Below are 40527 nucleotides of genomic sequence, written 5' to 3'. Positions count from 1 at the left end.
AAACGGTAAGCACAAGATGGAATCTTGCGCTAGAAAACCATTCTTAAACAAGTTCAGCATTAAAAATTTACTATTCAAAATCATTCAAAATGAAACCTTCAAAAATTACCTTATTTACCTTAGCGTTGGCTGCAACTAGCCTTGTCTCTTCTTGTAAAGATGACGAAAATACGCCAGATGTTATCACAACAGAAGCAGAATTGGTCGCTCATTCTATTACGCCTTCTTTCTTGAAACTCACTTCGGAGTTTTCTTCTGTAAAAGTTTATCCTTTACTTACTTCGGAAGACAAACTAAGCGAAAGTCCAGAATTTGTATATGGCTCAATGGCTGATGGTGCTGGTCTTTTAAGAAATGCAGACGGTACTTATACGCTCATCAACAATATTGAAGCAGATTATTCTATCGCCAGAATTACTTTTGACAAAACCTTCAAACCTGTAAAGGGCGAGTATATCCTCAACGCACAAGCTACAGCTGCTACGGCACAGTGTTCGGGTACGCTTATCACGCCTGAAGAACACGGTTTTGGTCCTTTGTACCTTTCTGGTGGAGAATGGGGTGGAGCTTCAAAAGGTGTTTTTGCTACTGACCCTTTCAAAAGTGCTACATCGGCTTCTTCGGCTCGTATGCTTACTGCAATGGGACAATGGTCGACAGAAAATGCTGTTCCGATAGGAAAAGAGGCTTATCCTAACCAAACCGTTGTTTTTATCGGAGACGACCATTCAGACAACGCCATTCCTTCTGGGCAGCTTGGAATGTATGTAGGCAATAGGGGCGATTTAGATGGTGGAAAGTTGTACACTTTGAAAGTTACTTCTGCTGGTATCAATTACGAAATGGATATGCAAGAAGGAGTTTCTTATGATATGGAATTTGTAGAAATGAATGAAACACAAATCGATTTATTGGATGCAGAAGCAAAACAAAAAGGTGCAATGGGATTCTCAAGAGTAGAAGACATTGACTGGCGAAGAGGTTCGGCTGCCAACAACAGAGAAGTTTATTTCTGTGTTACAGGACGTAAAAAAGATGGTTTGGTAGGAAAAGGAACATTTTATGGTCGTGTTTATAAGTTAGAGATGAACCCAGAAGACCCAACCAAAGCAGGAAAAATTACGTGTGTTTTGGATGGCGACAAGCTAGATGGAAAAGCAAAAGCATTCCACAGTCCAGACAATATTTTAGTTACAGAAAACTACGCTTATATCCAAGAAGACCCTAACGGTTATCCTGACACGCCAGACAAAGACCACTTTGCACGTTTGTATCAATACGATTTGAGAACTGGAGCATTGAAAACTGTTCTTGAATGTAACCAAACCACAGCAGCAACACAAGGTTACGGAGCAACAGACGATATGTGGGAAATCACTGGAATGATTGATGTTTCTGATATTATCGGAATTGATGAAACATTCTTAGTAATTACTCAAAATCACGGATGGGTAAAAGAAGATGGAGTACCATTCACAGACCCTAATGCTGTTTCAGATTTGGGAGCAAGTACAAAAGAAGGCAGTATGTTATTTATTGTCAATGGTTTAGGAAGATAATTTTTTTTCTATGTGTAGTACATGTAAGGAAAAGGCATGCCTTTTCCTTACACTTTGTATGTATGTAAATGTTTTTATATCTCGTGGGTGATTATAACAAATAAAAATGAAACACTTTGCTCTCCTCCTTACTTTTTTGTCTATTGTTTTACTTGTAGCCTGTAATTCTTCAAATAAAGAAACCAAACAAGCTATTTCTAAAGAAATCACAACACCATTTCAAGAAATTGAAAATATTTATCTTTCCCACATAGAAAACTGTATCAACAACCTAGAGGCTAGCAAAACAGCTCTCAATCTCATTGATAAAGACACAGCGTATAACAAAATTCACATTCAGAAAAGCCAAAATCATTATAAAGAGGCGAGAAGGAGTTTTAAGAAGATAGAATCTATTTTGGCTTTCGTAGATGGGGAAAATTATAAGACCTTAAATGCTCCAAATATCTTAAAAGTAGAGGAAGAAGATGCAACCAATATAAAAATCATTGAACCTTTTGGATTTCAAGTCTTGGAAGAACTTTTGTTTTTAGAAGAGATAGAACAAGAAACTATAAAGGACATTCAAAAAACGGCAGACAAAACGCTTCAACGCTTACGACTTATTTCTAACAACACTGACCTTTCTGTCTATAAAAACTATCATTTTTTATGGCTTTTCAGAGATGCCATTTTTAGAGTAGCTTTGACAGGAATTACAGGCTTCGATTCTCCTTCTGGTCTTTCATTGGAGGATAATAAAATTGTCTATCAAGAATTAGAAAACTATTTAACGCTCTTTGAAAAGGAATTTAAAAACCAACAGCTTTATCAAGATTGGAAAAATGCGCTACAAAAAAGCAGTCAGTTCCTTACAGAAAATGAAACCACCAATTTTGAATATTTTGATAGATATTCATTCATTAAAAATCATACAGAAAAACAAATTCAACTTTGGAACAAAACAGTAAAAGACTGGAATGTAGATTTTCCACTAGAGCTTGCCATTCAAAATGATGCGACTTCACTTTTTTCTGATTCTACTTTTAACCTCAACTTCTTTTCTGACCAAAAATTAGGACAGATTTCGAAAGACAAAGTCGTTTTGGGAAAACAGCTTTTTAATGATACAAACCTTTCTAGAAACAAAAAAATGAGCTGTGCCACTTGCCATAGCCAAGATTTAGCTTTTACAGATGGAAAGAAAATTTCAGAAGGACAAAAAAGAAACAGTCCAACCCTAACGTATGCAGCACTTCAAAAAGGATTTTTTCACGACAACCGAGCAGGCAGCTTAGAAGGACAAATTGTATCAGTTATCAATAATGAAACAGAATTTCATACCAATGCTGAGATTATGCTTTCTGCTGTCAGAGAAAACTCGGAATACGTCAAAACCTTTGCAGAACTTTATCCAGATAGCCTAACAGAGCAAAATATCCGTACAGCAATGGCAGATTATATCCGAAGTTTGTCGCCATTTTCTTCCAAGTTAGACAAAAATATGAGGGGAATAGAAAATACATTTACCCAAAATGAAATCAATGGCTTCAATCTTTTTATGGGAAAGGCAGCCTGTGCGACGTGTCATTTTGCACCGCTTTTCAACGGAACTGTTCCAACTTCTTTCAAAGAATCTGAAATAGAACTGCTTGGTGTTCCTACTCAAAACGATACTATAAATGCTAAAATAGATACAGATTTGGGTAGATACAATGTTTTTCAAACAGAAGAAAAAAAGCACTTTTTCAAAACTCCAACACTTCGAAATATCTCCAAAACTGCTCCTTATATGCACAATGGCGTATATCAGACACTAGAAGAAGTGATGGACTTTTATAACCGTGGTGGTGGAGCAGGCATCGGAATTGATTTAAAATATCAGACTCTACCAGTCAAGCCTTTGAATCTTTCAGAACAGGAAATTAAAGATGTTATAAGTTTTTTGAAGACTTTGGAGGATGAGTAAAACAAAATAAGAAATATTTCATATTTTACGTTAAATAAGATTACGTAATTCTTAATTTTCTACAATGGCAGACCACGAAGATAAAGCTAAAAAAAGACAACAACTAAGAGATAAAAATGTCGATTTGAGTATAATAGGAAATGGTTTCGTGAGGTTGTATCACAAAGAAAGCGTATTAGATTATGATATTAAGTTACTGGAAGACAAAAGTTATGAGATAATAGAATTTGAAGGAAACTTTCTATCAAACAAGACAGAACTACATTATGACCTACAACAGAAGCTAAACTTTCCAGATTATTATGGTAAAAATTTCGATGCTCTCAACGATTGCTTATACGATTATGAAGTCCATCAAAATGGTACAGTAATAGTTTTTAGGCACTTAAATTATTTAGATGAGTGGAGTATAACAATGCTTTTGGATATCTTCGCCTTTCAAGGTAGGCGAAAGTTTGCTCACGGAAAAAAACTATTAGTTTTAGTACAAATAGATGACAGGAATTTCAAAATTACAGAACCCATAGGAGCGATAAACCTCTATCTTTTAAATGACAAGGAACGATAAGCATGTTGTTTCACTTGTTCAATAGCCTTTCAAAGGACTATCATAATAATGAATCAGTAATATATGTTTTCCTTCTATATCATAAACAGAATATATTTTGTCTTTGTAATGGAAAATAAAGGTTTGATTTTTTGGTAGTAGTTTTACTTTGTAGAAAACTGCTCCATATTGTAACGTAGAATCATTTATTCGCTTTAAATAAGGTTTTTCTGTGAGGTCAGATTTTTTGATACTTTTCTTTGTAAATCCCTTAGGGTAATCAATATTTATTCCCTTTGGGCTACTATGAAAATCCTCTACAAAATCGTATTGAGCATAATTAGTAGATACACTTTCACTAACTGAAATAGAATCTTTTAGATTGAGATTGCTATCAAATCTATACAAATTTTTATGTGTTTGCCTAAAAACTTCTCCTCTGATAGCTTCAAAACTCTGAAAGTTAAAATCAATGTCGTGATACACAACAGTGTCTATTTGACCAGTATTGACATTCAGTAATTTCATATTGAAATAGTAATCATCATAAGCAAATATGATAGAATCATTGATTACATTGGCATATCCCCAACCGTTGTCTCCCATTTGACTTCTACCTAAATAAGAAGAATCTGTATTGTTGATTTCAAAAAATACTGTATCAACTTTTGTGAAATTTTCTAAAGGTTCGTTTATGATTTTTGTCTTATTATTGGTTTCAACAGGAGTTTCTTTAGCAATATCTTTCTTAGTTATGGTTGGAGTTTCCACAATCAAATTTTGTTTCTCTTGTTGCTCATTAGATTTCTTTTCAGATTTTGCATTGCACGAAAAAACTATAAATAACAATAGTAAAAAGGCATATTTAATTTTCATTTATGAGTATAAAGTTGTATAGATGATAATGAGCTATTGAGATACTACAAAAGTAAAAAAGTCTTTTTGAATGCTATATTATTGACATTTTCGTAATTTGCAGCAAAAATAAATCAAGCACACAAAATACAGATTTTATATGCAAAAAATTGCCCTTATCAGAGAAGGCAAAACGCCACCCGACCGTCGTGTCGCTCTTACTCCTACACAATGCCAAGAAGTTTTAGATAAATACAGACAAACAGATAAAGATTTTGAAATTTTAGTGCAGCCGAGTCCAATTCGTTGTTTTTCAGAAGAAGAATACAAGGAAGCAGGGTGTAGAATTACAGAAGATATAAGCGAAGCAAATATTTTATTAGGTGTAAAAGAAGTTCCAAAGCCACAACTTATCTCTGATAAAACCTATTTATTTTTCTCTCATACCATCAAAAAGCAACCGTATAATAGAGATTTATTAGAAAAAATCATTGAAAAAAATATTCGTCTAATAGACTACGAAGTCTTGACCAATGCAGCAGGGCAGCGAGTGATTGCCTTTGGACGTTATGCAGGAATTGTAGGAGCATATAATGGTATTTTGACGTATGGAAAGCGTTTTGGCTTGTTTGATTTGAAGCCAGCCAACGAATGTTTTGATATGGAAGAAATGTGGAGCGAGTTTGAAAAAGTCAAATTGCCAGCTATCAAAATTGCCGTTACGGGAGGGGGAAGAGTAGCCAAAGGTTCGGTAGAAGTTTTGGAAGGAATGAAAATAAAAGAAGTCAGTCCAGAAGAGTATTTGAACAAAACATTTGATGAAGCTGTCTTTACTCGCCTTCGCTCAAAAGATTATCATTTTAAGAAAGGCAAAACAAAAGAAAACAAAGAGTTTGATTTAAAGGATTTTTATAATAATGCAGCAAATTATGAAAGTCATTTTTCAGATTTCACAAAAGAAACTGATTTGCTTATTGCTGCTGCCTACTGGAATCCGAAATCGCCTGTTTTGTTTACCAAAGACGAAATGAAACAAGATGATTTCAAAGTAAAAGTTATTGCAGATATTACTTGCGATATTGAAGGCTCTATTCCTTCTACAAAACGTCCTTCAACGATAGCAGAGCCATTTTATGATTACAATACCAAAACAGAAAGCGAGGAAAAACCTTTTTCTGACGAAGCAAATGTAACCGTTATGGCAGTGGATAATTTACCTTGTGAGCTTCCTAGAGATGCTTCCAGAGATTTTGGTAGAGAACTTATAGACCAAGTTTTGCCTTATCTACTTTTTGAAGACAATCCTCATTATCTAAAAGAACATAACTTTACGGATGGATATAGAATAAAAAGAGCAACTGTTGCCAAAAATAAAGACCTCGGAGAAGATTTTGAATATTTGAGAGATTATTTGGAAGGGAGATAATTCAGTTTCTTCTTTTTTTCGGTCTGCTCTGACGAGACTGACCTATCTTTAATAAAGGTCAGCCCGATAGGGCAGTACCGAAAATTTAATATAAATGAGAAAATATACATTACTTCTACTACTATTTTGTTTTGCCCTTTTTGGGTGTTCATCAAGCAATTCAAATGAAAAAACTGCTGTAAAAAGTATCTATAAAAATTATATCAATCACAGTTATTTAGAATGCTTGAAAATGACTTACCTTGTGAATGTTACACAAAAATTACCTCTATAAATATAGACAGTAATTATGTTAATATTTTCGGAGGTGGTATAGAGCCAATGAATTTTCCTTACGAAATAAGAAATGATACTCTATTTCCAGCAACGGATGATGAAGACAAAAATAGTATGTTAGAATTCATAAAAAATGAATTTACTAATTATATCGTTTTAAAAAAAGATACTTTAAAGGTTCATAATAAAAACAAAGAAATCATACTGAAAGCCCTAAATAAAGTGCAATACGATTCTTTAGATGTTTATGACTTTCAACACAAATTAAATATTGATTTTTTAGTTAAGAGAATTGATGATAAAGACTTTATAAGCAATTTAGAAATTGACCAAAACACCTCATTAAGTTGTCATCCTTCTATGGGAGTAAACTTTATATGGAATAACCCTCCTCAAAAACATTGGATAATAGAAAAAGACCAAGATAGTTTAGCTGTTTATCAAGATTTAACAAGTGAAAAACTATTACCTCATATGGAAGTAAAAAAGAAATTTTACAAAAAATACAAGATGAAATAAATTATTCATTTGACACCTAAAAAAACCGTACTCTTTTCAGAATACGGTTTTGTCTTTTTAATAAGAATAGAGTTTTACTAATCTCTCAAAATAGTCAGCCAGTTTTTATACGTTTTGTTTCTGTATTTGATAAGGAAATAATATTGTCCTGAAATGGCATTACCTCCATCCCACTCAAAATTACGGTCGGTGCTTTCAAAGAGAAGCTGTCCCCAACGGTTATAAATCTCAACGCCTTGAAACTGGTCGTTACAATCATCCTGTGGAAGATTTGGAATGTAGAAAGTATCATTTTTTCCATCTCCGTTTGGTGTAAAGACATTAGCTGGTGTAAAATCAAGATTGACAGTTTCATCTTCTACAATAATAGTAAGTATTTTTGGAGTAGAAGCACGCAAACCACAACGAGTAGTATCAGAAGCAGTAAAGATGACTTTAAATTCTTTACTAAACTCACCTTCTAAAATATCACATTCTGGAGTCCAAGAAAAATCGCTTTCAAGAACTGGGAAACCCTGTTTATTTTCATATTGCATCCCCAAGTCTGATAAATTAAATCCTACACCACGAGCAGATAAGGCTAATTTGTCGCCATCTACATCATTGGCAAGCGTAGGAATAATAACTTCTTGTCCTACACCTATACGAACAACATATTCATCTGGATTTGTTATAGAGATAGAATCAGTATTTTGAAGCTCTAAGCTAGGAGGTGTATTCTGTGAGTCGACAGTAAGGTCAAAACGAACTCTTATAGTATCTGTATAAATAATATCACAGTTGGCAATGTCAGTTACTATAAATTCAGCAATATACGACGTATCAGCATTCTGAAAACCAAGATCTGAACACAAAGGCTGCCATGTAAACTCACTTGTTAGAGTTGGTGTACCAAAAACATCTTCAAAGTTCATATTCAAATCAGTAAAATTGAAATCTACGCCCCTTCCTTCTAAAGAAAGAACACTGTTATCTGCATCTTCTCCTGTTACATTGAAACGAACAAACTCATCTACACGCACTGGACGGATATACAAATCTTGTGCAGCATCAAAGGTTAGATTAGCCGATATTTCTGGCGCACGGTTCGGATTTCGCTCATATAATAAAACCAATTTTACTCTAGTTGTGTCTTCTAAAGATTCTTGACACTCATTAAAATCTCTGATAATAAAGTCTATCAAAAACTCTCTTTGTGGATTAGCTACTGGTTCTTCACCCAAATATTCACACAAGGTTTGCCAATCAAACGTACTTTCTACTGGAGCAAAGTCATTCACTTGTGGGAAAGTCATGTTAAAATCTGAAAGGTCAAAACCAACACCTTCTGCATACAAAAGTACACTATCTCGCTGTGCATCTAGCCCTAAAACATCAAAAGAAATAGCATCACCAACAAAAACAGTATCTACAAAAACCTGTTCAAGGTCGTTGAAAGTAGTAATTTCTGGTTTAGCTTCTGGAGCTGTGTTGTTTGGGTCTGGAGGAAGTACAATCAGTTGTACATCAATCTCTTCATCCAATGAACTTTCACACTCATTAAAATCTGTTACTTGAAATTTCAAATTTATTGGTTCTCCAATAGGAATGTTAGTTTGCTCACAGCTAGTATTCCAAACAAAATCTGTTGTTTGAACAGGTCGTCCACTTACTTCAGTAAACTGCATTTGAAATTCAGCAAAATTAAATCCTACTCCATTTCCTGTAATCAAGATACTATCTCCGTTAGCATCGTCTCCTGTAAGCGTAAAACGATAAGGTTCTCCCAAAGTAAGCGTATCATAATATGTCATACGAGCCGAATCGTACACTAAAGAAGCACGAATAGTAGGACGAATATTTGGACGTGGTAAAAGCACTACACGCACTTGTATTTGGTCTGTCAGACTAGCATCTCCACACGCATCATAGTCAGTTACATTAAAATTCATTACAAAAGTCTGTGCGCTACGTGGGTCATTCAAATCTTCACAACTTGTCTGCCAAGAAAAATTAGAATTTATACTTCCAATTCCCTGCAAAGGAGAATAAGAAATATTTCTTCCACTAGCATTAAAATTTTGAGGAACAAATTCTACGCTCAAACTATCGCCATCTGGGTCAGTAGCAAGTGTATTAAAATCAATAACCTCACCTACAAAAACACTATCATAAACATATTGATTTGTAGTTGGGTCAAAGGTTAGGTTAGTAGTTATATCTGGCGCACGATTTTGTGTAGTATCTTTCAAAACTTTGATTTTCAAACAAGTTTCTACTTGAGAAGGATTATCACAATTTCGTTGGTCGGTTGTAGTAAAACTTACATCAAAGGTTTGCTCTGTCTGATTTGGAGCAAGTACGTTACAATCAGGTGTCCATGTTAGCTGTCCGTTCAAAACAGGTTGTCCTTGTGTTTGTCCTGTATAAGAAGCTCCTGCTGGCAAACCATTTATATTTACTTGAAGCGAATCTCCATTAGGGTCATCTGCTGTTGTATTGATAACAAGTTGATTACCTACTACTACTTCTTTGATATAACAATTTGTTGCAGCATCAAAAGTAGCATCTGTTACAAAAGTTGGAGGGTCATTTGGAGGATTTCTTATCAAAACATTAACACGAATCGTATCTAAAAGTGGCACAGCACAGCTATTATCTGCCACAATAAAATCCATAATATATGGCTCGGTTGGGTCATTAATATTTAATGGACATTTTGGAAAACAAACACCTAAAGAAAGCTCATCGCCAGCACCGCTAATATTTCCTCCATTTTCTAGTAAAATTCCACTTCCATCTGTAAAATTAATAGGTTTTACTCGTGCAGAAATAACAGTATTTGGGTCAGAATCTGTAACCAAAAGATTTCCACATCTATCTTCATTTGGGTCAAGGATAATAGTTGTTCCTTCTACATAACGGTTAGGTTCTGCATTGGCTTGAAATGCCAAATTAGGTTTTGTAGCTGTCGGACAATCAATTACTAAAAGTTGATAATCTCGTCGCACCTCTCCTATTTTGACTCCATTTCGAAACTCATCTACGGCAATAGCAAATACATAAAGACCTGTTTGGGAAGCTGTTAATGAAATAATTCCATCTTGGTCTATACTAAGAGGCACACTGCCTGGCACCATATTATTAAGTGTTATTCCAGGCACAAATTCCACAAGTGAATAAGGTCCAGGACGAGGGTCTATACGAGGGTCATCAAAAGTACTATTTCCATTGATAGGAACAGTAAGACGATAACGAAGTTCATCGCCATCTGGGTCTGCACCACTAAAGTCGAAGAAAAAAGGCTGATTGACACACACATAATCACTAAGTGGAGGAAATATTTGAGGCGCAGAGTTGATAAAAGGATTGCCATTTCTATCTACTAAAGCAGGAAATTCTAAATACATGGTTAGTCCAGCATTTTCAGGAGCTATAATATTACTGATAATATTATTTCTACAACAACGCTCCCAAACCATATAGTAGCCTTCTTGCTCATTGAAACGAGAACGGTCTAGGGTTATTTCTTGTGCATAATAAATACGACGCACAAGTAGTGTTCCGATAGCACAGTCTGGGTCTGTATAAGGAACTGGCTCATCAGAAATACGAGGAATTTCTAAGAAAAGCAACTGTCTATCATCCCGTTTAGAAAAAACACCTATTTTAGCAGTTTCTCCAATCGCCCCTGGATTTCCATTTACAGCATCAAAATATTTTACCATTCCGATACGATACCTATTTCCTTGAATGTGGGTAAATTCAAGTTCGCCTCCTACAATATGGGTTGCATAAGCAGAATAGCTAGTAGATAGGAATAAGACAGCGAAAAACAGTAGCAATATTAAAAAATGAGTGCCTTTTTTGAAGTGATGAAGGTAGGATAGAGTTGTCAAAATTTTATACAGTTATGTAATTTTCTTAAAGATAATTTTAGTGGATGAGGTATTTGTATTTTTTTTATAAAAATACAACAAAAAAACCTTATAAGACTAACTCATAAGGTTTTTAACAATTCGAAGATGTTTGGAATACTTTTTTACAAAGTTTTCATGTCCATCTAAGACTTAAAAATACTGTAAAGAAGATAAACTCCTCCAATAATTACAGCAAAGGTAAATAGTGTAGATAGTGCACCTACTAGCAATGCACCTACAATTTTGAGAGCTACAATAGCCACGACTACCAAAACAGCCACCTTAACGACTTTCATAATGTTCATAATTTCTTTGAGATTTAAGTGTGAAAAGATAAAATAAATAGTGATTAGTTTGAAGTGTAGTTTTTACTAAAACTCTAAAATACAAAACTTTAATGAGTTTTTGAAAAACAGTCTGTACGTTGTTTAATCTATTATACGGAAGAGTCTGTAAGAAGGATACTTTTGTTTTACTTGTAAGGTTAATTATTTCAACACAATGACTATTTTGTTGATTTATTTTTCAGTAAGTAGATATATTTTAAAAAAAAATTAAACAATATCTATAAAAAAACAGATATGCTACTAGATATTTTATTAAAAAGTATCATTTTTTTAAACTAATTATTTTTCTCATTCCAATTTTTTATCAATTATGCAAGCTGCACAATCTAAAAAAAATGAATATTTAGAACTTCCTTTTGAAGTAGAAGTTCTACAACAAAACGAAATTGCCAACCTTTATTGGATTCCAAAATCAAACACTATGGTCTGTGAGGCAATACACGAATATATGCCAGAAGAGGATTTTAAAATTCTTTTCAATGCTATTTCAGCTCATGTAGCCAAACATCGTCCAGAAAACTTCGTATTCGACAAAAGAGCTTTAAAAGCCTTTCATCAACCTTCTATGGAGTGGTATTTTACAGAATGGAAAACAGAAATGTCTAAAAAATATGGCTTAAAAAAACATCGTAAACTTCTTCCTGCCATCACTTGGTTTGCCCTTGCCGTAAAAGCTGGACGAGCAGAATTAGCAAGAAAATACCCAGATGGAGAGTTTCATAATCTTGATATTCAGTACAAAGACACTATTTTAGAAGCAATCAATTCTTGAGACGCAACTACCATTTAAACAAAAGTCTTATCTCTACCTAACAGAAATAAGACTTTTTAGTGTGAAAATTTAAGCATTATTTTTTCGCTTGTTTACTTCCCTCTGTGCTTTTTCTTTCTTTTTGAGTTCTCGTTTTTCCCTGCGTTTTTTGATTCTTCTGACAGCCATTTCCACTTGTTTTTCTAGGTGTAGCTTTTCTCGTCTGTTTTTCTGAATTTTTTTCTGCAAAGCTCTAAGTTGTGTTTCTGGGTTAGGATACATAATTCGCTGTACCATATCAGCCAAAACTAAAGCCTCTCTAACTTTCGTAATTACTCCTTTAAAACGGTATGCTCTCGCTACTTGGTTTACTCTTGCCAAGCCTTGAATAGCTCTAAAAGTTCTTAGGAAAGAAACCAAAGGAAGTAAAATAATAAATAAATCTATCCAATTCGCTTTACAATAGTCTAGCTTGTCTTTCGTAACAGAAAACATAAGGATAAATTCAAACGTAAAAGCCACCCAAATAAATGCCTGAACAGCTTCCAAATACAGACTAATATCTGGCACACGAGCAGCCACCTGTTCGCCTACTGTTTTATTTAAGTCTATAAATAAAATAGGAATAATAAGAAGGGCAATACCAATCATGGGCATACTAAACTTTCTTTTTAGCTCTTCTAAAAGTATATCATTACACTTACTCCACTTCCAAAACGGAATCCAAAGCCATTCACTATCTGACAAACGCCTTGCACCCATTCGCAAAGGCATTAGGGGAATAGCCACAGCACGAAAAATAAGCTGGGCATTAGAAACTTTTAATCCTTCTTTATTTTTTAAGTAGATGACATAGATTAACTCGGCTAGTGGAATAGTCATCAAAATTCCATATATGAGTGTAGATTGCCACAACACAAAAGGCGTAACCAATGCACGAGACTGTGGAGAAAAACTAAACATAATGATAAAGCCCATCAGCATCAACATCAAAATACTGAACCAAAACATTATAGGAGCAAAACGATTTTCAAATTGTTGTAACTTGCTGATAGATGGCAGTTCTTGACGCACCAAAAGAGGCTCATCCTTCTGTTTGTAGATAGACAATATTTCATCAATCATTTTGCTATACTCATCTACCCCCTCTTGTGTTTCTTCTTCATTTATTTCCTCATTATCAAAAAAAACACGTAAGCGCAACAGTTCAGACGGATTATCTATCTGATTGATTCTTTCTATAAGTTCTTCCTTAGTAGGTAGTTTATGTTCTTTGACAGAATTAGTAGCCATTTGATAAATAGTTTTTCTATGCGTTTTACTAGGTAAATATACAAAAAAGCCTTTGCATCAAAAAAATGATACAAAGGCTAATTTCATTCGTAATTTCTAATTTGGTAATTCGTAATTGAATTACGGCTTTCCACTAGCTGTTTTCTTCTCTGCAATTTGCTTTAGAAGCACTTCAACAGCTTTTTGAAGTTGCTCGTCTTCGTTATTTGCTTTTGCATTCGGAGAGTTTTCAACCAAAATATCGGGCTGTGCTCCGTTGTTTTCCATATTCATTCCAGAGCCTTTTACATACCAGCCCCTAAATGGCAGACGAACAAACGAACCATCTATCAAAGCAGCTCCTCCAGTAGAAATTACTGCGCCAAACGTAGGCTGTCCTACAAGTGTTCCTAACCCTAAGGTTTTGTAAGCGTGAGAGAAAATTTCGGCATTAGAATAACTATTGGCATTACAAAGTGTAATAGATGGTTTTGTCCAAACAGGAAAAGGCAAACGTTCGCCATACGGATAATAATTAGAAAACTCTTTTTGATTTTTCAAATCATCAGTTGCGCCACGAGGAACAGTATAGGCGTGCTGTCTTGTGGTTAGGATTGCCATCAAATAGTCGGTTGTCCAACCACCACCATTGAAGCGAACATCAATGACTAAACCTTCTTTTCCTTCTCCACTCGCTGAAAGTTCACGCTCAAAACGCTCAAAACTCTCCCAGTTCATTCCCTCAATATGAATATAGCCTAGCTTTCCATTAGAATATTTCTCTACCAGTTTACGTCTTTCCATTACCCATTCATTATAAAGTTCATCACCCAGTGAAGTAACAGGACGAATAATAACCTCTCTAGTTTCGCCTTTAGTATTTTTCACTCCCAAAACGGTACGAATATCAGATTTATCAGCAAAGAGATTATAGAAATTTTCTTCTAGTTTGACAGGCTGTCCATCAACAGAAGTAATTATATCACCTACATTAATTTTGCTAAATTCCTTATCGGCAGGGCTATTTGGAATTACACGAATTACCTTTGCACCTTCTTTTGTCATCGTGATTTCTGTTCCTAAAAGTCCTGTACGTTCACGCTGCGTTTCGGCACGGTCGCCTGCATAATATCCCATGTGGCTGGCATTGAGTTCACCAAGCATTCGGTTCATCATCTCTTGAAAATCACGTTCAGAAGAGGCTTTTTGTGTCCAATTACGGTATTTTTCACCTAATTCTCCCCAGTTTTCTCCGTGAAATTTAGGGTCATAAAAACGCTCATTTATCAAACTCCAAACTTCATTGAAAATCCCTTCTCTTTCTTGTAAATAATCAATTTCCATACGAGCAGAGAAAGGTAATCCTTCTGGCTTAGAAGTAGCAACAGGAACTTTGAAAAGTGAGCCACCACGAGCCACATAAAAAAGTTCTTTTCCATCTGCTGAAAGACTCACTCCATAAGGCGTAGTTCCTCCTTGCGTGATGGCTTTGCGCTCGTCGCCATTCCATTTGATAGAATAAAGGTCTTGGTCGTCGGTAGAAGCCGTCCAGCCACCACGATTGGTAACAAAATAAAATGTTTCTCCATCATCAGAAATAACTAAATCAGACTCATTTCCATTCATAGATGTTACTTGTACAAGGCGTTCGTGTATTCTATCAAAATCTATTTCGATAGGCTCTACTTCTTTTTTCTTATCGTCTTTTTCGTCCTTTTTGTCATCTTTCTTTTCTTCTTTTTTGTCTTCGTCATAACTTATTTTTTCCTCCCAGTCGCTTTTAGTTTTTTGCCAGTCTTTTTTATTGAGCCACACAAACCACACATCTGCATCTCCATTGTTTCTCTCTGAAATAAAACCAAGTTTACTTCCATCTTTACTCCAAAATGGCTCACTATCAATACGTGGATGATAACTAATATTTACAGGTTTTTTGCTTCCATCGGCTGCTGCAATATATACTTCTGCATTAAAATTCAAATCTTCTTGGCTATATGCAATCCATTTACTATCTGGCGACCACTGCAAACCACTTGGCAAGTTCCAACCTTCTAAAATCACTTTTTCGTTTGTGATTTGACCTGTTTTTCCATCAATATCAGCAATGATAAATTTATCAGAACGAGTAAATGAAATCTTTTTTCCATTTGGTGCAATACTTAGATTATCCTCATGTTGAGGCGTTTGGGTAAGGCGAGTAGTTTTGTATTTCAAGGTTTCGAAAAGCCCATTTTTCTTTGCATCGGCAGAAGCTACCATAAAAATATCTTTTTGTCCTTCTCTATCCGAAATAAAAATAACCGTAGAATCATTTAGAAAATCAGCTTCTTGCTCACGAAATGGACTATGAGTAAGGCGAACCGTACGCTTGTTTTCCTTGTCATTTTCCATCAAAAATAGCTCTCCACGAACACCAAAAGTTACCAATTTTCCATTTGGAGAAACTGCATATTCTTGTAGTCTATTACTGTATGTTTTTCTTTCTATTGGGTCAAAGCGATAATCGTAAGTTACGTTTACATTGAGAGAAGTAATTTTTTTAGAATCAACATCTAGCTTAAAAATGCCTGTTCCTTGCTCCAAAACAACTGTTTTTCCATCTTTGCTTACGTCAAAATGACGAACACCATCATCTTTGAAAGTAGTGAGTTGCTGTGTAGTACCATTTATTTTTCCTTCGTCTGTCAGATTTATTTTATAGAGGTTATAACTTCCATCTGCTTCACTTACAAAAAATAAATTACGACTATCCGACCAATCTGGATGCATGTCGTTCCCTGCAAAAGTCGTTAGCTGTGTATATTTTTTGGTTTTGGTATCATACAAATATAAATCACGATTTGCCGAACCACGATAATTTTTGCGCTCTGGTTTGTTGTAGCCCTGTACGTACGCCACAAAACGACCATCTGGCGACATTGAAGGCGTGTAGCCCAAAGCATCCAAATAACGCTCTGGCGTTCCTCCATTGGCAGAAACTTTATGAATTTCTTGCGCCCACTCTGCTTGAGCAAAATCACGACGAGACGTAAAAAGAAGAGAATTATCAGAAGTCCAACCTCCTAAATTATCTCCAGAAGAGCGATAAGTTAGGCGTTTTGGCATTGAACCAACTGTTTCCATTACAAAAATATCATCATTGCCATAACGGTCGCCTTGAAAGGCTATTTGTTTTCCGTCTGGACTAAAATGAGGATTAAATTCGTAGGCTTCATGAATGGTAAGGCGAGTAGCATTTCCACCATTCACAGGCACAGACCAAATATCGCCTTGAAATGAAAAGGCTACTGTTTGTCCGTCTGGACTAATAGCAGGATAACGCAAAAAGGGTTGCTCTGCTTGCTGTGCAAAAGCACTAACAAAACCAGAAGTGGCGATAGCTAAAGCTAAAGTAACTTTTTTGGTTTTATTTAAAATGTGTAAAAAAGGCATATTGAAGTTAGATTAATTTTGACGTGCATATAGGCTAGAAACCCGTATCATACGTAATTATTTACAAATTACGATACAAAAGATAAAGGCACAAATAATTACCTCAATACGTTGTTGTGTATTGAAAAAGGTTACATTTTTTAAATAAAAACTAGATTTATTGTGATTTTTTAAGGTAAAATTTAGTTCGTATAAAAATTATTTCTTTGTTTGTTTAGGTTTTAATATGTTTGTGTTTTATTTCTTTGCTATTAAAATATAAAATATGCTTTTCGAAAATTTTGACTTCAACTTATTAGATAATCCTGATTTCAAAGAAGATAGTGTTAGGGAAGTTCTTATTTTGCCTATTCTTCATGAATTAGGTTATAACCATAATAGCATTGTTAGAAGTAAAACATTGGAACATCCTTTTGTAAAAATAGGCTCAAAAAAACGAAACATACATCTCGTTCCAGACTATTTATTCAAAGTTGGAGAAAGTTATGCATGGGTGTTAGATGCCAAAGCTCCTAATGAAAGTATACACGACAGCGACCATATAGAACAAGTCTATTCCTATGCTATTCATCCCGAAGTACGTACCAAGTTCTTTGCTCTTTGTAATGGGAAGGAATTTATTTTGTTTAGAGATGATGAGAAAAAACCACTTCTATTTTTTCCTATCAGAGATATAGAACACCATTGGCAGCAGTTAGAAAGCTTGCTTTCTCCTTCAGCCTTTCAAACTGGAAAACAATATACTTACACCGACCCTAAGAGTTTTCATAAACAAACAGAATCTAATAAAAACTTCAACTACTTAGAAAAACCTTTTTTAGAGGAAATAAATGTAAAAAAGAGAGCTGCCAAACGTCATTTTGGTGTACACGGTTATTTTACTCGGCAGGCTTGGAATGTAGTGCAAGAATATATCCGTCACTTTTCGCAGAGAGACGATGTAGTATTAGACCCTTTTGGTGGCTCTGGGGTAACAGCCATAGAAGCCTTAATGATAGGTAGAAAAGCCATTCACATAGATATTAATCCAATGTCTGTATTTATGGTAGAAGCCTTGATAGCTCCTGTCAAAATAAGCGACCTCAAACTAGCATTTGAGAAAATAAAAGCTGAATACGAAAAATCAGATATAGAAAATTTCAAAAATTGGGATACCAAGAAGCAAAAAGAACAACTCAAAAAACACTCTTACCCTACTGGCTTTGCTTTGCCTAAAGGCTCTGATGTAAAAGTGATAGAAGATTTGTTTTCAGATGAACAAAAAGCCAAACTTGCATTTGTGAAACATCTTATTAAAAAATTAAAGATAAAAATATTCAAAAATCATTGCTTTTGGCTTTCTCTAGTTTAGTAAATAAAATAAATCTCACTTATCATCACTCTAAATCTGCAAGTAAAAACGCTGGAGATAGTTCTCCAATGAGGTATTATCGTTACAGAATTGCTCCAGATGAGGTAGAACTAGACTTTATACCCAACTTTGAGAAAAAAGTATCAGCTATAGTTAATGCTAAAAAAGAAATAGCATTAGAAGTAATAAAATTTCACAGTACAGTAGAGGAAATAAATAAAAACGCCCAAATAGTAAAAGGAACGGCTACGGATTTGAGTTTTATTAAGAAAGAAAGTGTAGATTATATTTATACAGACCCACCGTATGGAAAGAAGATTCCCTACTTAGATTTGAGTACGATGTGGAATGCGTGGCTAGATTTGGAAGTAACGGAAGAGGATTTTGCACTAGAAGCCATAGAAGGAGGAGAGCAAAAGAAAAGCAAAGACGAGTACAACTCTTTGATGGCAAAATCGATAGAAGAAATGTATCGTGTTTTGAAGTTTGATAGATGGATGAGTTTTGTATTTGCTCACAAAGACCCAGAGTTTTGGCATTTGATAGTCGAAACAGCAGAGCGTTGTGGTTTTGAATATGCTGGTGCTGTGGCTCAAAAAAATGGACAGACAAGTTTTAAGAAACGTCAGCATCCATTTACTGTTTTATCTGGTCAGCTTATCATTAATTTTAAGAAAGTTAGAAAGCCTAGAGCGATTATGAAAGCTGCTTTAGGAATGAATATCGCTGAAATAATTATCCAAACAACTGAAGGTGTCATTGCACAAAATAACGGAGCTACCTTAGAGCAAATCAACGACGAACTAATCATAAAAGGCTTAGAACTTGGCTTTTTAGATTTATTGAAAAAAGAATATTCTGACCTTACGCCTTTTCTCTTGGGAACTTTTGATTATGATGACAAAACAGAACTTTTTACCATTCAAAAAAATCAAAAATTCAAAACACATATTGATTTACATTTGAGAGTGCGTTATTATTTGATTTCTTATCTTCGAAGAATGGAAAGAGAAAACAAAAAGGCTCGTTTTGATGAAATTGTTTTGCATATTTTACCTCTTCTCAAAAATGGAATTACTCCAGAAGCACAAACTATTTTGAAAGTTTTGGAGGATATTGCAGAACGAGTAGGAGAAGAATCTTGGCGATTGAAAAAAGGAGGACAAGTAAAATTATTCGAATAAACTTTATTCTAAAATTACTGACAGCCTCAAAAGAGGTCTGTCAGAATTTGAATGGGTTATTTCATAGAAACAACGAGCTTTCCAAAGCCTTCTCCTTCTTTCATGGTATCAAAGGCTGAAATAATATCAGAAAAAGGTGTAACTGAACCAATAATAGGTTTTATTTTGTGTTTCTCTACGAAGTTTACCATCTCTACAAATTCCTTATCACTTCCCATCGTTGAGCCTTGAATACGGATTTGATTGAAAAACATTCTGTACAAATCAATTTTTTGAGGCAAGCCAAGCGTTGCTCCATAGAAAACTATACGTCCAGAACGTCCTAAGAGTTTGATAATTTCGGCAAAGGTTTCTCCTCCTGCACTATCGATAGCACAATCAAAACTTCCTACCATTTCTTTGAGTTGCTTATTCCAATCTTCATCTCTATAATTTACAGCACCTGCTGCCCCCATTTCTTCCAACTTCTCTAGTTTTTCATCATCTCCAGAAGTTACAAAAACCTTTGCTCCTGCTGCCACAGCAAATTGAAAGGCAAATTGAGCTACGCCACCACCAGCACCCGAAATCAAAACTTTATCTCCTTTCTTAATGCCTCCATGATAAAACGCAGAACGAAAGGCTGTAAGACCTGCAAGTGGCAAAGCAGCAGCTTCTTCTAAAGAAAGTGATTTTGGTTTTTCTACTAACCTATCTTGATTTACACAAAGAAATTCAGCAAATGTTCCATCAGTAGGCATTCCCAAAATATGATAATCAGCTGATTGGTGTCTCTCGTCGTCTCCCCAGTTGTTATTTGGATTGATAATTACCGTTTTGGATTCCCATTTTTTTGCATTTTCGCCTGTCTTTACGACAATTCCACAACCGTCTGAACCCAACGTTGCAGGGCGAATACCCGGATAAAGTCCTTCTCTTATCCATTGGTCTCTACGATTGAGAGCTGCTGTTTGCATTTGGATAAGCACTTCGTTTTCTTTTGGTTCAGGTGTTTTAACATCTTGAAGCTGAATTCTATCAGAATGAGAACTGTCTTTTTCTAGGAGGCGTAGGGCAAGCATAATTTCAATGGAAAATTAAAAATGAACAATTAAAAAATTAGCCGTTGTTGGTGTCTCCACCAACAACAAACACAACTTCTATTTTTTCGTTGCGCTCACAATATAATAAGAAAAATGATTTCTAGCCAATCCTAAAAGCATCGTCATGAGAGGAGCAAAGACATTGTTTTTTTGCTCTTGATGCAGACTAAAAATAGATTTTGATTGAATTTGTTTGAGTAAAAATTTAAGCGTAATATAAGGCACATGTGCCACCGAAGGAGCAACTCTCCAAGAAATATCTTCTACCTTAATATCTTTAAAACCGACTTTTTCCATTGCCTCTAAAAATGGTTTTATCTGCCCCATTTCTGTCAATGCCCAACATTCACAGTTTTTTTTATAGGCTTGATTTATCAAGAAAGGCAATTTTTCTCCATGTTTTAAAAAGCCATCTGCCACTACCAGTCTGCCTCCACTTTTGAGCAATCGGCTACTTTCTTTCAAAAACTCAAATTTATCTTTTCCATTGCCATAACAACTGCTCTCTATTGCATAAGCTGCATCAAAACTGTTCTTTTGAAAAAGTGTATTTTCGTAATTTGTACAAACAAATTGTATATTTTCTTTATTTTTTGATTCTTTTTCTAACAAAAATTTTCCTAACTCTATTTGCTCTTGTACAAGTGTAACGGCAGTAACTTTAGCCAAAGGATATGTTTGAGAAAAATACCTTGCACTCGTTCCCACACCACAACCCAAATCGATGGCTTTAACATCTTCACTATTTTTAGAAATTTCTAAACGAGCAAAAACTTCTTTTGTCATTTGAAGAAGCATTTTTTCCAAATCAAAAGGATTCATTCCCTTTTTGTAAAAACCAAAATGCATATGATAATTTTCACTCCAAAATTTATAATCTTCGGTCGCTTTTTGGTAGTAGTTGAGCAAACTTTGGTAGTTTGTAAGGTCTGTTTTCTCCTTTTTCTTAGAGGTATTTTTATCGGAACTAAAAGAAGTATGGGTTTGGTTTTTTTGAAAAGATAAAGAATCAGCAGCAGAGATAAGTGTATTATTCATAATTTTCATTTTAAATTGAAAATTTTGAAAGTATTAACGTAACTTTCTCCCTTTTGAGTTGCATTTTTTCATAACATTTTTTTATAAAACTGACTTTTCAACTTTAAAACACTGTAATACAACAACTTAAAAAAAACAAAATAATGACTTATATTATGGTAGATATTGAATCTGATGGTGCAATTCCATCCGATTACTCTATGATTTCACTAGGTGCAATCGTAGTAGATGAAGCCTTAGATAAAACGTTTTATGGCTGTTTGAAACCTATTTCAGAAAACTATAATCCAAAAGCATTAGCTGTTTCTGGATTTAGTAGGGAACAAACTCTTAGCTTTGAAGAACCCAAAATAGTCATGCAAGAGTTTAAAGATTGGATACATAAAGTTTGCGACAACAGACCTATATTTATTAGTGATAATAATGGCTTTGATTGGATGTTTGTCTGTTGGTATTTTCATCATTTTTTAGGAGAAAATCCATTTGGATTTAGCTCACAAAACTTAGGTAGTCTTTACAAAGGTATTGTTAAAGATACTTTCAAAAACTTTAAGCATTTGCGTCAAACTCGGCACACACACAATGCTCTTGATGATGCAAAAGGTAATGCAGAAGCATTGCTAACACTCAAAAAAGAATATGGATTGAAAATTAAGTTTTAAAAAAATCTTATTTCTCTTATTTTATTACAAGTGTCTTATTGCTATTTCATTCATATACAGGGGATTTGGCTTGAAATGTGTTAGAATTTTATAAAAATAAACTTATTTTGCTTATTATAAGTATAAATAATTAGGGAAGATTGTTATCCCCCATTATTTTGATAATTTTATAAAAAAGAATATCCTATCATTTCTAATCCATTACTATTTTGAAAAGAAATTTATTTATACTCCTGACAGGTATTGTTTTTAGTTTTTTTGGCTGTGTTGCTATTACACCTGCTGCTGTCGCTCAAACTTTAGACCCAGAAAAACCAAATATAGAACTTCTCTCTAATGAACAAATCCAAGAATGGAACGCCAAACCTATTGAAGAATGGAATAGCTTTTTTGGTTCAAAAACTGAAACTTGGAATCCATTCCAAATGAAATTTTATGAAGATGTATCTGTGAAAGCCCTTTCAGAAGAAGAAAAAGAAAAACTCATGAACTACCAAGATGCTGATTGGGAAGAGAAATTTGGAGGAACAATGGATACTTGGAAAATACATCAACTTCTTTTTTATTCAGCTATTTTAAATTTGGCTGTGAATTGATAAAATTTTCACATATTTCATAAAAAACTCATTCTTGCAATAAGAATGAGTTTTTTTTGTACTGAAAAGATTCGTATCTAACAAATTAGCTCATATCAATCTAACACTACTTTCTTACTTACTACCCTATCAGATAAAATTATTTGTACATAATACATTCCCTTTGTTAGAGTTCTCACATCAAAGAGGAATCGTTTTTTGGTAATTTGTTCCTTCTTACTTCTGATTACTTCTTGTCCTAGACTATTAAAAATTTTGATGGTTACCTCATCACTTGTTTGCAGTTCTATATATGTATTGAGATAATCTTTTGCAGGATTAGGATAAATCAATACTTGGTAATTTGTATCTGGTTCTCCTCCTGTTATAACTGGAGTGTCAACGACCACTAATCTACGACTCAAAGAATCTATACAACCTATTGAGTTTCTAGTAATTAGTGTAATTTCGTATTCTCCCTCTCGTTCAAAGACAGTTTGTGTATTCTGTGTAGTTCCTATCTGCCCATTACCAAAACTCCAATACCACCAAACAGCATCTTGGCTATTATCTGTTAAGAACAATGTATCTTGCTCAAATAGATTAAGTGTATCGGTTACACTCATTTCAAAATCAGATGAAGGGCGAGCAAAACCTATATGAACCTTCACAGCACGGCTTTCTAAGGCAGAATCTAGATTGGTAACCCAAAAGTTTTTAGGCTCTCCAACAAAGCCTACATTGTATGCTCTTCCTGTATAAATAGGCTGGTCAGTAGTGGCAGAATTATAAAAATTAAATAATGTTCCTCCTTGTGGAATAATTGTAACGGAATCATTTTTACATATAAAAATATCATTTATAATAGGCTTAGGAGAACGACTAAAGACCTGTAAATTTTTGGAGGATTGTCCTTGACAACCTTCTGTTGTTCTTACTGTAAGTGTAATGGTATAATTTCCTTGTGCATTATATGAATGTATTGGATTTCGGTTTGTTGAAGTTGTACCATCTCCAAAATCCCAAAGCCAACTCATAGCACGAGGAGTAGTATCTATAAAACTAACCGTTGTTTGCTCATCTAAATAAAGTTCTCTAGGAAAATCAAAATTAGGTGTTACTTGTATTACTTCCAAACGTGTACTCACAGGCTCACTCTCAATCAATGAATCAGCTCCTTTAATGTATAAAACTTCTGGAATTTCAGTGTTTGTGCTAAATGAAATTTCCTGTCCTTGTGCAATCGGTAGAGAATCCAACCTAGAATAAAAATTAAATAATCTTCCCCCACTCGGACGAATAGTAATATTTCCTCCTTTACAAATTTTGATAGGAGATGTAATCATTGGACGAGGTGAAGCCTTACCTACATAAAACCACTTTTCTACTACTTTCTCACACCCAAACTGATTAGTTACAGTCATTTTCACTTTATACCTTCCTTGTGCTGAATAAGTATGTCTTTTAGTTACACCAGTTTGAATAGGTGAGCCATCTCCAAAATCCCAAGTAGTATTTTCAATAAAAAAGTCTCCAGAAGACATATTTTGAAATAGTACGTTGTCATATAAAAGGGTATCATACTTAGGACTAGCAACAAAATCTGCATCTAATCTTACCCACTGAACCTTAACCAACACTTTATCGCTTTCTAAGGCAAAATCTATATTAGAAACATAAAGACTATCAAGAGACTTAGGTGGAATCACATAACTTCTTCCTGTTGATAATAATGTATGTTGAGCATTATAAAACCTAAAATTAGTGCCATTTAATGGACGTATTTCGATAGAACGATTATCACAAGACTGTTGGGAAACAGTTGCAATAACAGGCTTTGGAGATTTTCGAACTACTTGAATCGTTTTTGACTTTGTACTAGTACAGCCTGCAATATCTGTTATGGTTAGAGTAACTGTGTATATTCCTTGTTGAGCATAAGAAATAGAAGGTGGATTTTGCAAAGTAGAGGTCTGACCATTTCCAAAATCCCACGACCAAGAGAGTGCATTTTGGCTAGCATCTTGAAAAATAACACCACTTGTTTGGTCTAAATTGAGTTGAGAAGGAGCAGTAAAATCAGCTACTGCTGTGCGTGTGCTAAAATATAAAACAGTATAATCTCCTTCCAAAACAGAATCTGTATTGGTTACATAAAACTCTCTTCCCAAATCTGCTGGAGTAAGTGTAAAAGATGTTCCAGCTTGAATAGGAGTTTGAGTGTTTGCTATATCATATAATCTAAAATTTGTTCCTCCTTGTGGTGTAATAGTATAAGAAGTATTCTCACAAAGTGTATTATTTACTATTGGAGTAGGAGATATAGAAGAGGAAGGGTCAGTTGCCAACATTGCAGCATCATGAGCTTCTCTTAACGCCATTAGAGTGGGAGCAATCATAACTACAAAAGTAACTTTTCTTGTCTCATCGATAGCAAAGTTTTGTAAAACAGTCCCTACAATATGAGCTACATCTGCACCTCCTGTACTAAAGCCTGCACGCCTACGAGCAATTCCAGTAGAAATACTCTGATATTTTTCAGCAGATGTAAATCCGTCCACTACATTAATATTATTTCCTCCAACATTTTCAAAGTCTAAAGCAAAATATGTTTTATTAGAACTAATTGCTTTTATACCAGCATATCCACTTGCTCCATTGCCAAATACATAACCAAACTCACGTTCATTGTCCCATTCGGCAAAATTTCTAGTATAGTCTCCTAAGTTCCAGTCATAATACAAACCTACATTCATTGAATCCATTACAGCACCACTCACATTTGTAAACTCATATTCTAAGATAATATATTGATGATGTGGAGTATTTGTTCTTCCTTTAACTGTATGTTTTACATGTACACCCACAGGAGGACTAACTACTCCCAAAGTATCAGCAAACTCTGATGATGCCTTTGTAAAAAACGGTGTTTTTTGTACTATTCTTGGAATATCTATTAATTTGAAATCATCATCTTTATAGACATTACCAATATTTGTCAGAATATTATCTGAAACATTATTATCAGACTTTCCTACAATCAAACCTCCTTCTTGTAATGTTTGTGAACCAGACGATTTAACTCCACCTCCAAATCTATTATAAATATCGTAATATCCTACACGCCCATTTCCTGTAAGTGTAAACTGAATCGTATTGAACGGAATTTCTAAATAAGGCGCATTTACAGGAATACTAAAATATTGATAATCTGAATAATTGGTATCTGAAAATCCTAAACGAAATTTCACGTTTATATCTAGTGGAGCATTTTGGGAGACAATAAAACGAAACGGACGGCTTGAATTGTTTTTCTGCTGCATTGTTGTCATCTCTCCAATATCAAATACACTGTCTAAAAATTGGATGTGTGGAGAAGTAGTAGAGATAAGTATTCTAGCATTTTGAGTAGTAGGTTTCAAGTAGTTTATAAAATCAGCTTCTAAGGTTATTGTATCCCCAGAAAATGCAGCTTGTCCATTTCGACCAAAAAAAGAAAAATTATCCATTCGTATGGATTTTGCAGTAACTTCTTCACTCAAAGCTCTAAAGGCATTTACTCTTCCCTTTCCTAACTTCTCTAAGAATGGAGCATTAGCAGGTTGGCTATATTTATCATCTGCCGTTATTCTCACAAGCTCTCCTGCTTGGCTTGCAGACAGGTTTGGAAATGCTGAACGCACAAGTGCTGCAACACCAGCAACAAATGGGGAGGCATAAGAAGACCCCCAAGCATAACTATATGCGCCATTTACATGTGTAGTCAAAACTCTAGCTCCTGGAGCCATTACATCTACATAATTACTGTATGTAGCTCCAGAAAAACGATTATCCCCTTGATCAGAATGAGCTACTGATAATACGTGTTTGTAAGATGCTGGAAAAAAATCTAATTCTAAGTTGGTATTGCCTGCCGAAGCCACAACTAAAGCATCTTGAACCAAAGTAACATAGTCAATAACGTCTTGTTCCCACTGAAAACATAAATTTGGACGTCCAATAGAAACATTGATTACTTTACATCCATTTTCGGCTGCATATAGTATTGCATCATACATATTAACGATTGTATAACTAGGTGACAGAACATTTACAGGCAAAAAACGACAGTCAAAGCTAGTTCCTGCAATGCCTAATCCGTCGTCTGTTGTAGCAGCAGCCATACCTGTAACTCCTGTTCCATGTCCTTGATAATCACTTACATTTGGGTTCATAGAACCAAAATTGTAGCCCAAACTATCATCTACAAAACCATTATTGTCATCATCTACACCTGCTTGTCCATATTTTTCAGCGTAATTTACTTTAATTTGATTTTTCAAATCTTGATGATTTGTTTTTACTCCTGTATCTATAATTCCAATAACAGTATTACTATCTCCCTTGTGTAGTCCCCAAGCTGCATATAACTCTGCAACACCTAACTGCCACTGTGTAGGCATTGATACATCATTAGGAATATAAGGAGGAGCTAAAATATAATTTGGATAGATAGGTTCAGCATATTCAACAAAATCTTGTTTTTGATAATAATTGATGGCTTCTTCTACTGTGGTAGTAGAAGAAATTTCTATTTCATACCAGTCTTGAAGACGAACTACATTAGCTGTCGCTTTTTTTAGATGAAAGGTTGTATTGTTTATTGATGAAGGCGCAAATCGCTTTTTTATAGTCTTCGTTTTAAGTGCCTTACTTACAGATTCTAGTTTAGGTTTTGTACTAGGTTTGATTTTGACCATAAGTTTGTTATCCAATGGTCTTATATCTGAAAAATTAGTGGGTAGGTATTGTGCCTCACTTATGTTTATACATACAATACAAAGTAAGATACAACTTACCATTGATAGTATATTTTTATTCAATTTTGGTAAAACTATATTCATAATTGATCTAATCTAAAAAATACATTTCAAAGCCTATACAGACACAACAGCTAACTTATTATTAACGAATTGAATTGGTTTTAGTTACAAAAATAAAAAATACCTAAGTAGAAATAGTAATATATAACTCACTTGTAATCAAAAAGTAATATAACAAAAAAACCAACTATTTTTCAATAATTGGTTTTTTTGTTGTTTAAATCAAAACCTAAATAAAGGTTTGATTCTAAAATTATAGATAATCAATTATTATCTAACAATTTTGAATTCTACACGACGGTTGATTGCCATGTTAGCTTGGTTAGCTCTTCCGTTCACTTCATTTGGAACAGTTGGTTGTGATTCACCATATCCTTCTGACTCCAAACGCTCTGTAGGAATACCTTTTCCAACTAAGTAATCCAATGCAGATTTAGCACGGTTTTGAGACAGACGTTGGTTGTAAGAATCTCCACCACGGTAGTCAGTGTGAGCTTCAATACGGATTTTCATTTTAGGATAATCTGTCAAGAACTGATACACTTTGTCTAGTTCTGCTCTTGCTTCTGCATTCAAATCCCAACGAGCTGTTGCGAAGTTGATGTTGTCAAACTTGATTTTAGTAGCATCAAGCATATAAAGAATCTTGTTTACTTTGTCTCCAAACTGCGCTTGAGTAAGGTCTAAAGTATCTGTTTCTTCCATATAGTTTCCTGTTGCTTCAGCAGTGAGAGTATAAACTTGTCCTGGATCAAGACGAGCTTCATATTTACCAGTTCCTGTTTTTTCTACATCTCCAATGCTTGTATCATCAGCTGCTTTAACAGTAAGTTTTGCATCTACTGGCTGCTCATCAATAGCATCAAGAAGAGTAACTGTAACTTCAACACCTTTAGGTACTAGACGTACTCTCTGATAAAGGTTTGTGATTTCGTCAGCATCTGTGAAATCCCACATAAACTCATAAGGCAAATAATCTTCGTGATTAATGCTTACTTTATATTTATTTCCTTCTGTAATTACAGTAGAGAATTTACCAGTTTCTTCGTCGTTGTAACGGTCATATCCTAAAGAAGGACGAGTAAGGTTTTCAAACTTCATGATAGTATATACAGGCTCTCCTGTTACAGAATCCTCTACATTACCACGAGCTAACATTACTTTACGAGGAGCAAATCCTGGAGGTACTAATGTCCAGAAAATTTCATGAGAAGCATTCATATCTGCATCAAAATACATAACCGTATGCGCTCCGTCGTCTGGAGCAACTGTTACATAGCCTTCTGCTGAAAGGTGATTAGCAAAATCAGCAGCCATAGGCTCACCCCAAGACTCACCTTCCATTCTTGACATAAACAAATCAAAATCTTTAGCATCAGCACGGATACCTTTAGTGTTTGCTTGCATTTTAGCTCCATCTCTCATAGAAGTATAGAACATTGTTTCACCGTCAGGCATGATACGGAATGCTTTGCTACAATCTTCGTTCATAGCACCTTCTAGCTCTTCACCAGCAGACCACTTGTCGTCAGCAGAACGCTTAGAAACCATAGCTGTATAACACCATACTTTTTCTTTACCAGATTTTTTAGCATCTGTTCCTTCAGTTGAACCAGCTTCAGAAGTTTCATTCTCTGCACCTTCAGCACGTTGCATGTAGTAAAGACGATTTCCATCAGCAGAAACTGTAGGGAAACCTTGATAATCAGCAGTGTTTACATCACCTAAGTTAGTAGGCTCGCCAAACTCTCCATCTTTGCTTTCACGAGTAGAAACATACAAATCCATTCCTCCTTTAGTATCTTCCATGTTAGAAGAGAAGAAAAGGCTAAGTCCGTCGTAGCTAAGAAAAGGACCTGCAATTACAGTGCTATCTCCAGCCTTAGAATTAATTGATTCTAATGCAACTGGCTTAGTCCACTTGCCATTGTCATCACGAGTAGTCATGTAAAGACCATATCCTTTCCAAGTTTTTCCTCGGTTAGATTGGAAAATAAGAGTTTTTCCATCACGACTGATAGCAGGAGACACTTCATCAGTCATTAGTTGATTTACGGCAGGAGGTAAGCGAAAACGCTGTGGGTCACGCCATTGTTCGTAGATGCTAGTAGCACCATCTTTTGCTTTGTCGTCGCTTTCAGCTGTTGTAGAGGCATCATCTTGTGCCTTAACAAATGTCCCAGCTAAAAGAAACATGAGCAATAAGCTCAAATTACGGATTCCTTTTTTCATAATCAGGGTATTAGATTGAGATTAGCGATTAGGTTAAGTTGTTACAAAGAAAATAAATACTATAAAAGAGACCAACTTTAAGTTGAAATAATTTAGCATAAATCGAAAATAAAGTAGATTTTCCTAAGAAAAATTTTCAAAACTCTACTAAAGTTATTAAAAATACTTTAAAAAGTGAGTAGTTAGTCTGTACATCAAAAATCGCTAGAATTTGATATGTTTTATAAGACTACTCAAATTTAATCTACTATTTATTTTTACTCATAATTATTTCTATACCTTATTTTTGGTTTTTATCAAAATCTCTCTGTAAAAATATAACGCAAAAATACGTAAAAACAAATACAGAACAGACTTTTTCATCAGACAAATCATTCAAAACTAAAAGAATGACATGTCTTTATTGCATTTCATAGTATAAAAAATACTTCGCAATTTGTTTGAATTAAAATAAATTTTGGTTAGAAAGAATTTGTTAGGTATAATAACAAATTATTCTTTCCATAAAAATACAAAGATAGTTGTTTGCAAATTTAAAGCAAAAAAAGCAGAGTTAGTGCGAAATAATATGTTTTTTAGGAAAAAAATTCTCAAAAGTCAAAAAAATAAAATTGGATACTACACTAAAACGACTCATAAGTTGCTCTGACAAATCGTAAATTTTCTTGCAAATCTTTAAAAATAATACAATTTTCTAATCCAAAACTTATGAAAAGCTCTTTTGTTTCTTTTGCTAGATATTGATTGACTTCAACATATAAGAAACTATTCTTATTAACAGTAGTATTTGTGAAAAATTCAGCAATGGCTTTATAAAAAATGAGAGGATTGGTGTTTTCTACAAAAAGTGCTATATGTGGCTCATAATCAAGGACATTTGCACTCATAGTTGCCTTCTCATTTTCCTTTATATAAGGAGGATTACTGACAATATGTGTTATATTTTTTATCGCTTTACAGTTTCTTACCTCTTCTTTATCAAGAAAATTTAGTTGTAGAAATTCTATATTTTCCACATTATTTTTCTTAGCATTTTTTTTAGCTATCTCTAAAGCCTTTTCAGATATATCAATCGCAATAAAATGAAAATTAGGTAAATTTTTAGCAAGAGCAATACTGATACACCCACTTCCTGTACCAACTTCTAAAAATATTTCTTTGTTCTCTTTTCTATTCTCAAAGTCTTTTAAAATTTGATGTACCAGTTCTTCTGTTTCGGGTCGGGGTATCAAGACATTAGGGCTTACTTCTAGGTCTAAACCATAGAAATAAGCCTTTTTAGTAATATGTTGTAGAGGTTCATTATTTTTCAGGCGCTCTACACTTTGGTTTAGAAACTCAATTTCTTGTTGTGTTAAGAAACGACTAGAGAAATCAATTCTATTTATCTGTAAAGTATCTTCAATTAAAAAACGCAGTATTGTTTGTACTTCCCTTTCATCTGTCTGATTAGTAGAAAGTAAATACTGAGTATTTTTTTTTATAAATTCTGAAATGAGCATCTAAGAAATAATGAAAACTAAGAAGAAACAGTATTAATTATGAAACATCTTAATAGCTTGCTCTATATACTTGAATGTTGTCAAGATTTCTGGTTTTCCATCCACTAAAGCAACTGTATGTTCGAAGTGGGCAGCAGGTTTTCCATCTTTTGTTACAATAGACCATCCATCATCTGACTGCAAAACACTACGACTCCCCATATTTACCATTGGCTCAATAGCAATCACAAGTCCATTTCTAATTTTTTCTCCCTTACCTGCTTTTCCAAAGTTAGGTACTTCTGGAGCTTCATGCATCTTTCTTCCTACTCCATGTCCTACTAGCTCACGAACCACTGTATAATTATTTTTTTCTACATGCTTTTGAATGGCATTACTAATATCCCCTATTCTATTGCCATATTTCATGTTCTCAATACCAATATACAAGGCTTCTTTAGTAACTTTCAATAGATTCCTAATCTCTGGGGCAACATTACCAATTTCATAAGTATAGGCACTATCAGAATGAAAACCATCTAAGAAAACACCACAATCAACAGAAATAATATCGCCATTTCTTAGAGGTCTGTTATTGGGTAAGCCATGAACTACTTGATTATTTACAGAAGTAAGAATAGAACTAGGGCAATCATATAGTCCTAAAAAGCTAGGTTTTGCTCCATTATCCTTGATAAACTCATAAGCTATCTTATCAAGCTCATTGGTAGTGATTCCAGGCATAATGCGTTTGGCAATTTCAGCATGTGTGCGTCCTAAAAGGTCAGCACTCTTACGCATTTTCTCTAAATCTTGTGCTGTTTTGTATATTGGTTTTCCCATTTTTCTATTGATTTTATTATCAAAAAGTAAAATAAAGGGTTAATAATTTCATCTAAAAAAACAAAGCATCAAGTCGATTCTTGATGCTTTGTATAATGATTTTAAAATCTAAACAAGTCGTACTCGCATTATATAATACAATGAAGAAGTGATTTGTTTTGATTTATATATAGTTCATTGGTTGTGCTTGACGACCTTTTACACTTCCTGTATTCATAAGTCCATCGTATTCTTTGTTCAATAGGTAACTCTCAATCTGTTGAAGTGTATCTAATACAACACCTACCATAATGAGAAGAGATGTTCCTCCATAGAATTGAGCAAACTGAGTACCTACACCAGCTGCTGCTGCTAAAGCAGGAAGTACAGCTACAATCGCAATAAAAATTGCACCTGGAAGAGTAATTCTATCTAAAATTTTACCTAAGTAGTTTTTGGTTTCTTCCCCTGGAGTAACACCTGGTACAAACCCTCCACTATCTTTCAAATTATCTGCAATTTGTTGTACATTGATAGTCATTGCAGTATAGAAGAACGTGAATGCAATAATCAAGACAGCAAAAAGAACATTGTATTCTATTGAAGTAAAGTCTGAAAATGCTTGTGCTACATAATCTGCATTTGGCGTATCATCACCTTGAAAAGCTCCAGCTACCAAAGGAGGTAAAAACATAAGTGCTTGTGCAAAGATGATTGGCATTACACCTGCTGCATTTACTTTAAGAGGTAATGCAGAACGTTTCTTTTGAGTAAGCATTTGCTTTTGAGAACGACCTGCTACTTGCTTTACATACTGAAGTGGAACATAGCGTACAGCTTGTACAATAAGAACAACTCCCATAACTACCAAGTATAAAGCTAAAACCTCTAAAACAAAAAGAAATACTCCACTTGCTCCTTTTGAAGTTGCTTCTGAAACGATTGCCATTGGGAAACGTGAGATAATACCTATCATAATGAGAAGTGAAATACCATTTCCAATTCCTTTATCTGTGATTTTTTCTCCTAACCACATACAGAAAACTGTACCTGAAGTGAGAATAACAATAGATGATATTAAGAAGAACGTTTGATCTATAATAATTGCATCTACTGGAACAGTTCCTTTTAAGTAGGCAAAACCTTGTCCGATAGTAATAAGTATAGTAAGCGCACGAGTGATTTGAGTAAGTTTTTTACGACCCGACTCTCCTTCTTTCTGCATTTTTTGGAATGTCGGAACAGCCACAGTAAGAAGTTGAATGATAATTGATGCAGAGATATAAGGCATGATACCTAAGGCAAATATTGAGGCACGCTCAAATGCACCTCCTAAAATATTATCTATAAAGCCTAAAATACCATTTTTTCCTGTATCAAGTTTACTTGGATCAACACCAGGTAAAACAATAAAAGAACCTAAACGAAAAACCATTAGTAATCCAATAGTAAGGAAAATACGGTCTTTGAGTTCCTTTACAGAAAAGATATTTTTTATAGTTTCAAAAAACTTCTTCATAATGCTTTTTCTAGTTTACTAAATTTCATAAGCCTTTAGACTTATAATACTAGATATATAGTAATTAGTATAAATTATAATCAAGTTAAGCCGATTATGAGCTACTTTCATAGAGCATAATCGGCTTTCTTGTTGTTAGAGTGTAGTTGCTTTTCCTCCTGCTTTTTCAATGCTTTCTTTAGCAGCAGCAGAAAATTTATGTGCAGTAACCTCAATAGCTGTTGTCAGTTCTCCACGATTCAATACTTTTACCAAATCGCCTTTTCCTGCCAAACCATTTGCAGCTAATAATTCTACATCAATAACAGTAGTATTTTTCTTTGTAGCAAGTTCTTGAAGAGTATCCAAGTTAATTGGCTTATAAGCAACACGAGCTGGGTTTTTAAAACCAAACTTAGGTACACGACGTTGAAGTGGCATCTGTCCACCTTCAAAACCTAATTTTTGGCTATAACCAGAACGAGATTGCGCTCCTTTATGTCCACGTGTAGATGTACCACCACGTCCAGATCCTTGTCCACGACCTACTCTTTTGCTAGACTTTACAGCCCCTTTTGCAGGTCTTAACTGATGAAGTTTCATTTCTTAGATTAGTTTATATAATTACCCAAAACTCGCTATTTCCTAATCCATTTTATAGGCTAAACGCTTTGAGTAAAATGTAATGAGATTAAAAGACAAAATCCTTAGAAAAAACAAACAACAATAAGTCTTTGCTTAATAAGGAATTTGTTCAAGTGAGTGCAAAGGTAGAAAAAAAAATCTTTTTCTAAAGTATTCTGAAGATAAGATTTAAAGTTATCCTCAAAATATCGTGTTTATAACCTATGCTTCCTCTACTTTTACTAAATGTTCTACAGCCTTTACCATTCCAAGTATGTTAGGAGTATTTTCCTGCTCTACGGTTTGGTGCATTTTGCGAAGCCCTAGAGCTTCCAAAGTTAGGCGTTGTTTTTTTGGGCGTTTGATTGAGCTACGCACCTGAGTAATACGAATTTTCGCCATTTTACTAAATAGTTTTTGGTAATCAGATAAATTGACAATGTAAAATTGATAATTAAAAATTACTTAAACTTCAAATTAATAAGCCTCAAACTGTTATTTACAAGACAATTTATTGTAAAGACATTGAGAATGAAGTCAATAATTGAATTGATAATTATCAATTATAAATTATTCATTGTTAATTACTTTCTTACCCATTAAAAACTTTGGTAAGATTAACACCACGCTGCTCTGCTACTGCTTTTGCATCACGCATACGCAATAATGCATCAAATGTAGCACGAACTACGTTTCCTGGGTTATTTGAGCCTTGAGACTTAGCAAGTACGTTTTCGATACCGATTGCTTCCAATACGGCTCTTGCACCACCACCAGCAATAACTCCAGTACCTGGCGTTGCAGGTTTGAGCATTACTTTAGCTGCGCCAAATTTACCAATAATAGGATGTGGTATCGTATTTTTGATAATTGGTACTTTCACTAAGTTTTTCTTAGCGTCTTCTATACCTTTTTGAATAGCATCTGTTACTTCATTGGCTTTACCAAGACCGTAACCTGCTACACCGTTGCCATCGCCAACTACAACTAATGCTGCAAAGCTGAAACGACGACCACCTTTTACTACTTTTGCTACACGATTGATAGTAACTACTTTTTCTTTTAGTTCTATTTCGCTTGCTTTAACGGTATTTACGTTTGCTGCCATAATTTATGAGGTCGGTTGCAAAGTGTTTAGAATTGAAGTCCACCTTCTCGTGCGCCTTCTGCTACTGCTTTGATATTTCCGTGATATAAGAAACCATTTCTGTCAAAAACTACTTTATCGATACCTTTTTCTTTAGCACGCTCAGCAAGTTTTGAACCTACTTGCTTTGATAGTTCTTGGTTGATATGTTTCTCAGCATCAATATCTTTGAGAGAAGCACTCACAAGGGTACGCCCATTTACATCGTCGATGAGCTGGGTATAAATATATTTGTTGCTGCGAAATACAGAAAGACGTGGTCTTTCGGCTGTTCCCGCTAATTTTTTACGAATACTACGTCTAATACGAGTTCGACGCTGACTCTTGCGTGAGGTAGTTGCCATGATACTAGTTTATTATAAAATTTCTCAAAATAAGGAACACGAAGTTATCGTATTATTTTTTTTATACTAATTTTTCAATCAGTTAAAATTACTCAACGATTATTTACCTGCGCTCTTACCAGCCTTACGACGAATCTGTTCGCCCACAAAGCGTACACCTTTACCTTTGTACGGCTCAGTCTTACGAAGTGAGCGTATTTTAGCAGTAATGTGTCCGAGTAATTCTTTGTCGCTAGATTCTAAGGTAACTTTAGGGTTCTGACCTTTTAGCATCTCAGTACTTACACTAACTTCTTTAGGAATTTGCATAAAGATATTGTGTGAGTAACCCAAGTTCAGCTCAAGAATTTGTCCTTTTGCTTCTGCTTTGTATCCTACACCTACAAGCTCCAATTGAGTCTTGTAACCTTCAGATACGCCTTGAACCATATTCTGTACCAAAGCACGGTATAAACCATGCATAGCACGAGTTTGTTTTTCTTCGTTAGAACGCTCAAAAACCAACTTTCCATCTTCTTCTTTTACAGAAATTCTAGGGTCAATCGTACGAGTAAGCTCGCCTTTTGCACCTTTTACTTTGATGGTGTTGTCCGAAACGTTAATAGTTACTCCACTAGGGATAGTAACTGGGTTTTTACCAATTCGTGACATTTTCTATCAGATTTATTAGATGGTTCAATTATCAATTACGAATTTGTCAATTACGAATTAAATTACTCTAAATAGTAATAAAATTATTATGTATTTTGAAACTCATCTTATCATTGAAACAATCTAAATGAATTATACGAATTATATGAAATGAGTGCAATATTAATATACGTAACAAAGTACTTCTCCTCCTACGTTGCTACTTCTTGCCTCTTTGTCAGTCATAACACCGTGTGAAGTTGAGATTACAGCGATACCCAATCCATTGAGTACACGAGGTAATTCATCAGACTTACGGTACTGACGCAAACCTGGCTTACTTACACGCTCTAAGTGCGTGATAGCAGGAGTACGAGTAGCAGGATGATACTTTAATGCTATTTTGATAGAAGCTCCTACTGGTGCATCTACAAATTTATAGCCTTGTATATAGCCTTTATCATACAAAATTTTAGTCATTTCCTTCTTCAATTTTGAAGCTGGAACTTCTACAATTCTATGATTAGCTTTGATTGCGTTTCTGAGTCTAGTCAGATAGTCTGCAATAGGATCCGTTGTCATTCCCTCAAGGTTTATATTCAGGAAATATGAAAAAAGAACTTAATTTTTTATTCCCCAAAGATTAAAAATATTATATATAAAATTCTAAAGAATTTGGGTAAGTATAGTCCTTGTAAAAAGAATTACCAGCTTGATTTTGTTACACCTGGTATTTTTCCATCGTTAGCCATTTCTCTAAAAACAACACGACAGATACCAAAACGGCGCATGTAGCCACGAGGGCGACCCGTCAAACGGCAACGATTGTGCAAACGAACTGGAGAAGCATCCTTTGGAAGCTTATCTAAAGCGATTTGTGCTTCAATATCTCCTTCTTTTGCACGTTTTTTTAATTCTGCACGTTTTTCAGCATATTTATCTACCAACTTTTGGCGTTTACGCTCACGTGCAATCATCGATGATTTAGCCATAACTTATGATTGACTTAGATTTGGATTTGAACTTTATTAAATTTGAACTTCAATTCGGCTCAGTTCTGAATACAATATTACTTAAATATTGATTTAGATAAGTCAGATTTGTTCAAAATTGATTGAAATTAGCTGCGAAAAGGCATACCAAGTTCTTTCAAAAGAGCCAATCCTTCCTCATCAGTTTGAGCAGTAGTAACAAAAGTAATATCCATTCCTGTAATTTGCTTCACTTTATCGATCGAAATTTCAGGGAATATAATTTGTTCTTTCACGCCCAAAGTGTAGTTTCCACGACCATCAAAGCCTTTATCACTAATACCTTTGAAGTCACGTACACGAGGCATTGAAACTGTTATCAAACGGTCTAAGAATTCATACATCTGATCGCCTCTAAGTGTTACACGCACACCAATCGGCATATCTTCACGAAGTTTAAAGTTCGAGATAGCTTTCTTAGAGTATGTCGGTACAGCACGTTGTCCAGCGATAGTAGAAATTTCTTCTACGGCAGTATCGATGAGTTTCTTGTCTGAGACAGCTTTTCCAACTCCACTATTAATACAAATTTTTTGTAAACGAGCCACTCTCATGACTGATTTAAACTCAAATTTGTCTTTTAGAGCAGGAACTACTTCATTGAAGTATTTATCTTTTAAACGAGGTGTTGCCATAACTTAAATAATTTCACCACTTTTTTTAGAATAACGAACAAGTTTACCGTTCTCATCTTTCTTACGTCCGATACGTGTTGCAGTACCAGATTTAGCATCTACATGTGCTACGTTGCTGATGTGAATAGGAGCTTCCATTTCGATGATACCACCTTCTGGATTGTTTGCAGACGGCTTGATATGCTTTTTTACCATATTCAAACCTTCTACAATTACACGTTGCTCTTTAACTTTTACTTCAGTAATTGTTCCTTGTTCGCCTTTGTGGTTGCCCGCAATTACGATTACGTTGTCTCCCCTCTTTACATGAAGTTTGACAGATTTTTGAGTGTTTTTCTTTTTCATAATCCGTAAGGATTTGTACAATTAGTACATTAGTGTCTAACACTTAAATAATTTAAAGAAGACTTTTATAGAAAGTTCTATTAAAGTACTTCGGGAGCTAAAGATACAATTTTCATGAATCTTTTATCTCTTAGTTCACGTGCCACTGGGCCGAAAATACGAGTTCCACGAGGCTCGTCTTGAGCATTGAGGAGTACTGCTGCATTTTCTTCAAAGCGAATATATGAACCATCTTTACGGCGTATTTCTTTTTTCGTACGCACTACGACTGCTTTCGAAACTGCTCCTTTCTTGACATTTCCAGAAGGGATTGCAGATTTAACAGAAACGACAATTTTATCTCCTACAGAAGCATAACGTTTTTTCGTACCACCTAATACACGGATACATAAAACTTCTTTTGCTCCAGAGTTGTCAGCAACTGCCAAACGACTTTCTTGTTGAATCATCGCTCAATAATAATTAAAGAGTGAAACGATGTGCTACTAAAATTGATTATAAATGAACAACCAAAAAAAGTAACGTTATTTTTAGAATGTTCTGCTAAAAATAATTTATAGCAGAACGAGAAAGGCTTTTTATTGTAATAAAATACAATTACTTCGCACGTTCTAAGATTTCGACCAAACGCCAACGCTTACGTTTGCTGAGTGGTCTTGTTTCCATAATACGAACACGGTCTCCAATATTAGCAGTGTTGCCTTCATCGTGAGCCATAAAATTTGAAGTTTTCTTTACAAATTTTCCGTACAATGGGTGCTTTACTCTACGCTCTACCGAAACTGTAATCGTAGATGTCATTTTATTACTTTTGACAATTCCGATACGTTCTTTACGGCTTTTGCGTTCTAGTTTTGTTTCTTGTTCCATAGTAAGAATACTGTTAGCAGCAATTAAATTAATAACTACTTGGATTTAGCAATTTGTCTTGCTCTTTGTTCAGTTTTTAGACGAGCTACCATGCGTTTTGCATCTCTGATGCTTGAAGGGTTCTCAATTTGAGAAATAGCGTGGCTAAACTTCAAGCGTTGGAGTGCAGTTTGCTGTTCAGCTATTTTAGCTTTCAAGGCTGCATCATCTAGTCCTCTGATTTCTTCTCTTGTTTCTTTAAGTGTCATAACTTCGTCAAGTTAAAGGTCGGTTAAGATTAAGTTTTTTACCCTCTCAAAACGCTGATTCATTTAGCTATTAAGCATCAAAATCAATACGCTTAACAAATTTAGTTTTGATTGGTAATTTTTGAGCAGCCAGACGCAATGCTTCTTGCGCTAGTGCTTTATCAACACCTGAAACTTCAAAAAGTACTGTACCTGGTACGACAGGAGCTACCCAATATTCAGGAGCACCTTTACCCTTACCCATACGAACCTCTGCAGGCTTCTTGGTAATTGGTTTGTCAGGAAAAATGCGAATCCATACCTGACCTTGACGCTTCATTGCACGAGTAACAGCAATACGAGCTGCTTCGATCTGACGTGAAGTAATCCACGCTGGCTCCAAGGCTTTGATACCGAAATCACCAAAATCTACTGTATAACCACGTTGAGCAATACCTCTAGTACGACGTACTTCTTTATGACGTTTACGAAACTTGGTGCGCTTAGGCTGTAACATAACTCCTTTTGCGTTTAATGGTCTTTAAAAAGATAAATTTGAAAATAACCTTTTGAGAAAATCAATAACTGAATTATGAATCTGCTTAAAAAATCATTTCAAAATATCAATTATGAATTACGTTTTCTATGTTTTTCTTTAAGAAAAAAGCAATAAAAAAAGTCTTTTAAGTGAAAGTAAAGATTCTGATTAAGAACTCTAACTTCTTTAAAAAACTTAATATAATTTTATTCTACTGAAAGAAGTCTGATTAGATTACGCTTTTCAAATCCCTTGTAGATACTATGCAAAACTTTTACACAGAATGGATTCTTTCTCAAAAATGTGTAATGAGACAAATTTGACTTACTCATTACTACTTCTATAACCTTTAAAATTAAAGATATAAGGAAAGCGATTTTGAAAAAGGACTTGTACGTATAAAGCATTTTGCTCACGTATAGTATCCTTTAGGGAATGCAAAGGTACGAATAATTTGCAGTATTCCAAATAGTTAGTATAAAAATTATCAATTATTTTTCTTATTGAGGAACTTTTTT

The 40527-nt window shown here is 34.6% G+C and carries 35 protein-coding genes; 10 read left to right on the top strand and 25 right to left on the bottom strand.

Annotation, left to right across the window (positions count from 1 at the left end):
- Nucleotides 1-89 precede the first annotated feature (89 nt).
- From QZ659_RS13185 to QZ659_RS13175, 3 genes are all read left to right on the top strand, one after another.
- On the top strand, nucleotides 90-1559 hold the full coding sequence (locus QZ659_RS13185; protein WP_291726293.1) for an alkaline phosphatase PhoX: 1470 nt from the start codon (nucleotides 90-92) through the stop codon (nucleotides 1557-1559).
- Nucleotides 1560-1665: 106 nt separating this feature from the next.
- On the top strand, nucleotides 1666-3507 hold the full coding sequence (locus QZ659_RS13180) for a cytochrome-c peroxidase (protein WP_291726292.1): 1842 nt from the start codon (nucleotides 1666-1668) through the stop codon (nucleotides 3505-3507).
- 64 nt (nucleotides 3508-3571) lie between these two features.
- On the top strand, nucleotides 3572-4075 hold the full coding sequence (locus QZ659_RS13175; RefSeq protein ID WP_291726291.1) for a barstar family protein: 504 nt from the start codon (nucleotides 3572-3574) through the stop codon (nucleotides 4073-4075).
- An 18-nt stretch (nucleotides 4076-4093) separates the two neighbouring features.
- Here the strand turns inward: QZ659_RS13175 and QZ659_RS13170 are convergent, their stop codons facing one another.
- Nucleotides 4094-4930, bottom strand: coding sequence for a hypothetical protein (locus QZ659_RS13170; RefSeq protein WP_291726290.1), 837 nt, complete (start codon nucleotides 4928-4930; stop codon nucleotides 4094-4096).
- Between the two features lie 139 nt (nucleotides 4931-5069).
- On the opposite strand from QZ659_RS13170, the gene QZ659_RS13165 reads away from it, so the two are divergent.
- Together QZ659_RS13165 and QZ659_RS13160 are read left to right on the top strand one after the other, a co-directional pair.
- Nucleotides 5070-6335 (top strand): NAD(P)-dependent oxidoreductase, encoded by a 1266-nt coding sequence (locus QZ659_RS13165; protein ID WP_291726289.1) that lies wholly within the window; start codon nucleotides 5070-5072, stop codon nucleotides 6333-6335.
- Nucleotides 6336-6557: 222 nt separating this feature from the next.
- Complete coding sequence (locus tag QZ659_RS13160) at nucleotides 6558-7130, top strand: hypothetical protein (protein WP_291726288.1); 573 nt, start codon at nucleotides 6558-6560, stop codon at nucleotides 7128-7130.
- 77 nt (nucleotides 7131-7207) lie between these two features.
- Here the strand turns inward: QZ659_RS13160 and QZ659_RS13155 are convergent, their stop codons facing one another.
- Both QZ659_RS13155 and QZ659_RS13150 read right to left on the bottom strand, forming a co-directional pair.
- Nucleotides 7208-11008 carry a gliding motility-associated C-terminal domain-containing protein gene (locus QZ659_RS13155; protein WP_291726287.1) on the bottom strand — a complete coding sequence of 1267 codons (3801 nt, stop codon included), beginning with the start codon at nucleotides 11006-11008 and terminating at the stop codon, nucleotides 7208-7210.
- Nucleotides 11009-11172: 164 nt separating this feature from the next.
- The gene (locus QZ659_RS13150; RefSeq protein WP_291726286.1) at nucleotides 11173-11334 is read right to left on the bottom strand and encodes a hypothetical protein; all 162 of its coding nucleotides are present in this window, start codon (nucleotides 11332-11334) and stop codon (nucleotides 11173-11175) included.
- A 352-nt stretch (nucleotides 11335-11686) separates the two neighbouring features.
- Here QZ659_RS13150 and QZ659_RS13145 point away from each other — a divergent pair, with 352 nt between their 5' ends.
- Entirely contained in the window at nucleotides 11687-12148 is a 462-nt protein-coding gene (locus QZ659_RS13145; RefSeq protein ID WP_291726285.1) for a hypothetical protein, read from the top strand.
- 69 nt (nucleotides 12149-12217) lie between these two features.
- On the opposite strand, the gene QZ659_RS13140 is transcribed toward QZ659_RS13145, so the two are convergent.
- Both QZ659_RS13140 and QZ659_RS13135 read right to left on the bottom strand, forming a co-directional pair.
- Nucleotides 12218-13420: a hypothetical protein gene (locus tag QZ659_RS13140; protein WP_291726284.1), complete on the bottom strand. Its 1203-nt coding sequence runs from the start codon at nucleotides 13418-13420 to the stop codon at nucleotides 12218-12220.
- A gap of 120 nt (nucleotides 13421-13540) precedes the next feature.
- Nucleotides 13541-16831: a S41 family peptidase gene (locus QZ659_RS13135; RefSeq protein WP_291726283.1), complete on the bottom strand. Its 3291-nt coding sequence runs from the start codon at nucleotides 16829-16831 to the stop codon at nucleotides 13541-13543.
- 265 nt (nucleotides 16832-17096) lie between these two features.
- Between QZ659_RS13135 and QZ659_RS13130 the strand changes: the two genes are divergently transcribed.
- Together QZ659_RS13130 and QZ659_RS13125 are read left to right on the top strand one after the other, a co-directional pair.
- On the top strand, nucleotides 17097-18182 hold the full coding sequence (locus QZ659_RS13130; RefSeq protein ID WP_291726282.1) for a DNA methyltransferase: 1086 nt from the start codon (nucleotides 17097-17099) through the stop codon (nucleotides 18180-18182).
- Nucleotides 18164-19366 carry a hypothetical protein gene (locus QZ659_RS13125; protein ID WP_291726281.1) on the top strand — a complete coding sequence of 401 codons (1203 nt, stop codon included), beginning with the start codon at nucleotides 18164-18166 and terminating at the stop codon, nucleotides 19364-19366. Before QZ659_RS13130 ends, QZ659_RS13125 begins: the two co-directional genes overlap by 19 nt.
- A 56-nt stretch (nucleotides 19367-19422) precedes the next feature.
- On the opposite strand, the gene QZ659_RS13120 is transcribed toward QZ659_RS13125, so the two are convergent.
- Both QZ659_RS13120 and QZ659_RS13115 read right to left on the bottom strand, forming a co-directional pair.
- Nucleotides 19423-20427 (bottom strand): quinone oxidoreductase family protein, encoded by a 1005-nt coding sequence (locus tag QZ659_RS13120; RefSeq protein WP_291726280.1) that lies wholly within the window; start codon nucleotides 20425-20427, stop codon nucleotides 19423-19425.
- Nucleotides 20428-20505: 78 nt separating this feature from the next.
- A complete protein-coding gene (locus QZ659_RS13115; RefSeq protein ID WP_291726279.1) occupies nucleotides 20506-21486 on the bottom strand; it encodes a methyltransferase domain-containing protein in 981 nt (326 codons plus the stop codon).
- Nucleotides 21487-21629: 143 nt separating this feature from the next.
- Here QZ659_RS13115 and QZ659_RS13110 point away from each other — a divergent pair, with 143 nt between their 5' ends.
- Complete coding sequence (locus tag QZ659_RS13110) at nucleotides 21630-22148, top strand: 3'-5' exoribonuclease domain-containing protein (protein WP_291726278.1); 519 nt, start codon at nucleotides 21630-21632, stop codon at nucleotides 22146-22148.
- Nucleotides 22149-22357: 209 nt separating this feature from the next.
- Nucleotides 22358-22744, top strand: coding sequence for a hypothetical protein (locus tag QZ659_RS13105; RefSeq protein ID WP_291726277.1), 387 nt, complete (start codon nucleotides 22358-22360; stop codon nucleotides 22742-22744).
- Between the two features lie 95 nt (nucleotides 22745-22839).
- Here the strand turns inward: QZ659_RS13105 and QZ659_RS13100 are convergent, their stop codons facing one another.
- From QZ659_RS13100 to rplP, 18 genes are all read right to left on the bottom strand, one after another.
- Nucleotides 22840-27462 (bottom strand): PKD domain-containing protein, encoded by a 4623-nt coding sequence (locus QZ659_RS13100; protein ID WP_291726276.1) that lies wholly within the window; start codon nucleotides 27460-27462, stop codon nucleotides 22840-22842.
- Nucleotides 27463-27855: 393 nt separating this feature from the next.
- Nucleotides 27856-29817: an OmpA family protein gene (locus tag QZ659_RS13095; RefSeq protein WP_291726275.1), complete on the bottom strand. Its 1962-nt coding sequence runs from the start codon at nucleotides 29815-29817 to the stop codon at nucleotides 27856-27858.
- Nucleotides 29818-30440: 623 nt separating this feature from the next.
- Nucleotides 30441-31319: a peptide chain release factor N(5)-glutamine methyltransferase gene (gene prmC, locus QZ659_RS13090; RefSeq protein WP_291726274.1), complete on the bottom strand. Its 879-nt coding sequence runs from the start codon at nucleotides 31317-31319 to the stop codon at nucleotides 30441-30443.
- A gap of 33 nt (nucleotides 31320-31352) precedes the next feature.
- Nucleotides 31353-32141 carry a type I methionyl aminopeptidase gene (gene map / locus QZ659_RS13085; RefSeq protein ID WP_291726273.1) on the bottom strand — a complete coding sequence of 263 codons (789 nt, stop codon included), beginning with the start codon at nucleotides 32139-32141 and terminating at the stop codon, nucleotides 31353-31355.
- Between the two features lie 163 nt (nucleotides 32142-32304).
- Complete coding sequence (secY, locus tag QZ659_RS13080) at nucleotides 32305-33639, bottom strand: preprotein translocase subunit SecY (protein ID WP_291726272.1); 1335 nt, start codon at nucleotides 33637-33639, stop codon at nucleotides 32305-32307.
- 135 nt (nucleotides 33640-33774) lie between these two features.
- Nucleotides 33775-34221: a 50S ribosomal protein L15 gene (gene rplO, locus QZ659_RS13075; RefSeq protein ID WP_291726271.1), complete on the bottom strand. Its 447-nt coding sequence runs from the start codon at nucleotides 34219-34221 to the stop codon at nucleotides 33775-33777.
- A gap of 243 nt (nucleotides 34222-34464) precedes the next feature.
- A complete protein-coding gene (gene rpmD / locus QZ659_RS13070) occupies nucleotides 34465-34644 on the bottom strand; it encodes a 50S ribosomal protein L30 (protein ID WP_291726270.1) in 180 nt (59 codons plus the stop codon).
- A 190-nt stretch (nucleotides 34645-34834) separates the two neighbouring features.
- Entirely contained in the window at nucleotides 34835-35350 is a 516-nt protein-coding gene (gene rpsE, locus QZ659_RS13065; RefSeq protein WP_291726269.1) for a 30S ribosomal protein S5, read from the bottom strand.
- 26 nt (nucleotides 35351-35376) lie between these two features.
- Complete coding sequence (gene rplR, locus QZ659_RS13060; protein ID WP_291726268.1) at nucleotides 35377-35733, bottom strand: 50S ribosomal protein L18; 357 nt, start codon at nucleotides 35731-35733, stop codon at nucleotides 35377-35379.
- Nucleotides 35734-35832: 99 nt separating this feature from the next.
- Nucleotides 35833-36384, bottom strand: a complete 552-nt coding sequence (gene rplF, locus QZ659_RS13055) for a 50S ribosomal protein L6 (RefSeq protein ID WP_291726267.1) — start codon at nucleotides 36382-36384, stop codon at nucleotides 35833-35835.
- A 162-nt stretch (nucleotides 36385-36546) separates the two neighbouring features.
- A complete protein-coding gene (gene rpsH, locus QZ659_RS13050; RefSeq protein ID WP_291726266.1) occupies nucleotides 36547-36945 on the bottom strand; it encodes a 30S ribosomal protein S8 in 399 nt (132 codons plus the stop codon).
- 122 nt (nucleotides 36946-37067) lie between these two features.
- Nucleotides 37068-37355 (bottom strand): 30S ribosomal protein S14, encoded by a 288-nt coding sequence (rpsN, locus tag QZ659_RS13045; protein ID WP_291726265.1) that lies wholly within the window; start codon nucleotides 37353-37355, stop codon nucleotides 37068-37070.
- 128 nt (nucleotides 37356-37483) lie between these two features.
- Nucleotides 37484-38029 (bottom strand): 50S ribosomal protein L5, encoded by a 546-nt coding sequence (gene rplE, locus QZ659_RS13040; protein WP_291726264.1) that lies wholly within the window; start codon nucleotides 38027-38029, stop codon nucleotides 37484-37486.
- Between the two features lie 3 nt (nucleotides 38030-38032).
- Nucleotides 38033-38374 (bottom strand): 50S ribosomal protein L24, encoded by a 342-nt coding sequence (gene rplX, locus QZ659_RS13035; protein ID WP_291726263.1) that lies wholly within the window; start codon nucleotides 38372-38374, stop codon nucleotides 38033-38035.
- A gap of 80 nt (nucleotides 38375-38454) precedes the next feature.
- A complete protein-coding gene (gene rplN, locus QZ659_RS13030; protein WP_291726262.1) occupies nucleotides 38455-38823 on the bottom strand; it encodes a 50S ribosomal protein L14 in 369 nt (122 codons plus the stop codon).
- A gap of 148 nt (nucleotides 38824-38971) precedes the next feature.
- Nucleotides 38972-39244, bottom strand: a complete 273-nt coding sequence (rpsQ, locus tag QZ659_RS13025; RefSeq protein ID WP_291726261.1) for a 30S ribosomal protein S17 — start codon at nucleotides 39242-39244, stop codon at nucleotides 38972-38974.
- A 35-nt stretch (nucleotides 39245-39279) separates the two neighbouring features.
- Nucleotides 39280-39492, bottom strand: a complete 213-nt coding sequence (gene rpmC / locus QZ659_RS13020; protein ID WP_291726260.1) for a 50S ribosomal protein L29 — start codon at nucleotides 39490-39492, stop codon at nucleotides 39280-39282.
- A gap of 70 nt (nucleotides 39493-39562) precedes the next feature.
- A complete protein-coding gene (rplP, locus tag QZ659_RS13015) occupies nucleotides 39563-39988 on the bottom strand; it encodes a 50S ribosomal protein L16 (protein ID WP_291726259.1) in 426 nt (141 codons plus the stop codon).
- Nucleotides 39989-40527: the final 539 nt, after the last annotated feature.

The organism is Bernardetia sp. (assembly GCF_020630935.1).
In the GTDB taxonomy this organism is placed as follows: Bacteria; Bacteroidota; Bacteroidia; order Cytophagales; family Bernardetiaceae; genus Bernardetia.
The sequence above is the reverse complement of the archived record's forward strand: the minus strand, read 5'-3'. Positions and strand labels throughout refer to the sequence as shown.

Excerpts from the sequence above, each read along its gene's own strand:
- secY (WP_291726272.1), bottom strand. The coding sequence starts at position 33,639 with ATGAAGAAGTTTTTTGAAACTATAAAAAATATCTTTTCTGTAAAGGAA.
- rplX (WP_291726263.1), bottom strand. The coding sequence starts at position 38,374 with ATGAAAAAGAAAAACACTCAAAAATCTGTCAAACTTCATGTAAAGAGG.
- QZ659_RS13110 (WP_291726278.1), top strand. The coding sequence starts at position 21,630 with ATGACTTATATTATGGTAGATATTGAATCTGATGGTGCAATTCCATCC.
- QZ659_RS13180 (WP_291726292.1), top strand. The coding sequence starts at position 1,666 with ATGAAACACTTTGCTCTCCTCCTTACTTTTTTGTCTATTGTTTTACTT.
- QZ659_RS13145 (WP_291726285.1), top strand. The coding sequence starts at position 11,687 with ATGCAAGCTGCACAATCTAAAAAAAATGAATATTTAGAACTTCCTTTT.
- prmC (WP_291726274.1), bottom strand. The coding sequence starts at position 31,319 with ATGCTCATTTCAGAATTTATAAAAAAAAATACTCAGTATTTACTTTCT.
- QZ659_RS13170 (WP_291726290.1), bottom strand. The coding sequence starts at position 4,930 with ATGAAAATTAAATATGCCTTTTTACTATTGTTATTTATAGTTTTTTCG.
- QZ659_RS13095 (WP_291726275.1), bottom strand. The coding sequence starts at position 29,817 with ATGAAAAAAGGAATCCGTAATTTGAGCTTATTGCTCATGTTTCTTTTA.
- rpmC (WP_291726260.1), bottom strand. The coding sequence starts at position 39,492 with ATGACACTTAAAGAAACAAGAGAAGAAATCAGAGGACTAGATGATGCA.
- QZ659_RS13140 (WP_291726284.1), bottom strand. The coding sequence starts at position 13,420 with ATGGCTACTAATTCTGTCAAAGAACATAAACTACCTACTAAGGAAGAA.
- rplO (WP_291726271.1), bottom strand. The coding sequence starts at position 34,221 with ATGAAACTTCATCAGTTAAGACCTGCAAAAGGGGCTGTAAAGTCTAGC.
- QZ659_RS13135 (WP_291726283.1), bottom strand. The coding sequence starts at position 16,831 with ATGCCTTTTTTACACATTTTAAATAAAACCAAAAAAGTTACTTTAGCT.
- rplN (WP_291726262.1), bottom strand. The coding sequence starts at position 38,823 with ATGATTCAACAAGAAAGTCGTTTGGCAGTTGCTGACAACTCTGGAGCA.
- rplP (WP_291726259.1), bottom strand. The coding sequence starts at position 39,988 with ATGTTACAGCCTAAGCGCACCAAGTTTCGTAAACGTCATAAAGAAGTA.
- rpsQ (WP_291726261.1), bottom strand. The coding sequence starts at position 39,244 with ATGGAACAAGAAACAAAACTAGAACGCAAAAGCCGTAAAGAACGTATC.
- rplE (WP_291726264.1), bottom strand. The coding sequence starts at position 38,029 with ATGGCAACACCTCGTTTAAAAGATAAATACTTCAATGAAGTAGTTCCT.
- QZ659_RS13120 (WP_291726280.1), bottom strand. The coding sequence starts at position 20,427 with ATGCTTGCCCTACGCCTCCTAGAAAAAGACAGTTCTCATTCTGATAGA.
- map (WP_291726273.1), bottom strand. The coding sequence starts at position 32,141 with ATGGGAAAACCAATATACAAAACAGCACAAGATTTAGAGAAAATGCGT.
- rpsN (WP_291726265.1), bottom strand. The coding sequence starts at position 37,355 with ATGGCTAAATCATCGATGATTGCACGTGAGCGTAAACGCCAAAAGTTG.
- rpsH (WP_291726266.1), bottom strand. The coding sequence starts at position 36,945 with ATGACAACGGATCCTATTGCAGACTATCTGACTAGACTCAGAAACGCA.
- QZ659_RS13165 (WP_291726289.1), top strand. The coding sequence starts at position 5,070 with ATGCAAAAAATTGCCCTTATCAGAGAAGGCAAAACGCCACCCGACCGT.
- QZ659_RS13100 (WP_291726276.1), bottom strand. The coding sequence starts at position 27,462 with ATGGTCAAAATCAAACCTAGTACAAAACCTAAACTAGAATCTGTAAGT.
- rpmD (WP_291726270.1), bottom strand. The coding sequence starts at position 34,644 with ATGGCGAAAATTCGTATTACTCAGGTGCGTAGCTCAATCAAACGCCCA.
- QZ659_RS13150 (WP_291726286.1), bottom strand. The coding sequence starts at position 11,334 with ATGAACATTATGAAAGTCGTTAAGGTGGCTGTTTTGGTAGTCGTGGCT.
- QZ659_RS13115 (WP_291726279.1), bottom strand. The coding sequence starts at position 21,486 with ATGAATAATACACTTATCTCTGCTGCTGATTCTTTATCTTTTCAAAAA.
- QZ659_RS13185 (WP_291726293.1), top strand. The coding sequence starts at position 90 with ATGAAACCTTCAAAAATTACCTTATTTACCTTAGCGTTGGCTGCAACT.
- rplR (WP_291726268.1), bottom strand. The coding sequence starts at position 35,733 with ATGGCAACTACCTCACGCAAGAGTCAGCGTCGAACTCGTATTAGACGT.
- rpsE (WP_291726269.1), bottom strand. The coding sequence starts at position 35,350 with ATGGCAGCAAACGTAAATACCGTTAAAGCAAGCGAAATAGAACTAAAA.
- QZ659_RS13175 (WP_291726291.1), top strand. The coding sequence starts at position 3,572 with ATGGCAGACCACGAAGATAAAGCTAAAAAAAGACAACAACTAAGAGAT.
- QZ659_RS13130 (WP_291726282.1), top strand. The coding sequence starts at position 17,097 with ATGCTTTTCGAAAATTTTGACTTCAACTTATTAGATAATCCTGATTTC.
- QZ659_RS13160 (WP_291726288.1), top strand. The coding sequence starts at position 6,558 with ATGCTTGAAAATGACTTACCTTGTGAATGTTACACAAAAATTACCTCT.
- rplF (WP_291726267.1), bottom strand. The coding sequence starts at position 36,384 with ATGTCACGAATTGGTAAAAACCCAGTTACTATCCCTAGTGGAGTAACT.